The following is a 57,671-nucleotide window of genomic DNA, read 5'->3' as shown; positions in this document are numbered from 1 at the left end:
GACAAGGCACCAACATTGAATGGACCTGGGATTTCGGGGACGGGGGGAGTTCAAATGTGCAAAACCCTACTCACACTTTTACGCAGACGGGCTATTATAATGTCTCCCTTACAGTTAAAAATTCCGGGGGTTGTTCCAGGAACACCGTCCTCTATCGCTATATCCGCATCGTCCCGGGCGTCCAGCCGGATTTCACCTGGTCTCAAACCTCCACGTCCTGCTCGGCACCTTTCAATATTAGTTTTAACAACCAGACCTCCGGCCCCGGCAACCTCTCCTATAGCTGGGACCTTGGCAATAGCACGACCTCCAACGCAAAGAACCCTACTACCACCTACCCGTCCAATACCAATTATGATATCAAGCTGACAGCCACCAGCGACCTGGGATGCAGCGCCACCAAATCCAAAACGGCCAGTTTCCAGAACAATGCCCCGGTGATCACAGCTCCTGCCAATGCCTGCGTGAACAACCCCGTAAGTTTCCAGAACGGCTCATCCCCGGCCCCCCTCACCGCCTCCTGGGACTTTGGCGATGGCACCACTTCTACTTTTCCCAATCCCCAGAAAACCTATACAGCAGTGGGCACCTACACCGTGACCCTTACTAATACGTACGCCTCCTGCAGCTCGACTTCTACCAAATCGATCGATGTCGTAGCCACTCCTCCCGCCAACTTTACGGCGGATAAAACCACCGGTTGCAAGACACCTTTCACCGTCAATTTCACCGATCAGACAACAGGCGGCATCGGATGGCTATGGGACTTCGGGGACGGTCAGTCCTCCACCCTGCAGAACCCCAGCCACACTTACGTTAGCCTGGGCAACTTCGACGTCACGCTCACGGTGACCACTAATTCAGGATGCACCAACGCTCTCACCAAACCCCAATACATAAAGCTGGGAGCCTCTACTGCCGGCCCCTACGCCTCCACTACACAAGGCTGCGTCGGCATCCCCATTCACCCGATACCCAATGTATCCTCCCTGGATGGCGTGGCTTCCTTCCTGTGGACGGCCCCTGGCGCTACCCCTTCCTCCTCGACGGCCGCAGGCCCCTTCTTCACCTACAACGCCGAAGGAAATTATGATATCACCTTACAGATCACTACCAACGGAGGATGTACTTTCACGCAGACATTCCCCGGCATTGCAGTCATAGGCAACAAGGTCGCCCCGCAATTCGCCGCCAGCCCGACCACGTCCTGTGCCCGTCAACCCATTACTTTCACCAGCCCCTCCACGCCCGTGGATAAATGGCTCTGGGTCTTTGGCGACGGCGACACCAGCCAGTCAAAGCCACCCATTACGCATAAATATGTCGACACGGGCTACAATGACATCATCCTCTCCGTGACAAATCATGGTTGCACGCTCACCGATACGGCAAAGAATTTTGTTTATATCAATGCTCCCCTGGCAGGATTTAAATACCAGATCGACTGCGCCAACAGACAACGCGTTGCATTCACGGATACTTCGAAGACCGATCCATCCAAAGGTCCCGCTACTTATAAATGGGACTTCGGCGACGGAACCACCGACCTGACACCAAACCCTCCCATCCACAACTATCCTGACAAAAATCCAAGAACCATCACCCTCATCGTCAGCCAGGGCGGCTGCGCCGACACGGTCTCAACAAACATCCTTCTACAGAATGTCGTCCCTTCCTTCACCATTTCCCCCAATCCATCCTGTAAATACGCCCAGTTCACTTTGACATCCACCAGCGCACCTGCAACCGCCATCGACTCCTTCACCTGGACAGTCAACAATGTCACTCGTACTTTGGTAACACCCATATTTAAAACAGGTATTACCGATACAGGCAAATACACCATCACCCTGAAAGTAACGGACAAAGGTGGCTGCTCCTACTCTGTCAATAATAATATCCAGATCACAGCACCCACAGCGAAATTCGCTCCCAACATCGGTGGCTGTAAGAACAGTCCCATCACCTTCACCGACCAGTCCATCCCCTATGATGCCGGCACCCCCATTACCAACTGGTCGTGGAACTTTGGCGATGGCAATACGACCACCACCAACAACAACACTGTCACCCATAACTATGCCGACACAGGCACCTACGACGTCACCCTCGCCGTAACAGATGCCAAAGGCTGCGTCGATACCATCACCATTCCGTCGACAGCAAAGATCTCCTCGGCTAAAGCTGGCTTCTTCGCTGACACCCTGTACTGCCCCAACGCCCCTGTTCCTTTTACAGATAGCTCAAAAGGCAACAACCTTACCTATAGCTGGGATTTCGGCGATGGGTCAGCCGCCCCGGCTGCACCCGGTTCCACGGACCAGAACCCATTCCATTCCTACGGTAGCAATGGCCAGTACTATAGTGTTAAGCTAAAGGTGACGGATGGAACAGGATGCTCCGACTCCGTCACCCGTACCAACTATATCCATATCCAAAAACCCATCGCTTCCTTTATCCTTCAGGACAGCACGGGCATCTGCGTCCCTATGCAAGCCAGCTTTATACCAACGGGAAAATACTACGACAGCCTCTATTGGAACTTTGGCGATGGTCAGACCTCCACACTGGATACGACGACACATTTTTACAACAACTATGGAAATCCGGGGAAGAACTACGCTTTTACAGCCATGCTCATCCTCCAGGGCGCAGGTGGCTGCCGCGACACAGCCCAACGCAATGTCTTTGTCTTCCTGCCCTTTAATACGTCCTCGTTGCAATTCTCGCCTTTCCAGGCTTGCGATTCGGTCACCGCGCTATTTTCGGCGTCACCGACCCCTTACACGGATTTTGCCATCAACTTCGGTGATGGCACTGCCGACTCATCGGGCAATCAGTCCCCAACCCATACCTATCGTAACCTCGGTACCTTCTCCCCCCAGTTGGTCCTTACGGATGCTTCGGGTTGTATCGCGACTAGAAACAACGGTAATGTAGTGGTGCTGGGAGCCGTACCGATTTACTCCTCGGACAAAAAAGCTTCCTGCGACACAGGCACCATATACTTCCAGGGCATCGTCATCACCAACGACGGCCAAAGCAATTACACCTGGGACTTCGGAGATGGCACCACGCTCACGGGAGCGCCCACTACCCCCCCGAACGATCCCTTCCTGTCCCAATTTCATTACTACAGCCAGCCTGGCGTTCGCCTGGCTTCGCTCAAAGTGACGACCAACAATGGCTGCAACGAAACATATACCGATACCATCCATATCTGGCAAACACCCCATCCCCTCATCAGCGCTGAAGGAACGCTTTGCACCGGCTTTGTCCAATTTCATGGCGACGTCACCACTCCCAATGTCGACAGTGTCAGCTGGGCCTGGACCTTTAGCACCGGATCTTCTTCCAACGCAAAAGACCCCTATCTCAACTTTCCGCCAGGACCGCTCACGGCACACCTGAAAACCTCCGTCGCCTTTGGTTGCAACGATACCATCTCCCAATCCCTGACTATTCTCCCGCTGCCGGAGATAAAAGGCCCGAAGGTCATCACCACGCCCGTAGGCATCCCCGTCACCCTGCCATTCTCATACAGCTCCAACGTCAATACCTATGTCTGGTCGCCTTCCACCTATCTGGATTGCACCGACTGCCCCACACCCGTATCCACTCCTACTTTTAATACCACCTATACCATAAAAGTCACAGACGAAAATAATTGCGTTTCCATCGACACGGTACTGGTGAAAACTATCTGCAACGGGGAAAATTATTTTATACCCAATACATTTTCACCCAACGAGGATGGCGTCAACGACGTCTTCTATCCCCGGGGTAAAGGATTATACAACATACAGGGAATGCGGATCTTCAACCGCTGGGGTCAGCTGGTGTTCGAAAGAAAAGACTTCCCGGCAAATACGGAATCCATGGGATGGGATGGAACAGTCAATGGCCGGCCGGCGCCATCGGACGCATATGTCTATATCATAGACGTCATCTGCATCAACGCACAGGTGATCGCACTAAAAGGAGATGTCACTTTAATCAGATAAACCTTGAGGAACTATAAGTCATACATACAGCTGCTTATCCTGACCTTCGGCATCCTGCACATGCAATCAGCCAGGTGCCAGGATATTCATTTTTCCCAATTCTTTGAAGCGCCTCTTCTCCGGAATCCATCCCTGGCAGGCATCTTCACAGGAGACTATAGAGTGCAGGCCGTCTTTCGCGACCAGTGGAGCAGCTTTACCAACGCATATCGCACCGGCTCCCTCAACGGTGAATATAAAATGCCCGTAGGCAAAGGCAGTGACTTCCTCACGGCAGGCCTGCAGCTGCTTTATGACAAAGCAGGCTCCGCAGCCCTCTCCACCACAGAATTGCTGCCGGCACTCAACTATCATAAATCCCTAAGCGACGACCACCCCATGTACCTCTCCCTGGGCTTCATGGGAGGACTGGTGGAAAAAAGGATCGACATGTCCAAGGTCACCACCAATAGCCAATACAACGGTACGGCGTTTGATCCCGCACTTCCCGACGGCGAGCTGCTGGTCAATCCCACTGTTCGCTACCTCGACGGCAGCCTGGGCCTGAGCTTTAACACCGTCTTCGGACAAGATAAGGCCAACAGCCTATTCTTCGGCGCCGCCTTGCATCATGTTAACCGCCCTAAGAACTCCTTCTACAAAAGCACCATCGAGCTGGACCCCAAATATGTCTTCTCCGGAGGCCTGAAGCTCACCATCAACGAATTCGCCTTCTTCACCGTCCAGGCAGATCACACCCGCCAGGGCTCCGCAACAGAAACCATCGGCGGCGCACTCTATTCCTATAAACTGGGAGACGATCCGGAAAATTCCAGCTACATCCTCAGCCTCGGCAGCTTCCTCCGGTGGAAAGACGCCCTTATCCCTGTCATAAAACTCGACATGAACGCCCTGGCGGTCTCCTTTAGCTATGACGTCAACGTTTCACAATTGAAAACGGTGAGCCAGGGCAGAGGCGGAATAGAGCTATCTATCTCCTACATAGGATTTACCAGCCGCGAAAATGCCAAATACAGGATACTATGCCCGAAATTTTAGTGTAGAAATTTTGACGTAGATTTATGCCCTATAAAATTCATTTCTTTATGCCAGTAACCGTTGGTCAGCAAGCTCCCGCATTTTCCCTTTACGATTCAGAAAAGAAAAAGATCAGCCTTGAGGATTTCAAAGGAAAGAACGTACTCCTACTTTTCTTTCCCCAGGCTTTCACCGGCACCTGCACAAAAGAGCTCTGCAGCACCCGTGATAACATCGCCCTTTACGAACAGGTTAATGCCCAGGTACTGGCCATCAGCGTAGACTCCCTTTTCACCCTGGCAAGATATAAAGACGATCAGCAGCTGAACTTCCCCTTACTGAGCGATTTCAACAAAGAAGTTTCGAAAGCATACGACTGTCTGTATGAAACCTTCGTCTTTGACATGAAAGGCGTCTCCAAGAGATCCGCTTTTGTCCTGGATAAGAACGGTATCGTCCGGTACGCCGAGGTGCTGGAAACTGCCAGCGACCTTCCCGACTTCTCCACCATCCAAAAAACACTATCTGAACTTAACTAATTATTAGTCAAATAGTTATATCCCAGACCCCAATCGGGATATTGTGCCAAAATTTAGTAAAATTTTTGGACTGGAATTTGTATCTTTGAATGTAAACACCTATTTTGGATTCACGTGTAAAATACGCCAATGCATGAGGATTTTTTACATCATTTTATCCATTATTCTACTGACATCCACCCAGGCTAAAAGCCAGGCAAAAGGCCCCATGCCTGACCCGGAAAAAAAGGTAGTCAAATTCTATCCTAATCCGGCCATTTCCTATATCACTTTCGAAGTTGTAAAAGATTCCAACAAATCATACACCCTGCAGATCTACAATTTCCTCGGCAGAAAAGTAAAGGATGTAACCGAGATCACCCCCAAAACCGTGGTTAATGTCAGCGAGCTCGTTCGCGGCATCTACATCTTCCAGCTAAAAGACCCCAATGGCAGGATTACCGACTCCGGCACATTCCAGATCAATAAATAAGTTCCGCTGCTCCGCTTTGCCGGCGACCCTACCCCTTCCACCACTGTAATTTCTCCTTCTGTCAACATCTATCATATACTTGAGCCGACACACTATTTAGCAGAAGCAAATATTTCCACCATCGAAATTAAGGTGGTTCCAGGGCAGGGTCGACCTCATACCCTGCCTCCGCAAAATAGTAAAAGATACATCCTTTTGTCCAAAGAATCCTGCGACTCGCCACCACCGCGGCCAGCCGATCAGCTATGGCCTGGAGGAGCCTTACCATTGGGCCAGCGCATTCAGCTACATTGGTCCAATAGAATATCAGCCTGGCAAAGAACAAATGCCCAGTGGTACCCAATGTACAGCGACGGAAGGCACATAGCTGTCGGGAGTAATAAAAGAGGTAACCTACAGCACCTAACCAATCCCACAAACCATCAAAGCACCTGCACAATCAAAAACTTAAGATAATTCGTATTCTCCCACCCCTCTATGATCGGATGGTCACTGGCCTGCGCCTGAAAAGTCACCTGCCGCAACTTACGCCGTGCATCCTTGGCAGCCATTTGTATCGTCTCCAGAAAAAGCTCCGGCTGCACCAGGTTCGTACACGAAGAGGTCACCAGGAATCCCCCCTTCTTTACCAGCTTCATCCCCCGAAGATTGATCTCCTTATAGCCCGTGATCGCCTTTTGTATGGTCTCACGGCTCTTGGTAAAAGCAGGCGGGTCCAACATCACCACATCATATTGGCGACCTTCCTTGCTCCACTGTTTCAGCACATCGAATGCATTCACTGCCTCATACCTGCAGATCTTATCCAATCCGTTGAGCTCGGCATTCCGCCTGGCCTGCGCCACGGCATTCTCCGAAATATCCAGTCCAAGGACCGATCTGGCCCCATACCAACCGGCATGGGTCTCAAAACTGCCCGTATAACAAAAAGCCCCCAGCACATCCGCCCCCTTGACGATATGCCGGATAGCACGCCGGTTATCCTGCTGATCCAGGAAGTAACCAGTCTTCTGGCCATTCTCAATATCTACATGCATTTGCAGGCCATTCTCCCTGATGATGATCTGCGTATCAAATGGAGCTGACAAAAATCCCTTCTGCTGTGGCATGCCCTCCAGCTCCCGCACTGGCACGTCATTGCGCTCATAGATCCCCTTGGGACTAAACAGCTGCTCCAGCGCTTTCACAATGGCAGGTTTCCACCTGTCCATCCCCAAAGCCAGCGTCTGAAGGACAAAATAATCGTTGAATTTGTCGATGATCAGCGCAGGCATGAAGTCCGCCTCCCCGAAAATAAGCCGGCAGTTCTCCGTATAACCCAGCTTCTGCCGGTACGCCCAGGCCTCTTTTATACGACCATAAAAAAAACCTTCATCGATGATCTCGGACTTCTCCCGCGTCAGCAGCCTCACCAATATCTGGGACTGCGGGTTGATATACCCCTTTCCTACAAACTTTTTGTCGTGCGTATAAACCTCTACCGTCTCGCCCCCGGCTGCATCCCCTTCCACCGTATTCACCTCATTACCAAATATCCAGGGATGACCGCTCTCGATACGACGGCTGATCTTTTTCTTCAGATAAACTTTTGTCATGGGCCGCAAAGATACAATCTTCAGGAAAAGCACCGTTTAACAAACGTAATACTCTAATAAACAACAAATTAGCCTCCCTGTCAGCCAAAAGCCGGATAATACGACAATTTGTCTCTATTTAGCCCTTGGCAAAACTTTTGACTACCTTACCTTTGTGACCCAAAAAACGCGGAAAGCGTTTGTCCGAAAGTCAAAAATCAGCGCTTAATTTTTAAGGATATGAACATAGAAGACATGGACCAACATATGGAAGACATGAATACAGACGAAAATGTCGCAGGGACCACCCATCTGAATGACCGTTTGTCTGGCGAGGATGAGCTGGAAAAACTGAAAGAAGAAGTGCAGTCCCAGAAGGATAAATATCTGCGGCTTTTTGCTGAATTCGACAACTTCAGGAAACGTAGCGCAAGGGAAAACCTGGAGTTGAGACAGACGGCCGGCAAAGAGGTTATTATCTCCCTCCTGGACGTGCTTGACGACTGCGACCGGGCAGAAAAACAACTACAGGCTGCAGAAAACATCGACCAGGTGAAAGATGGCATCCAGTTGGTGTTCTCCAAGCTCCGTAGCACCCTCCAAAGCAGAGGGTTGAAACCTATGCAAAGCATTCACACCGATTTCGATGTGGAAAAGCACGAAGCTATCACGGAAGTGCCCGTTCAGGACGATAGGCTGAAAGGGAAAGTTATCGACGAAGTGACAAAAGGCTATTACCTCAATGACAAGATCATCCGTTTCGCCAAAGTGGTAGTGGGCAAATAAAATAAACAGATCTAGTTTCTACTTATGTCTACGAAGAGAGATTATTATGAAATACTCGGTGTTGCAAAAGGTTCCTCAGCCGATGATATCAAGAAAGCCTACCGCAAAGTAGCCATGCAATTCCACCCGGACCGCAATCCCGGTGATAAGGCGGCGGAAGAAAAATTTAAGGAGGCAGCCGAAGCATACGAGGTACTGAGCGATGCAGACAAACGGGCCCGGTATGACCGCTATGGCCATGCAGGTGTGTCCGGCAATGGTCGCGGCAACGGCCCCAACATGGAAGACATCTTCAGCCAGTTTGGAGATATCTTCGGGGACGACCTTTTCGGCAGCTTCTTCGGCGGCGGCAGAAGAGGGGGCGGCGGCTCCCGTTCCAGGGGCGTCAGAGGCAGCAATCTCCGGGTAAAGATCAAGCTCAATTACGAAGAAATAGCAAAAGGCGTACAGAAGAATATTAAGGTAAAAAAATATGTCACCTGCAACACCTGCACCGGCAGTGGCGCCAAAGACAAGAGCAGCGTACAGACTTGCTCTACCTGCGGCGGCAGCGGCCAGGTCCGCAAGGTCACCAGCACCTTCCTGGGTCAGATGCAGACAGTTACCACCTGCCCCACCTGTAATGGCGAAGGTTCCACTATCACGGCTAAATGTTCGGTATGTAAAGGTGAAGGCCGGGTCTACGGAGAAGAAACAGTCACCATCGATATTCCAGCCGGCGTACAGGAAGGCATGCAGCTAAGCGTAGGAGGCAGAGGCAATGCAGGAGAAAGAGGCGGCGCAGCCGGCGACCTCATCATCCTCATCGAAGAAGAACAACATCCCGAATTACACCGCGACGGACTCAATGTCGCGTTTGAGCTCCATATCTCTTTCGCAGACGCCGTCTTTGGAATGAATGCGGAAGTACCAACAATAGACGGAAAAGCAAAGATCAAGATTCCGCCAGGCACGCAGAGTGGTAAGATCTTCCGCCTTAAAGGGAAAGGCTTCCCGGGCGTCAACTCATACGAAAAAGGCGACCAGCTGATCCACGTCAACGTCTGGACGCCCCAGCACGTCACTCCGGAAGAGAAGGCGATCCTGGAAAAATTAGGCGACTCACCCAACTTCCAGCCGAAGCCGGATAAGAATGAACGTAGCTTCTTCGATAAAGTGAGGGAAATGTTTTCTTAGCGACGAGCTTTGAGCTACTAGCCACGAGCCATGTCTTAATAAATCTCCGCTCATAGCTCGCAGCTCATGGCTCACAGCTTGCAGCCTGTAGCTGGCAGCTTGAGGCTAGCTAGTGGCTTTTCCTCCCCCGCCGCCCATAGATCTTCCGGGCCTTCTCTATCAGCCCAATGAATTCCTGCTGCATCCCATCGTCGGGATCACGGGATTTCTCAGCTATCTCTATGGCGTCCTTCCAGCCCGCCTGGTAAGTGAATCGCGACCGCTTTAACAAACCGCCGAACAATGCAATAGAAGTGGCAAAACGATAACATGGCTGCAGGTCCCGGAAAGCCGTCAGCTGATTGGGGCATTCAAAATTGCTCACCCTCGCCATTGAATCATGTGGCAGCTTGTAATTCAATACCACACGCGCCAGCCGGTTCCTGTCCACCTGCTCTATACTATCCGGGTCCGTAGGCGCTATTTCGAATAAGGCCAGCAGGGAATGACCGGACCCCACCTCTCCGCCCTGCACCTCATTCATCGAATCCGATAACATTTTTACCTTATTGTCAAAACCAATCAGCCGGTAGCTTTTGACAAGCGATTGATTGAATGAAATATTCAGGTAGGCATCATCGGCAACGGCATACACCGTTTGCGTGAACTCCCTTACCAACACTTTCTCCGCCTCACGCTCGTCATCCAGGTAAGCGAAATTTCCATTGCCCTTCTTGGCAAGTACTTCCAGTTTGGAATCCTTGTAATTCCCCATCCCTACCCCAAGACACGTAAGATAAATACCCCACTGCTTATGCAGCGACACCAGCTTTTCCAGCTCGTCCTCCGATGTTTCCCCCACATTGAAATCCCCATCCGTCGCGAGGACCACCCGGTTATTCCCCCCTTTGATGAATTGGCTCTTTGCCACACGGTAAGCAGCCCGGATACCCGCTTCCCCCGGCGTCGGCCCCCCGGGAGACAGGTCCTCGATGGCCTTCTGGATCTTTTTCTTATCTCCTCCGGAAGTAGGCGTCAGCCATACACCTACGGCACTGCCATAGACGACGATAGATACGGTATCGACTGGCCTTAGATTATTCACCAGTAAAGTAAAAGCGGACTTCAACAAAGGCAGCTTGTTCGGCATGTCCATTGACCCCGACACATCCACCAGGAACACGAGGTTGGCAGGAGGTATCTGCGCCGGGTCCACTTTCCGCGCACACACTTTCAGGAACAACAACTGATCCTCCGGGTTCCAGGGACATTCCGACAAATCGGACTGAATGGAAAAACAACTGTCCCTGGGCGGATCGGTATAACCGAAATTGAAATAGTTCAGCAGCTCCTCTATACGCACCGCATCGGGTGGGATCGTGCTGCCCATGTTCAGGAATCTGCGCACGTTGCTGTACGAAGCTTTGTCGATATTGACGGCAAACCCCGTTTCAGGAAATCGTGAGGCGGGAACAAATTCATTTTCCACCAGTGAGCTATAGGTCTCGCCACCCACGGTCCAGCCTTTCCAATCCGCCCCTTTCAGATCTTTCGTCAACGAAAGCAACCGCTTCTTAGGGGCCGGCGGCGGATGAAAAAGTAATTTTAACGTGATGTGCTGGTATTGGGTCGCGTCTACATGTATCGTGGTTGTCTGGAATCCCTCTGCAGAAAGCGTAATAGAATCATCAGCCTGTGGCACAGGTATCCCAAACTCTCCGGAACTTCCGGAATGATAGGAATATCCGCTGGAATGAAGCAGTATCCTTACATTTGGCAAGAAGCTATTGGTTTCATCCTTTACTTCACCTCTTAGATAGAACTGGCCCGCGGAAGAATGAAATAAAAGACAGCCAATAACAAAAATGGCTACATCTTTCAATGGGATATTTTGATTCTTAAATTAATGCGTTCTTTCCTCTCTGTCAAGTCCCTCTTTGTTAAAGTTCTACTCTATCAGCTTATAGATAGATGGTATATTCCTTCCCAACCCGTCATAATCCAACCCATATCCCAACAGAAACTTATTCGGTACCGCAAAACCCAGGTAATCCACGGCTATCGGATAAACGGTCGCTTCAGGCTTATGCAGCAAGGCTGCGATCCGCAAGGATGCCGGCTGCTGATGTTCCAGCTGTGGCAGGAATTCACTCAATGTCTTCCCTGTGTCCACAATGTCTTCCAGGATCACTACATGCCTGCCAATCAGATCGATATCCAGCCCAATGGCCGTTATTACGTGTCCCGATGACTTCGTCCCCTTATAAGAAGCCAGCTTGATAAAACAGATCTCCGCCTCCACCGAAATAGCCTTGAACAGGTCCGATGCAAACATAAAGCTCCCGTTGAGTATCGCTATGAACAAAGGTCTCATGCCGGCATAGTCCTTGTTGATCCTGTCGGCCATTCCCTGGATCTTATTGCCTATCTCCCCCTCGCTTAAATAGGGCTCAAATACTTTATCATGTACATGGATAGTTGACATCCTGTTAGTTTTAGTTTAAACGCTTCAGTTTACAGTCCGCGTAACCACGGGCCTGGAAGGGGCAGAACCCCGCAGATAAAGCTTTTCCCCCACCGCTGGCTGCACACCAGGACTGAGTTGATTCATTTCTACCAGATCCTGATACCGCACCCCTTCTTCCTGACATATATCATACACCGACTCCCCCTCCTGGACAACATGGAACTCCGCAGCACCCGTCCTGCGTTTTCGCTGCAGGAACAACAGCTGGTCCTTCGTCAGCACATCCTCTTCCTTAAGGTCATTGAATTCAAGCAAACGCCCTAAGGCTATGTCATACTGATTGGCGATGGACAATAAAGAAACGCCGGCTTTCGCAAATACCACGCGGGTCCGGTTGATCTGGAACTCCCCCTCCGGATAGCTTTGCCGCGACTGCCCAACACCCGATTGAATGCCCACCGGCTGCACCACCGCTCCCTCGGCGCCGGGCGTAATGACCACCGCCGGCCCCTGGTTTAACCCCGTCAGCGGCCTGGCTGGCGCCCCCGGCACCGTCAATACCACCTCTTCCGATGGCTTCAGCTTGCCCAACGCAATCAGAGAGTATTGCTCCAAATTGTAATCCTGGATGTATTTTATCAGTATCTGGGGATATCGGGGATTAGTCGCATATCCCGCCTTCCTTAGACCATTGGCCCAACCTTCATAATCCGTAGGGTCCAGCGCGAAAAGGAATGCATAACGGCTCCCCCGCTTCAGAAAATCCGAATGATCCTTATAAGAATCCGCCGCCGCAGGATAGCTGCGGAAACATTCCCCCCGGGCATCGTCGTCATGGTACACCCGCTCCCCCGTCCACTCATCCTTACACTTGATGCCAAAATGATTGTTTGATTTTTTCACCAGCTCACTATTGCCCGCTTCCGATTCATGGATCCCTTGGGCAAGGGTGATGGCCGCAGGTATGCCAGTTCGCTGCATCTCACTGACAGCCAAATCTTTATAAGAATTGATATAATTGATAACATCCGGATTGTTCTGGGCGCGGAGCCCTCCCCACACGAGGATGATCCCCCACACCGTCAATAGAATTTGTTTTCCCTTCATGAAAACCCCGCATTTATTTTTTCCGGACGAACATCAGGCCATCCCGAATGGTGAGCATTAGTTTTTCAACAGATCCATCCTTTTCCACGTACTCGTTAAAAGCTTGTATCGCCCTGGCGTTCTTGCCGCTAACCTCCCCCTCAAAGACTTCTCCATGAAAAAATACATTATCGGCTATGATCAGCCCCCCAGGAGCCAATCGCGGTAACACTAATTTATAGTATTCTGTATAATTCACCTTGTCCGCGTCAATAAAAACCAAATCCCAGTCCTCATGGAGGGCCGGGATGATCTCTAACGCATTTCCCCGGTGCAGTATTATCCTGTCCTGCATATTTGCCCGGCGGAAATGCCCTGCCGCTGTATCTGCATCCTCTTCCCGCAGCTCGATGGTATGCAGCTGCCCCCCTTCCACCAGCCCGGCAGCCAGGCAGATGGCGCTATATCCCATAAATGTGCCGATCTCCAGGATCCTGCGGGGTCGCTGTATCCGGCTGATCATTTCAAGGAGCCTTCCCTGCAAATGACCGCTGAGCATATGTGGCTGGGAATGATGCTTATAAGTGTAGTCGGCGATCTCATGCAGAAGTGCGGGCTCGGGAGATGAATACCGCTCTGCGTATGCCTGCGCCAATGGGTTGATTATATCCACATTAAACGTTTAGGCAAAGATACCCCTAAAATGCCACTAAACAGCCGCTTAAAAGTTGGGTTGCAACGGATTCCGCTGGTAGAATGCGAGCACATGCCCCGCCACCTCGTCCGCTGTATCAGCCACCTTCAGGAGATCCAGGTTATGAGGGGAGATATTCCCATGCTGCTCCAGCATGACGGCCTTCATCCAGCTCAGCAGCCCTCCCCAATAGGATGATCCTACCAGGATCAATGGCACCGCCTCCATCTTCCCCGTTTGTATCAGCGTGGCCACCTCGAAGAACTCATCCATGGTGCCAAAGCCCCCCGGCATCATAATAAAGCCCTGGGAATATTTAGTGAACATTACCTTGCGTACGAAAAAATAGTCGAAGTTCAGGTTGGCGTCCCTGTCGATATGTGGATTACAATGCTGCTCGAAAGGAAGCTCGATATTCAATCCCACCGATTTCCCACCCCCCAGCTGCGCTCCTTTATTGGCCGCCTCCATGATCCCCGGCCCACCGCCCGAAATGATCCCAAACCCCTCTTCCGCCAGGCGCTGCGCGATCTCGGTGGAAAGCTCATAATACTCCTCCCCGGGTTTCGTTCGGGCCGAACCGAAGATGGAGATGCAAGGCCCTAACTTGGCCAGCGCCTCAAAACCATCTACGAACTCTGCCATTATTTTAAAGATCTGCCAACTGGAATGTGCCTTTGATTCTGCCCATCTGCGCTGCTTGGACATACGGATCGTGTCATTCATACTGCTCTCGTTTAGATATTGGATGCATCCCTATAACGTAGTGCCCGAAAAATTAGTTTGCAGCAACACCTCTTTTTGAAATGAGCAGCAGTCCCAGAAAGGTCAGGGTCCCGTTCAACAGCAGTAGCTCGATCCCTATCTGGAAACCGCCCAGCCATTGGGATGAATACCTGCTGATAAAAAAGCAGATCACCGGCGCCAGCAGACAGATCACCGTGATGGCCCCATTGTTCGGCAAATGCCGCCTTGAAAAAACACCAAAAGCAAACAACCCAAGCAAAGGTCCATAAGTATAGCCCGCCAGGTCCAGGATCACCCCGATAATGGATTTATTATCGATCCATTTAAATATGAGTATACATATCAGGAAGAGCACGGCAAATGCACCATGAACGGTCATCCTCATCCGCTTCTTCTGCTGCTCGCTAAGATCAGCCCGCTCCCGCAGTCCCAGAAGGTCAATGCAAAAGCTGGACGTCAGCGCAGTCAACGCCCCGTCGGCACTGGGGAACAGGGCCGATATCAGCCCTATGATAAATAAGATGGCCACCGCATCAGGCATGGCATGAAGGGCCAGCGTGGGAAAAAGATCATCCCCGATGATATTATGTCCTTCCAGCATCAGCTGATGTCCCTGGTAGGTCGCCCCATTATGCAGCACAAAAAGATACAACAGCCCCCCAAGCAGGAGAAAAAGGAAATTCACCAGCACCATGATCACGCTGAAAGTGACCATATTCTTCTGGGAATCCCTGAGATTCTTTACACTGATGTTCTTCTGCATCATCTCCTGATCCAATCCCGTCATGGCAATGGTAATGAACATCCCCCCGACCACCTGCTTCAGGAAGAACCCTTTGCTTTTGATATCAAAATTGAATATGGAAGTAAAGCTTTTTTCGTCCAGCGTCTGCATGGCACTGCCAAAAGAAAAGTCCATATGGCGCAGGATATAGACGATGCATACCACCAGCCCCAGCAGCATGAATGTGGTCTGCAGCGTATCCGTATACACGATCGTCTTCACTCCTCCCTCCAACGTATAGAGGAGGATCATCAGCAGGATGACAAACGTTGTCAATGCAAACGGCACCCCCATATCCTTCAGGATAAAGAAATGCAGCACGTTGATCACCAGATACAGACGGGCCGTAGCCCCCACCGTCCTCGAGATGATAAAGAATAAAGCCCCGGTACGGTAAGCCACTTTCCCAAATCTCGTCTGCAGATAATTATAAATGGAAGTAAGATGCAGCCGGTAATACAACGGCAGCAACACAAAGGCCACTACGAAGTAGCCGATAAAATAGCCGATCACCACCTGGAAATAGCTGAACCCTTTGTGCATATCCCCCGCGAAATCCCCCACCGTGCCGGGCACCGATACAAAAGTGACACCGGACAGGGAAGTGCCGATCATGCCGAAAGCCACCAGCATCCAGTTGGAATTCCGGTTGCCGATGAAAAAGGAATCGTTATTGGAATGACGCGAAGTGCGCCAGGCCACTGCCAATAACAATAAAAAATAGCCGATCACAAAGGAAAACAAGAGCAATGGGGACATGGGCAGTATTATTCTAACCCGGAAATTAGGAAATACAGGGGTAATATGGGAAATTTAATTTTGATTCAGATATGACCAATAACATTACATCCGTCGCAGTATTCTGCGGATCTCAAAATGGCAACAACCCCATCTTCGCCACACATACGGCCGAATTAGGCAGGCTCCTGGCCCTCGCAAAATTAAAGTTGATCTATGGCGGCGGCAATACGGGCCTCATGGGCGCCGTGGCAAACGCTGCCCTGGCAGATGGCGGCGAGGTCATCGGCATCATCCCGGAAAGACTAAAAGAATGGGAACGTCATCATGGTAGCCTGACGGAGCTCGTCGTTGTCCCCGATATGCATACCCGTAAAAAAATGATGTACGAACGCTCCGATGCCGCCATCATCCTGCCCGGAGGTTTCGGCACCATGGACGAGCTTTTCGAAATGCTGACCTGGAATCAACTGAAGATCCACGACAAAAAGATCTATTTTCTCAACTCCGCCGGGTTCTACGATCCACTGTTCCTTCACCTGCTCCATATGCAGAAAGAAGGCTTTCTCTACGACTCGTTGGAGGAAAGGATCCACCTCTGCCCCACGCCCGCCGAAGTGCTCGACAGGCTTATATGATCACCGTTTGTGCAGATAAATATTGAACCCCGCCCTGACCACTGGCAGCGCTTTACCATCAAGGTCATTATAGGGAGAATCCTTGTCCCTCAGTACATCAAACATCAGCGCTATATAAAAGCTCCCCTGCCCGACTACCCGCTGCCCATACCCGATCCCCACCAGTGTGCTGGTAGCATTGGCATTATATGACGTCGTCTCTCCGGTGGGCACATACTTCGCATTTACATTCACCAGGTTATATTCCGGCTGTACAGTGAGAAAAAGAAAAGGCAGCACATAGCCCCGTGCAAAAACACCGCCCCCATAATTGAAAGTATGATACCTGACATTCCCTGTGTAATAAGGGTCTGCCCGGATGGAATTGTAATTGAAGTTCAGCACCACGCCGGCATCCAGCCAGTTGTTCAGCGAATACCCGATCTCAGGACTGGCCCCTACATTGAAATTGTAGGACCCGAACCCCAGCGCAAGACTGCCCCCGAGAAAGAGATTGTTCTTCGAAAAGCCCCCATTCGCGCCTTCGTCGGAATACGTATAGACGCGTTGAGGGTTACGTTCCTGCGCAAAAACTCCAAGCCCCGCTATCCATAAAATTCCCGCGAACACGATCTTTTTTATCATTGCTCCTTAAATTTTGTGCAAAATACTTCTAAAGCTTGAAAGTGGGACACAACGACTGCCTCCGGTTCCCGTTATACTCGTTGTAGAACCCCTGACTGGTTAGCGCAAATTCATAAGCCCCAAACCCGCCGTCATAATGCTTGACGGAAGAAGTGGTGACATCGTATGTGAAGGTCAGCTTCAGGTTCTTGTAGATGAAGCCGATCATGGGTATAAATGCATCCCCCGCCCTGTAATATATACCTCCGATCACCTGCTGGTCTCCATCATCCTTGAGATTGTATTGGGCATTGATTCCGAGGACAGCTTCCGATGAATTGGCCATGCTGGTATAATACCCCATGGGATTGATGATCACCTGGTCGCTGGCCTTGATGCTCGCATTCACAAATCCAATATACCTGCGGGGAATTCGGCTGTCAAATCCGGAAGGATCCGTACTGAAGAATGATTCCCGCGCCCGGTTGATATGCTGTACGGAAAAGCCCGCATTCAAATACATCTTGTTCGTGGGAAAATAGGCATAATTCAGCCCCACCTGCATATCGAAATAAGTCACATTCGGCTGGTCAATGACCACGCTGGTCGGCAGTTGGGAGTTAAAGAACTTTCCATCGAACTGGTCGGGGAACTTCAGGGTGGATGTATTGATCCGCTTGTTGATAAACCCTACATTGAAGCCAGCGGTGATCAGGCTGGCAAACCCCACCATCTGGTGATAGGCTATAGACCCGTAGGCCTGCGTGGAAGTAAGAGTCCCGGATCCCGCCTCATCCCTCAGGATCACTCCGCCCAGCCCCATCCAGCCATTCTCGATCCTGTTGCGAAATACCTGGGCATCCCCCCAGATGCTCATGGTCCGGTAAGGTACAGCCATGATGGGAGACCACTGATCCCGGTAATTCGCACCTATCCGGTAATCAGCATCGGGAATAAACCCGGTATTGGCAGGATTGGTCGTCAGGGGAGAATTGAACCACTGTGAAAAATGAAGATCCTGTGCCCGCCCCTGCAGCGCAGCCAGAATGACAAAACACCCCAAAATTGATATTTTCTTCACACCCGCATTTTAGGGAGGCCCCGCCCCCGATACCTGTATTAAGTAACGTTATTGACTAGTATTTGGTTGTCTTTTCTACGCATTAAAGACCCATTAAATTTGCTCACCGCAGCAAGGTCAGATCCCCTTTCCGGGTCGCACGCTTGCCATTCGAAAATTCCGCTTCCACCGTATAGACATACACACCCATCGGTTGCGGGTTCCCCTGGTAGTTCCCATCCCACCCGATGTTCTGATCCGAAGATTGGAACACCAGCTGCCCCCATCGGTTATAGATCCGGAACATGAGCTTGGTAATACCAAAACCGGCCACCTTGAAGATGCCGTTCTGTCCAAACCGGCCCGGCGTAAAGGCATTCGGCATATCCAGTAAAGGGTTGATCAGGGTGGCTACCGTATGGCACACCGTATCACTGCAGTCAAATCGGTTAAAGGCTATAAGACACACATTGAAGCTGTCTGTAAATTTATACAAATGTTGGATAGTATCCATCGTTGTCGTCATTAAAGTATCCCCGTCCCCAAAATCCCATTTGTACCGCACCGCCCCCGCTGAACCATTGGTGTATACCATCGGCGTATTGGTCACAGGAGGCGAAGGACTGAAAGTAAAGGCAGCCGTCGGCCGGGGGCTAACAGTAAGGGTGAAAGTAGTGCTATCTATCTTATTACAGGTGGTGCTGTCATATTCTATTAGTTTGACGGTGTAATCCCCCGGGTTCTCATACAGATGGGTAGGCACCGGATCCGTGGACGTATTGGCGGCGCCGCTTCCGGGATCGCCAAAGTCCCAGGCAAATGTCAGTCCTCCCAGGGAGGTATTATCAAAGCTGGCCAGGTAGGGCACACAGCCTACCCGGGGCGTAACGAATTGCGCCTTGGCAAGGGGTGAGACCCTCAACGTCTTTGTCAGCGTATCCGGAGAGTTGCAATAACCCGTATCCTCCAGTATCAGCTTGACAAAATAAGTGCCCGGCGCACCAAAAGGATGCTGGATCGTACTATTGACAAGTCCCGCGGGTATCAGCGGAGAAGGCTTATCGCTGAAGTACCATACCAGGGAGTTAGCCGTCAACGGCTTGGCTCCCGGCACCTCCGTGGAAAGATTGGTGAACGCATAGTTCAGGCTCAGACAGTCCCCCATCTTTGCATAGCTAAAATCCAGATTGGCCTTGTCTGTTCGCCCGCTTACGGTCCGCCAGGCCGTATCCCGGACATTACAGCTGTTGCTGTCGATCGCCACCATCATTACCTTATAGACCCCGGGTGCATAATAGGTATGCCGGACGACATATCCGGCGGTAGCCGTATCCGGACCGCCATCCCCGAAATTCCATATATAGGATTTTGCATTACGTATCGTATCCTCGAACACGGCATCCATGGGCACACACCCGGTAGTGTCGTTATTCCGGCCATTGACCGAAGCCTTCAATCCCGCAGCCACGCCGGCAAAATTAAAGGCGATCTTGATGGCCGCTATATTGCAGCCATTCGTGCCCGCTCCATTCCTGGGACTCCAAACCCCGGGAGTAGTAGGAAAAGGCTTGGCCGTTTGGCCGTTGCAATTGGCGCAGACTGCCTGGTAGATGATGCCGAATTGGTCATACCGGCTAGTCCCCCCATCCACATGCTCGCTGATGCTGGCAGAATTGTCATCCTGGCCGTAATAGGTCCCATACAGCAACGCAGAGGCATTCTTCTTAATGACAATGAAATAAAAATCCCTGTTATCCGTCAGCTTCTTGATGGCATCCTGCGTCACAGGCATCCCGATCGTCCCTGACAACCCATACTCATCCGGTCCTCCTAATATCCATCCCCCCCATCCCGAAACATATAGGTTCTCACAGCGGTCCACTAAAAAAGCTACGGGGGAAATATTGGGCAGCTTTGCATTGGGACTGCCGAAAGTGGTGGAAAAAATATAGCCCGACAGATCATTTTTCAACTTGGATACAAATTGCTTGGCCCCCGGGTTGATAAACTGGACATTCGGCGTCGTCGGCCAGCTCCCATTGGTCGTCCCCATGATATAGGGGAATCCGCCTTTGTCGAACTGTATCCCATAAATGGCATCCGCGGATGCCGTCCCTAAATAGGTGGTCCGCTTCAGTTGCTGCCCGTCCGAAGAAATGATGGAGACAAATCCATCGCAAACCCCTCCGGCATAGGCGCTCTGTATCACGCCGCTCTTGTTGCCCGGAAGATCCTTGCTGGTAGTAGCCCCCGCAACATAGATATCCCCTGTCAGCGGATCTGGCTTCAATACAAAGGCGGCATCCTTGGCCGATCCCCCCAGAAAGCTGCTCCAGATGATATGGTTACAGGTGGGGTCTATTTTCAGCACCACCCCATCCTGACCGCCGCCGCCGAAATTAGGTTGGAATACGGCCCCCCTGATGGGGAAAAGACCATTCTTATCGGACGACTGTGTCGAGGCCGCCACCAGGATATTATTCGTCGCATCCAGCACAACCTCGCTGCGTGAATCGTCTCCATAATTACGTATCAGCGAATCCGCCCGCTCATCATGGACCCGCGCCTGATCGCTCATATTGACACAATCATTACCCGATCCCCCGATCCGGATACAGCCGGTCAACGTACTGCCGGAAGCATCCAGCAACGCCACGAACATATCGGCAGCGCCGCCACTTCCCTCCTTCGTCTTATAAGGAAAATCCGTGGAATAGCTTCTCCCCAGGACTACCAGGTTGCCGTATCCATCGGTGATCATACTATGCGGCGTTTCACTGTCTGAACCACCCAGGTAAGTAGCATATACTTTCGTAGAACCACTGCTGTTGAATTTCATAATGCCCACATCGAATTGCCCGCCGCCATAGCGCGGTTGCAGCGCCCCCGTGTTCCAGGGAAATGCTGCGCCGAAGACAATACCCCCTGCAAAAAAAGTTCCGCCAGGGCCCGGCGTCGCAGTAAATCCCCAGTTACTCACCTTGCTGCCGGTGAAAGTGCAGAAAACCAGGGTGGGATCGATGATCAGTGTAGCATTGGCATTAAACTCGGCCACCTTGAATTGAACGGTATTGCCATTCCTGATGACGAACTTCGATTTTACGGGAAGGCGCCCCCTTTCATCGAATTGATACGTTACAGGGGCCAGTTCCTTCACCTGCCCCACCGACGTATTCACCAGCAATTGGCCCTTCCTGATCTCCAGCCCGTCGACGCCTTCATATTGCATGGCGATCTGATCCACATTTCCGCCGGGATGCACAATGATCTCATATTTCAGCTGCCCCTCGTCGGTGTAATATCGGACATCGATATTGGGATAAATATTCTTATAGGTAACCCCCTGGTATACTTTACAATTACTGGCCCATTTGGATGGATCGTTGCCGATGAAAAAATTATCGACACCAGGTACAGGCTTATCCGGTATGATCGTCACCCCGTCATTGGCGCCGGCAAAAGTCATCCGGTAAGCATGCGAATGGATAAGCACATCCGCCGTATCGCCGGCCCCGGGATTTCCACCGCCCGGCTTGGTCTTGCTGACAGACGCTGAAGCCGCTTTACCGGCGCCCGCCGCTCCTCCCGCCCAGCCCCCGGTCATAGGGCCACGCCCATGATGGGACGTAGTCAGCTTCTGCAGATCGGAAACATTGTGCAACAGCACGGTAAACCCATTTTTTTGCAGGAAAAAAGCCCCGGAGCTCATCTCCCCTCTGAAATTCACCCGGCTGTCCCATTGCCCCTTATTCTCGACAAATTCAATATTGGCGGCGCCATCCTGCGCATGGCAGGGCGCGGCAGCGGCAATCAGCGCAATCGCAAATATGTAATAGCGTAGCTTCAAGTTGTCCTTTTTACAATATACGAAAAAATGCACTACCGGATAAGCGTAATATCCCCCTTCTTCGAAACCTTTTTACCATCGAAAAATTCCGCGTCCAGCGTATAGGCATATACATCCATTGGCTGGAAAGCCCCTTTATAGGTCCCATCCCACCCGATCTCCTGGTTATTGCTCTGGAACACCATCTGCCCCCACCGGTTATAGATCCTGAAATTCATACGGACGATGCCGAATCCCACCACCTTTACAATGCCGTTCTGCCCAAAACGGCCGGGCGTGAACGCATTCGGCACATCCAGCAGCGGGTTGATGAGGGCCGCCACATCGTGGCAGATCGTATCGGTACAATTCTCCCGGTTGAAAACGACCAGACAGGCATGGAAAGTATTCGTCTCGTTATACTGGTGCTGCACCGTATCCGGTGTCGTCTTCACGGTCGTCGCACCATCTCCGAATAACCACTCCCATTTCACCACGTCCGCCGAAGAATTGATCGGCGTAAATTCCGTACGGGTATTGGCCACAGGAGGATCAGGCACCCAGGTATAATCAGCCGAAGGCTTTGCCAGCAATGTAATGGTGATCGTCGTGTCATCCGTTACATTACAGGTGGCCGGGTCGGTGACAGTCAGTTTCACCGTCACTGGCCCCGGGTTCGGATAATAATGGTCGGGAGGCGTCCGGTCCGTCGAGGTCGTGCCGTCGCCAAAGTCCCATAGATACGTCTGGCCCCCCAGCGAATTATTGTCGAAGTGCGCATAATACGGCGCACAGCCGGTCATGGGTGTTCCGATCCGCGCATCTACATTGGTGGCGATAAACAGTTGCTTCGTCAATGTATCCGGAGCGTTGCAATAATTCGTATCGGTGAGGATCAGGCTCACAGCATAGGTCCCCGGCGAATTGAATCGGTGCGTCACGACATTGGTCACCGCACCGCCCGGGATCTCCGTACCCTCGATGATCCATTTAAAGGAATTGCTGCCAAAAGGCTGCGCGGGCGGCGGCGCCGTACTCGTGTTATGGAACGCATAGTTCAGGTCCGTACAAAGCCCTACCTTGTCATAGCCAAAATCCAGGTTAGCATGGTTGTTCTTCACTGTGATATTCTGATACACCGTATCCGCCACATTGCACGTGTTGCTGTCGATGCCGATCAACATCACTCTATAAATGCCCACCTGTGTATAAGTATGCATCACAGAGTTATTGGTAGTAGCCAGATCTGGCGTATTGTCGCCAAAATGCCATATGTATTGCTTGGCCCGGTGGATGGTATCCGTCAAGGTGACCGTAAGCGGCACACAGCCCAACGTATCCCCCCGCCCATCCAGCGCCAGCTTCAATCCCGCTAAAACACCGCTGAAATTAAAAGCGATCTTCACCGCCGCCTCATTACATCCTTCCGTCCCTGTCCCATTCCGGTTTGCCGCCACATTCGACGTCGTCGGGAAGATATTCGCAGGGCCATAACAGTTGGCGCAGATGGACTGATAGATCACTCCCTGCTTGTCAAACCGGCTGGTGCCACCATCTACATGATCCCCTAATGCACCGGCATTCTGGCCAAAAAAGCTGCCGTATAGCTGACTGGCCGCATTCTTCTGCAACACAAAAAAGTAAAAATCGTCTCCATCGGTTGTCGATTTGATAGCGCCTGTCGTCGGCGTAAGCCCCATCGTGCCGGAATTGTTGTACCGCTCGGAGGGCCCGATGCCTCCGCCCCATCCGGAAACATACACATTCTCACAGCGGTCCACTAAGAAGGCTGTAATGGAAATATTCGGATAAGGCGTATTCCCGGGACCGAAGTTGGCCGAATATACCGCGGCCGAAAGGTCTGGCTGCAGTTTGGTGATGAATTGCTTGCCGGAAGCCTGGTTCCCTCCCTGGTTGAAGGGTGAATTGACAGGCGCAATAACGCTCGTAGTCGTACCCGTTATATATGGAAATCCCTTGTTGTCTACCTGCACCCCATAGATGATATCCGTTCCTCCCGTGCCGATGTAACAGGTCCGCTGTAATGACAACGCAACACCATTGTCCCGGATCAGCGAAACAAAGCCATCCACACCTCCATGGCTACCCGTCCCCATCGCTCCGGCGGTGTTAAGGAGGTTATTGCTCATCGTGCCCCCGGATACATACAGGTCATTATTCGTGGGACTAAGCGCAGCCGAGAACAACGCATCACTGCCATTGCCGCCAAGATAACTGCTGGCCAGCAGGGTACTGACATCCGCGCTCAGCTTGATCACCACCCCCTCCTGCGCCCCGCGGTTAGTCGGCTGGAAAGCCCCCTTCATGGGGAAATCCGAGGATTTGGTGCAGGTCACTAAATAGATATTGCCGGAGGCATCCAGGATCACCTCCCCCCTGCCGTCATCCCCGTAGTTGAGCCGCAGCTCCTGCGTTCCGTCCAACGGCGCCACATACTTGGGCCGGTAGTTCACCCCGTCATCGCTGGTCCCTCCGATCCGCTGTGAACCGATCGCGCTGGAACCGTCCGCACGCAGCTTGGTCACGAAAAGATCAAACCCACTGGTGCTGTGTGGCAGCGTCGCCGAAGGTACCGTGGGGAAATTCTGGGAAGTGGTCCGCCCGGTTACCACCAGGTTGCCCTGGTTATCGCACACCATGCTATGCGGCTGCTCGTCGCCGCTCCCCCCCAGGTAGGTCGCATACAGGATAGTCTTGCCAACATTATCAAATTTCATGATAGCCACGTCAAAATCATATGGGTTCGTCGTCTGTGGTATAGTCCCTTCAGACCCATCCCCCCCGGCATAATGTTGCTGAAAGGCGCCGGAAGTTGCCCCGAAATTATCACCGCTGAAAGAACTGCCATAGTCCACCACGATCCCCCCCGCATAAAAATTCCCGCCGTTGTCATACGTCGATGTATATCCCCAGTTATCGCTCCGGCTACCCGTGAACGTGCAAAATATTTCCGTTGGGTCTATCACCAGCGTGGCATCCGGAGCATAATCCTTTATCTTAAAACTCACCCGGTTGCCATCACTGACCACATAACTGCAAGGCACTTCCACCCTTCCCTTGTCCCCCGACTGGTATGTCCTGGGCTCCAGCTCTGTCACAGTGCTCACCGAAGTCTTCACCAGCAGCCGCCCCTTCTTCATGCTCAGCTGGTCGGCCCCGGTATATTTCAGCCTGATCCGGGACGGATCAGCCCCGGGATGCACGATGATATCGTATTTCAACACCCCCTCATTCGTATAGTAATGCACATCGATCCCATCGTAAACATTCTTGTAAGTTACCCCCAGGTAAAGCCTGGCTTTCGACACCCATCGCTTACGGTCTCCGATCATATAATTGTTGTAGGAAGGAAGGGCTTTTTCAGCCACCATCTCAGGATGAGGGTTGGCATTTTCAAAATTGACATGATAGAGGTGCGAATGCAGCGTATAATCGGGCTTCGTCGTCCCTCCTCCTCCTTCCATTGGCGGACGGTCCTTGCCCACACTTGATACAGCGGCAACAGCCCCTTTACCACCACTACCCCCCGCTTTCTCGCCATGCAAGAGATGATGGATCCGCTGCATGTCACCCGTGTCATGCAACAGCACCGAATACCCGCCATTTCTAAGGAAAAAAGCCCCCACGCTTATCTGCGCGCGGAATTTGATAGTCGTATCCCACTGACCCTTGTTCTCAACAAACTCAAGGTTGGAATAGCCGGATTGTGCTGAGAGATAAAGGACGGAAAGATTGAATACCAGAAAAATAAGGCTGATTCTTCCCAATTTATTGAGTTTCAGTTTATACAAAAGAAATATCGCCCTTCGCCCACCTACGAGATCTTGCTCCACTGGGTCTTACCATGTTGTGTCTGTAGAAAATGCTTCAGCCCTACGTTCTCCGCTGCTTCCAGGTCGGGGTCATTATCCAGTATCCTTTCCGCCATTTCCCGGGCAAGCTCTAACAACTCCCTGTCCTGCACGATGTTAGCTAATTTAAAGTTTAGCATCCCACTTTGACGGGTGCCGCCGATATCTCCGGGACCACGGATCTCAAGGTCCTTTTCAGCAATTTTAAAGCCATTGTTGGTCGCACATAATGTGTTTAACCGCTCTCTGGCTTCTTTGTTTAAACGCGGACTTGTTAATAATATGCAAAAGCTCTTCTCCTGCCCCCTCCCGACCCTGCCCCTCAGCTGATGCAGCTGCGATAAGCCGAACTTTTCGGCGCTTTCGATCACCATCACCGTAGCATTCGGGACATTGACCCCTACTTCGATCACCGTGGTGGCGACCATGATCTGAGTATCATTTACGAGAAAACGTTGCATGTTCGTTTCCCTTTCTGCTGGCTTCTGTCTGCCGTCAACCCGGCTGATCCAATACTTTGGTTCCGGGAACCATGCCTTAATGTTCTCATATCCTCTGATCAGGTTCTCATAATCCACTTTTTCCGACTCTTCTATCAGGGGAAAAATGATATAGGCCTGCCTCCCCTTACCGATCTCGTGCCGGATAAAATCCATCACCTGGGACCTTCTATCATCAAGACGATGAACAGTGGAAATAGGTTGCCTTCCAGGCGGTAATTCGTCCATTATGCTGTAGTCCAGATCCCCGTATGCGGTCATCGCCAGCGTCCGGGGAATTGGCGTCGCTGTCATCACCAGCACATGTGGCGGTATGGCCGCTTTCTTCCAGAGTCGGGCCCGCTGCTCTACGCCAAAACGATGCTGCTCATCCACAATGGCCAGCCCCAAACGACTGAACTGAACGGATTCTTCCAGGATGGCATGCGTCCCGATCAGGATCTGCAGCTTCCCCTCCCGGGCCATGTCCAGCACCTCCTTCCTGGACCTGGATTTGGAAGATCCCGTCAACAACCGCACTTCCACCGGCATCTCCTTCAGCAGCGCCGTAATGCCTTCATAATGCTGCCGGGCCAATATTTCCGTAGGCGCCATCAGACAGGCCTGGTAACCATTGTCGATAGCCAGCAGCATGGCCAGCAATGCCACCATCGTCTTACCGCTGCCCACATCTCCCTGCAACAGCCTGTTCATCTGCCGGCCGGAGCCGGTGTCCCGGCGTATCTCCTTCAGCACCCGCTTCTGCGCCCCGGTAAGCTCAAAAGGCAGATACTCGCTATAGAACCTGTTGAACATCTCCCCCACCTGCGTAAATACCACTCCCTGTGAATAACGATGCCGCTTGGACCTGATCATCCCCAGCCGTACCTGCGCCAAAAAGAATTCCTCGAATTTGAGACGGGTCAGCGCCCGTTGATATAGGTCAGGCCGGGTGGGAAAATGGATCTGTTGATACGACTCCCATCGGGAAAGATGACGTAAAGTGCCCCCTCCGGCCGGATCGGGATAGGCCATCACGGATTCCGGCAGGTTCTCCGGCATATCCTTTTCCTTCAACATGCCCAGCAGCGTCTGGGTCAGCTTGCCTAATTGCCTGCCCCCCAACCCCTTTACCTTCAGTTTTTCAGTGGTGGGGTACACTGGCTCCAAAGTAGCCTGCCCGCTGGCCTCCCTGACCAGCGATTCTATCTCCGGGTGCGTTATCTGAGGCGAACCCTGGAAAAAGCTCACCCTGCCATATACCAGGAATTCACTGCCCACCTGTACCAGCTTTTGCAGCCCATTGATCCCCTGGAACCACACCAGTTCCAACACCCCGGACGCATCTTTCAGCTCGGCCACCAGCCTACGGCTCCGCTTATCCCCCATTACCCCTACGCTCACGATACGACCCGCCACCTGGATATACTCCGTGTCGTGCTGTATATCCCTGATCAGGTTGATCCGGGTCCTGTCGACATGACGATAGGGAAAGAGGTTCAGCAGGTCATTAAAATGGAAGATCTGCAGCTCTTTGTTCAAAAGCTCCGCCCTGTACGGGCCTACCCCTTTCAGGTATTCAATGGGATTGCTGAGTATGGAGGCGACAGTGCTGATAGACAAAATTTCGCCAAAATTAACACATCTTACCTCACGGACGCCTTAAGTCTCCGGCTACGGCGACTCCATCCGCCGGACGGACATAGACCAGGATCTTTCCCTGCGTCTCGGGACCACGCCGCGGAGCCACGAAAGAATCCACCAGCCTGTAGTGCTGGCGCAGGGAATCCCCTACCCGGAAGGCATAGAAATTATTTAAAGTGGGGATATCCTCAAAAAGGACCAGGTCATAATAATGCTCCCCGATCCGCTTCTCCAGGATCTCCGCCTGCCGGTTGAACATACCCACTCCCAGATGATACCACAAGGGCAGCTCGGAATTCCTCTCCAGCGAAAAAGGTATCTCCGCCGCCAACGGCGTCAACTCGCACATATTCAAAACCTTCAAACCCTTGCTCGCAGCTCGCAGCTCACCGCTCGTAGCTCGTAGCTCACGGCTCAAAGCCATGACTCTATGGATCCCCGCCACAGTAGGCGCCGGCATATAGATCCGGTTAAAGGCAGGCAGCCCGCATTCGATCCACTGCTCCACCGGTATGTCCCGAACGGTATCCCTGCTGATCGTATAGGTATATTTATTAACGACATTCTCACCCGACGGTGACACATGTTGCTGACTGCGCGCAGGAATGATGCGCGCCACCAGCCGGTTCGTATACTTCCACCAGACCCCGCTCCACCATAAAAGGATCCCGGCCGCCAGCACCACCGCCATCCTCGTGGTGGCAAAATTGATCCCTGTCAGCCGCGCCGCCAATGTGAACAAACAGGCGAAAGCAAAACTGTGATAGAAAATGTTATTGTCCGGCGGCGTATAGCTGGTCACCTGAAAGATGGCCGCCTCGCCAAGGATACCGAGCGTCAGCACCACCAGTAACACCAACCGCTTCTCCCGCCGCAACCCGGCCATATCCCGGAAACAGGCAAGACACAGCACGACCAGCAGGAACAGATAGAACTTGATCCATTGGCTTCCGCCAAAAAAGTCTTCCGCGATATCATAGGCCGAAACCCTCGCCGTATGCGGCGCCTGACCATGATTGAACCAGTATCCGAATCCATGCGAAAGAAAAGGCAGGATCACCAGCAGCAGAACCCCAAAAAAACTGACGATATAGACCAATAAACCCTTCCACCCCCCACCGGTCAACCCATAGACCAGCAGCAGGGCACAGCAGATGAAAAAGGTCAGCCCTCCGCCATCCTGCTTCGTAAGAAAGGAAGCAACGGTAAATGCCCCGGCAGCCACCAGCCACCCGATATGCCAACGACTCCGCCCGCCTGCCGAAACCTCCAGGTCGGGCCTCACCCACCGGAACAGGCAAGCCAGGGCCACCAGCTCATACACGATCACCGAATGATTATACCAGGGCCAGAAATTAAAAAAGGAATAGGACAGACAGAACAAAAGCACGGAAGCCAGCCGGATACCCGCATTGTCGGCAAGTGTCCTTAAAATGCTGCGAAAGGACAATCCGGCCAGAATATTGATAAATACCTGCGCTTTCACCAAAGTAAACATTCCTGGACCCAGCAGCTTGAAGAATATAGCCGGTACCACCCAATACATGCCCCCCAACGGCGTCCCAAAATCCCGGAAAGGCAGCTGCCCCTGGCTGATCCTATAGGCGCCTTCCCAGGATAGGAAAATATTCACCCGGTAGGGCAACCGCAGAAAAAGAGGCACAAAAGCCAGTACAACGATGATGAAAATCTCTAGTCTGGCCGTGAGCTTAGGGGACATATATATACTTTTCGGGTTAGAATACAATACTGCAGGGATAAATGGGTAAAAGATTAATTTATTGCATTATTTAAAAGCAATATTATAAATTTTGTCATTTTGTTTGTACTTTGTCGCGATAATTAAATGCAGTGGCATACCTGAAACTCTTAAGACCAAAGGATTGGGCAAAAAATTTATTCTTATTCGTACCGCTCTTTTTTGCTGGTAAATTATTGTATTTTGACAAGCTGTTGATGATCTCCTATGGCTTCCTGGCTTTCTCCTGCATCGCCAGCAGCATCTATATCATCAACGATTACAGGGACATCGAGGACGATAGAAAACACCCTACCAAACGTTTCCGCCCCCTCGCCTCAGGCGCCGTCAGCAAGCCAGCCGCTCTTGTCATCTGTGCCCTGCTCATCATCCTCGGATTTGCGATTTCCTGGTTCATCAGCCTGAAATTCCTCTTCGTCATCAGTATCTATTTCACCATCAACATAGGTTATTGCCTGGGCCTGAAATCCATTCCCATCCTGGATATCATGATCCTGGCGGCCGGCTTCGTCCTCCGCATCAAGGCAGGGTCCGTGGCAGGTGATGTCAACCTCACGGAATGGGTCGTCATCATGGTCTTCCTGCTGGCTGTGTTCATGGCCCTGGGCAAACGAAGGGACGACGTATTGCTGAAGATCAGCACAGGCACCGATATGCGCAAGGCGGTCAAAGGTTACAACCTGGAATTTGTCAATGTCATGCTGTCCCTGGTTTCCGCCGTGATCATCGTCGCCTACTTCATGTACACCATGAACCCGCTGGTGCAAGCCAGGCTGGGCACGTTCCGCCTGTACTACACCGGTCTGTTCGTCATGGCGGGCCTCATGCGCTACCTCCAGATCATTTACGTCCATTCCGACTCCGGCTCGCCTACTAAGATCCTCTATAAAGACCGCTTCATCCAGATCTCCATAGTCCTGTGGATCGCCAGCTTTATTTTGCTGCTATATCTAAAAGATATTACCTTTTTTGAGAAATCCGTACACATGAATTCAGGGCGATAGCTCATTCCATGTGATATTTTTATTGACAAAATCAGATCAACATGAAAAAGGAAATCGCCAACTGGGGCAACTACCCGGTTATGCAAAGTGATGAACGCAATTTCACCCAGCTGGAGGATATCCGGCAATTCCTCCCCCAGGCGGGTCCCTTCATCCCCAGGGGCAACGGCCGCTGCTACGGAGACGCTTCCCTGGCCGGCACCACGATCAACACCACTCGCTTCGATAAGATCCTTTCCTTCGATACATCCAATGGCATCCTGGAATGCCAAAGCGGCATCACTCTGGACCAGGTGCTGGAAGTCATCGTCCCAAAAGGATGGTTCCTGCCTGTGACCCCGGGAACAAAGTTCATCACGATAGGCGGCGCTGTTGCCAGTGACGTCCACGGCAAAAATCACCATGTCGATGGATGTTTTTCCCACCACGTGGAAGAAATGGACCTGCTGCTGGCCGACGGCGCGCTCATCACCTGCGGCCCGTCCCTGCACACCGACCTCTTCGAGGCCACCTGCGGCGGCATGGGCCTCACGGGCCTCATCACCCGCGTACGCTTCCGCCTGAAGAAGGTGGAAACATCCTACATCCGCCAAAAACAAGTCAAGGCGGCCAACCTGGAAGAGATCATCAGCCTTTTCGAAAAATATAAGGACTATACGTATTCCGTCGCCTGGATCGACTGCCTCAAAAAGGGTAAAGGCTTCGGACGCAGCATCCTCATCCTGGGTGAGCACGCCACCATCAGCGACCTCTCGCCCAAACAAAAGGACCAACCGTTGCAATTGCCAAAGAAAAAGCAGATCACCTTTCCGTTCAATCTGCCCTCCTGGATATTGAATAGCTTTACTGTAAAAGCCTTCAACTTCCTGTACTACGGAAAGAACTTTAAAAAAGAGATCAACAATACCGTGAGTTACGAACCTTTCTTCTATCCCCTGGATGCCATCCTGCACTGGAACAGAGGATACGGTAAAAAAGGTTTCATACAGTATCAGTTCGTCGTCCCCATGGAAGCCAAACAGGGACTGATAGAGATCCTGCAGCGCATCAGCGATAAAGGCCTGGGCTCATTCCTGGCCGTACTGAAGGTCTTTGGCAAACAGGAAAGCCTCATAGGATTTCCCATGGAAGGCTATACCCTCGCGCTCGATATCCCCGTTCGGAAAGGTCTCTTCGAAACCCTCGACGAACTGGACAGGATCGTACTGCAATACGGCGGCCGGCTCTATATGTCCAAGGACGCCAGGATGAAGCCGGAAGTCCTCCGGGCCGGTTATCAACACCTGCCGCAGTTCCTTTCCATTGTACGCAAATACAACCCGGACGGAAAGATCAGGTCCGTCCAGTCCGACAGGTTGACCCTGACAAACATTAAATTAGAAAAACTACAAAATACCTAAGCCCTCATGCCTACTGTTCTCATCCTCGGCGCCTCAAGTGACATGGCCATCGCCATCGCCCGCAAATATGCAGGGGCCGGCTACACGATCCAGCTCGCCGCCCGCAATGCGGAAAGGCTCCAGCCACTTAGGTCAGATCTGTCCATCCGTCATAACGCTCCCGCCACCCTTCATGAGTTTGACGCCGAAAAACCCACCACTCATGAAGCATTCTGGACCTCCCTGAACCCAAGACCCGACATCACCATCTGTGTGTTCGGTTATCTGGGTGAACAGAAAAAGGCCGAGACGGATTGGCAGGAATGCGCCCGTACGATTCAGGTGAATTACACCGGCGCCGTCTCCATCTTAAATATCGTGGCCAACGCCTATGCCTCCACCGGCACAGGCACCATCGCAGCCATCAGCTCCGTCGCCGGCGAAAGAGGTCGGCAGAGCAACTATATCTATGGCAGCGCCAAGGCAGGCTTCACGGCCTACCTGTCAGGCCTGCGTAACCGCCTGTTCCACCAAAAAGTCCATGTTGTATCCATCCAACCGGGCTTCGTCTATACAAAAATGACGGAGAATATGCCGCTGCCGGGTTTACTGACAGCCCACCCCGCTGACGTGGCAAACACAGTCTATAAAGCCATCGACAAAAAGAAGAACGTGGTGTACGTGAAATGGTTCTGGCGCTGGATCATGCTCATCATCAAAAGCATTCCTGAACCCATCTTTAAAAAGCTAAAAATGTAACCGCTTCCAATGCCCCAACGCATCGCTTTTTTTGACTTCGACGGTACGATCACGACAAAAGATACCCTGCTGGAATTTGCCAGATACAGCAAAGGCAAATTCCGGTTTTACCTGGGATTTCTCCTCACCAGCCCCTGGATGGTAGCCTATAAATTAAAGATTATCTCCAACCAAATGGCAAAGGAACAGTTCCTTCGTTACTTCTTTCGCAATTACCCCCTTCCCGAATTCATGCGGCTTTGTGAAGGCTTCGCCAGGGATGTTATCCCCGGCCTCATCCGATCCAAAGCCCCCGGAGAGATCAGCCGTCTGAAAGACGCAGGTGCACAGGTGGTCATCGTTTCCGCCTCACCCGAAAATTGGATCCGCCCCTGGGCCGAGAGCATGGACGTCCAATTGCTCGCCACACGCCTTGTCACAAAAAATGGCAGGATCACCGGAGCCATAGAAGGTCGCAATTGTCATGGCCAGGAAAAAGTAAGACGCATTGAAGCCGCATTCACCCTCACCAACTTCGATGAGATCTACGCCTACGGAGATACCAGCGGCGACAAACCCATGCTCAGCCTGGCCCATAGATCCTTCTATAAGCCTTTCCGTTAAAAACTTCTACATTTCACTGCGGCATTCTCCGGCGCAATAGCCCGATGACGATGTAAAGTACCGGTGAGATAAGGAACTCATGCAGGTTACCCGCCACCTCCCGCACAGCCGGCGACATACGTCCCAGCCACCCATCGAGCACCCCCAGTAAGATCAGGAACAGGAAAGTACAGCCATACAACAGGTGCCAGATCTTCATGATCCACCTGGCCGTGTCTTTACGTAAAGCCCAGACGCCCGTACCATAGGTAAGAAGGATAAAACCGAGCTTGATCAGCTGCCGCAGCCGCATCGGCACGACGAGGAAGACATGATAGACGAATACTACGTAATAAAGGATATAAAATAAAACGATCACCCCTAGCCCTATGAGGAAAAATCTCCTTCCTTCACGCTGTCCGGCCATGAAATGTTAGCTTTTTGGTGAATATATACCAGAGCAGGAAAATAAATGCATAGATGAGGAACGTAAAAAGAAAATGATGGGAAAAGTCGAGATAGGCCCGGTAATGCACGAAGATCCATACTAACGCCATGCAACGCAGCACATTGAATAAGGTGATAAGCACACACCCTGCAAGTATAAATATGACTTTACGCCGGCCCGGCGCAGGAAAACAAAGGATAAATCCGATATACAGCACCATTAGCTCCAGCGCATTGCACGCATCCGCCACCCGTAGGGTCTGCTCGCCGTCGCGACGAATATCCAAACTCTCCCTTGCCTCCAGTGCACTATATGCCGCGTGCCCCTCCACTACATTCATCACACCTACCGTCGCATTTCCGACAAACCTTGTGAGCGGCCTGTCCAATACCCTTCCCGGCAGAAGAAGAAAAATGTATAAAGCCTTCCATACTACAAAGAGCAGAAAGGCTTTTACAAAGAATTTGACTACAGGACGGGGGATTTGAAGCCCGCCGCCGGAATACAATGTATCCACTGGGTTAACTATATCGAAGTTGGTTCAGTTTGGCTTTTCTTGTTATAGTCATAGAGCATCTTGGCGCCCAGTCCCAACCCGGCAACCACCAGGAAAACTACGCCGCCATTAACGGGAACGCTGTTACCATTGCCGTCTTTGTCCTTCTTGTCTTTCTTGTCATCTTTGTCACCTGTGATCCAATGGATAATATCAGAAATGATATTGGCCTTGCTGGTGTGCGGCACAAACATCAAGGGAGCCAGGATTAACGCACCCATCAAGAGTTTCTTAAAGATCTTCTTCATACGAATTAAGTTAAATTTGGATAATGATATAAATAAAACAAAGTCTTGCTCAAATGACAAACAGGTAAAATCAAGTTAGACTGAAAGAAAAATCGGGCTATCCTACAGGATTGGATAATGTGTGGAGGCGATTAAAATAGGCTGTTGAACTAGCAGAAATCACCGTAAATGTAACGGTAAATTTGATCTAAATCAAAACTTTCCTACAATTTATTTGTATTTGTCGATTAGTTCGAAAGTTTTACTCCGGAACTGCATACCGTGCGAAATAATAATTTCCCTTTTTTATGAGTTCTTTGCCCCCGTCCTGCTGCAGTAAATTGGGAAACGCAGGACTTTTATCTTCCTGATTTATAAATAAATATTCCCGGATATGCTGCTGCCGCAACAACGCATGCAGCCCGCTAAAGCTGGAATCCTTTTCCGAAAGGAAAAAATACTTCTCATCAAAAAGGCTGCCCAGCTCCATTGGAATGAACTCGGACCCGACCACGATCACGTCCCCCTGCTGCTGCCGGAGAAATTCCATCGCCGGCTTGATCCGGGTGAAATTAGCCTGGCGCAGCTTGTACACGCCGCCGCCAATGCTGTTCAGCAGGAACGCATACACCAACGCCACAACCAGGACCCCATAAACCCAACCTGGCAATCTCATCCCCAACTCCTTTATAACCAACGCTATCGCCACAAGGAACAGTGGTATCACCACCAGGAAATAACGGGCGCCCCATTGCATGCCGCCATCATTGGGCAACATAAACGGGCTGAGACAACAAAAAGAGGCTATCACGGCCAAAAACAAAACAGTGCGCTGCTCCAGCCGTATCCTGCCCTTCCACCATTGGTACAAAACGATGGGCGTCGCCAGGATCAAAGGAAAATATCGGATTGAAATCCAGTTTATGAGAAAAAAATTCTTGGCTCCCTTGCCTATCTTGTAAAATAAGGGATGATCCTGTAGTACCTGGAAACTATGCACCCCCAGCAGCGATCCAAACCACCGGTGATTCATCGCCAGAAAACCTGCCATCGTTATGGCCATCCCCGCTAAAAACCAGGGAATGCCCCGGTGCCGTTCCCGCCGGTACATCACCAGCGCAGCCACGCCGAATAAAATATTCATGGCGATGGCTTCCGGCCGCAGCCAAACGGAAAGCCCCGATAACAACCCGAGAAGAAAGAGGTATCCAACTGCCATACCCGGCCTCAGCAAAACTGCGATCCCCGCACACAACAGCAGCACAGCCGGCATATGCTCCCAATACACCGCGCCATACAAGGTCAAAGGCGAACAGAATACCAGGATCGCCAGCAGCAGTGCAACCAGTTGGTCCGGGATACCCGTCAGCCGCAGCAGCACGATCATCACCCCCCACAAAAGAATAGCGCTGACCACCGGCAGCACATATAAGCCGGCATCGCCGAACCATCCGTAAAATTTAGCACTGATCAGCTGAAAATAAGGAGGAAATGAAAATAGATCCCCTTGCGGCGTAGGATAGATAAAAGGATCCCTGAAAGGAAAAAATCCCTTACTCCAGATCTCATGCACCCATGCCGGCTGGGGCAAATACAGGTATTTAAACCCATGCCCGCCCTGCAATTGCTTCACCACCATGAACTTCATCCCCCCATCACCCGAAAAGAAGATCCCCGGCTGATTGGAGAACACCAGAAAAGCCAGGTAACAAAGTGAAACAAAATATAGGGAAAAGATCAGAAGACGCGGACGTTGGCTAAAAAAAGAGAAGGGCTGCACAATTTATTTTTTATATTTGTTAACGTTATAAATATACCGGGAAATTACCCGAAAACGCAAGTTTTTTGCGTAAAATCCGTTATATTATACATTCGTTATATTTACATATGACTATTTTGAATAGTTCTCCACGTTCCTCTCCAAATAGCCAACAGCGCATACCCGAAAAGGTGCAACATCCAACCCCTGTTTTAAGGAACAAGGATATTGTGGTAGTGGGTCTGCAACCCTGGTATTTCCCCATGGGCTGCAATGCAAAGGACATCGCGCTCCTGCTGGCGGAACACAATCGGGTAATATATGTCAACATCCCTGTCAAACGCAAGATCTTCCTCACCAATTCTGACCCTAAGTTCACCCCCCATATCGATGCCCTTAAAAAAAAACAGGAGCTCATCCGCCCCATAGGGCCCAACATTTGGGAATTCTATCCCGACTGTGTCATCGATTCGGCTAACTGGCTGCCTTTTACAGGCCTTTTCCAGGTGGTGAATTATTTCAACTCCCTCCGCTATGCCCGGGAAATAAAAAAAGCCTGCAAACAGCTGGGGTTCCGGGATATCATTATTTTTAATGACAACGATCCATATAATGGTTTCTATCTGAAAGAATTACTGAAGCCTTCCCTCTATATATACTACCTCCGTGATTTCCTGCAAGGCTTCGACTACTGGAAGCGGCATACTTCAGTCATCGAACCGCAGCTGATCCGCAAGTCAGACTTGGTGGTGGCCAATTCCACCTATTTCGCAGAATACAGCAGCACCATGAACCCAAGGTCCTGGTACATCGGTCAGGGCTGCAACCTGGAAGCTTTCGACCCCTCCAAAGCGCATCCGCTTCCGCAGGACATGCAGTCCATCAGCCGCCCCATCATCGGCTATATAGGCGCCCTGGACTCCTCCCGGCTGGACCATGACATCCTCCGCAGCATCGCTACGGAAAACCCGGATTGGAATATAGTTCTGGTCGGGCCAGAGGATGAAAAATTCCTGCAAAGCGACCTGCATAACCTACCAAATATCCATTTCAAAGGCCGCAAACCTTTCGATCAACTGGCCTCCTATGTAAAGGCCTTCGACGTCTGCATCAACCCCCAATTCAACAATACCATCACCCGTGGCAACTACCCCTTGAAAATTGACGAATACCTGGCCATGGGGAAACCCGTGGTCGCTACGCGCACCGTTGCTATGAAGATCTTCGAAGATCATACCTACCTGGCTGATCAGCCGGGGGAATATACCGGGCTCATTAAAAAAGCCCTGGCAGCCAACAGCCAGGAAAAAGCAAATGCAAGGATCAGCTTTGCCCAAAGCCATAGCTGGGAAAACTCCGTCGACGAATTGTACAGGGCCATCGAATCAACCGGAAAATTTACTACTGAAAGTTAAATATTGTAATACTCAACCTGGCACATGGAATGGATATCTATTGTTAAATGCCCTTTCACGGGCGCCGATCTCCGGGCACTGACGCCCGCCGAGATCGAGGAACTCAACCGTAAAATAGCAGCCGGCTCCGTCTGGCAGGCAGATGGCACCCCCGTCTCCACCAACATTTCCAAAGGACTCATCTCGGTGCGGGGGGACTATATCTTCCCCATCATCAAAGAGATCATCCTGCTCCTGAAGGACCTTGCCTGGGTAGATTCAAAGCAACACCTGCTGAAGGAAGCGCTCAGCGCTGACAAACAGATGGTGAAGAACTTCTATGACGAAAAAGGCTGGTTCGCCGACGAAAAAGGCGACTATGAGGACGCCGTCATTTTCGAAGACCTCCGGGACGTTTCAAAAGAGTATATCAAAAAATGCCACGACCGTGTCAGCCGGTACCTCAACCCGTCCGGCACCTACATGCTGGACGCCGCTTCCGGCGCGCTGCAATTCCCGGACTATCTCCAGTACTCGGCTAATTACAAATACCGCATCTGCGTGGACTTCTCCTTCCAGGCGCTGTCCGAAGCCAAACGCAAGCTGGGCGACAAAGGCATCTGCGTCCTCTGCGATATGACCAATATGCCCTTCAAGGACAATGCCATCGACGGCTTCGTTTCCCTGAATACCATTTACCATATCCCCAAAGACGAGCAGGTCACCGCCATGAAAGAGCTCTACCGCATTCTGGCGCATAAAGGCAAGGGAGTTATCGTATACGAATGGTTCAAACATTCACCCTGGATGAACTTCTGGCTGCTGCCCGTACGTGGTTTCTCCTTCATCAAAGGCCGGCTGAAAAGACTGGTAGGCAAAGCCCAGGCAGGCAAGATCCTCTATTTCCATGCCCATCCCTATGAGTATTTCAAAAAGAACCTGCCCTTCCCCTTTAAATTGGCTGTGTGGCGCACGCTCGACGTACGCTTCATGAAACTCTACATTCACAAACCCCTCTTCGGCCGCCAGATCCTCGATTGGTTATATAAAAAAGAAGACCAGCAGCCCGAGAAATATGGGCTCAAAGGCGAATACCCGATCCTGATATTCGAAAAATAAGAAATAAAAAAATGGGGGCCGTCATCAGACGGCCCCCTTGAGTATACAACCAACTCCAATTAGTCTACTACAAATTGCAGCACCACAGGCTTCTTCACCCCTTCAAACATCACCGTCATCATATATACGCCCTTGCCTATGCTTCCCAATGAAATGGCCTGCTGCAGGTACGGCGATTGTTTATCCGCCTCCAGGGCCTTCACCAGCCTGCCACCCATATCATAGATGGTATACCTGATCTTTCCGACATAGTCGTTCTGTCCTTCCACAATGATCTGGTTGCCCGCATATACTGGGTTGGGATACAGCTTGACAAACCCCACCGTACGGAAATTGCTCTGCACAAATACGGTCACGGTGTCCGAAGCGCTCAACCCCTTGTCATCCGTCACAGTCAGCTCGAACTTATATACCCCGGCCTGGAAGCCTTGTGCCATCGTCTTGCTGTTGGCAGCATCGGCTATCGTCACCTTCACAGGGCCCGAGATCTGCCTCCATTGGTAGCTTACCAGCGTTGCGCCCCGGTCATAGGACAACGACCCATCCAGCAGCGTTGACTGCACATCGGGCAACACCAGCGTAGTGTCGTTGCCGGCAATGGCTATCGGGTTCGGCGTAGTGTTAGCCGTCGTCACTGTGACTTGCACCGTTGCAGTGCCCGTAGCGCCCTTATCATCCGTCACGGTCAGTTGGAACACATATACTCCGGGGGTCAGACCATACACACCCGGCGTTGCAGTATTAGAGCCCGATAAGGTCACACCTCCGGCGCCGGATATCTGTACCCACTGGTATTTCACAATCGTTCCATCAGGGTCGTAGGAGCCGGATCCATCCAGGTCCACCGTCGTCCCGTCAGGCACGATCTTATCCACGCCGGCATCAGCCACAGGAGCCTGGTTCGACGCTCCAACAGCAGGGTTCACCGTCACCTTGACGACATCTACAGCTTCTACACCGGAATTATCCGTCACAGTCAATTGGAAAGTATAGATACCCTGGACCAATGAACCCACCGTCGTCGTTGCCTTGTCGGCAGATCCGAACACTGCTGTGGCAGGCCCGTTCACCTGTGTCCAGGCATAAACCGTGATTGTACCATTCACTTCTGAACCACTGCCCGTTAAGGTTGCACTATTCACAGGCAGCGTTATCACCTGGTCAGCGCCCGCATTCGCCACGGGTGCCCCCGGTACGACCGCCGGGTTCACCGTCACTTTCACCACATCCACAGCTTCCACACCGGAATTATCCGTCACGGTGATCTGGAAGGTATATACGCCCGCAACCAGTCCGGTCACGGTCGTCGTAGCTTTATCGGCAGATCCGAACACTGCTGCGGCAGGTCCATTCACCTGGGTCCATGCATAGCTGGTGACCGTACCATTCACTTCAGAACCACTGCCCGTCAGCGTGACGCTATTCGTAGGCAGGGTAATGACCTGGTCAGCACCCGCATTTGCTACTGGCGTCCCGGGCACCACCGCCGGGTTCACCGTCACCTTCACCACGTCCACAGCCTGCACACCGGCATTGTCCGTCACGGTGATCTGGAAGGTATATACGCCCGCAACCAGTCCGGTCACCGTTGTTGTAGCCTTGTCGGCCGAACCAAAGACTGCGCCGGCAGGACCATTCACCTGCACCCATGCATAGCCCGTGATCGTTCCATTCACCTCAGAACCGTTGCCCGTCAGCGTAACACTATTCGTAGGCAGCGTGATCACCTGGTCGGTACCCGCATCAGCTACAGGCGTGCCGGGAACAACTGCCGCATTGACGATCACCGTCACTACATCCGTAGCCGTTACGCCGCTGTTATCTGTTACTTTTAATTGGAAAGTATAGACGCCCTGCACCAGCCCGGTCACGGTTGTCGTCGCCTTATCGGCTGAACCAAAGACGGCCCCGGCAGGTCCCGTCACCTGCGTCCACGCATAGCCGGTGATCGTTCCATTCACTTCAGAACCACTGCCTGCAAGCGTTACACTATTCGTAGGCAGCGTGATCGTCTGGTCAGCGCCCGCATTCGCTACAGGAGGACCCGGGACGATCGCCGCATTCACGATCACCGTCACAAGATCCGTTGCCGTCACGCCACTGTTATCAGTTACTCTCAATTGGAAGGTATAAACGCCCTTCACCAGCCCGGTCACGGTCGTCGTCGCCTGATCGGCCGAACCAAAGACTGCCCCGGCAGGGCCCGTCACCTGTGTCCAGGCATAGCCGGTGATCGTTCCATTCACTTCAGAACCGCTGCCCGTCAGCGTTACGCTGCTCGTCGGCAATGTAATGGTCTGATCGGCCCCCGCATTCGCTACGGGAGGTCCCGGGACGATCGCCGCATTCACGATCACCGTCACAAGATCGGTTGCCGTCACACCGCTGTTATCAGTTACTTTTAATTGGAAAGTATAAACGCCCTTCACCAGTCCGGTCACGGTCGTTGTCGCCTTGTCGGCTGAACCAAAGACTGCTCCGGCAGGGCCCGTCACCTGCGTCCATGCATAGCCGGTGATCGTTCCATTCACCTCGGAACCACTGCCTGTCAGCGTTACACTGCTCGTCGGCAATGTAATGGTCTGGTCGGCCCCCGCATTGGCTACAGGAGGTCCCGGGACCACGGGTGCAGGCTTCACGGTGATCTGTACGGTATCCAGTCCGGTCGCACCCTGGTTGTCAAATACGGTCAGCTGGAAAGTATACACGCCAGCCACCAGGTTATTCACCTGCGTATTGGCCTGCGATGCAGTTACGATGGCTGGATTCGAAGGACCGGTTATTTTCTGCCAGGTGTAGGATGCAATAGTGCCATCCGAATCCGTCCCGCTACCTGTCAGATTAACGCTATTAGTAGGCAGCGTGATGGTCTGGTCAGGCCCCGCATTGGCTGTCGGGGCTTTGTTGCCAGGCGCTGTGGAAGACACGGTAATAGTGACATTCGCACTCTGCGTTCCGGTGTTATTGTCCGTAGTCAGCAGGTTGAACACATACGTGCCAGGCGTCATGCCCGTCACCGTAGTGGTGGCGCTGTTCGGATTGGTGATCGTGGCGGCAGGGCCGCTCACCTGCGTCCATTTGTAGGATATGATATTGTAGCCTACCCGGTTGATGCCATTGGCCGCCGTAGTGGTATTCTTGATCAGTTGCGGCGCAGTGGCGGTGCCGGTAAGAGTAGCCGTCGTGCTGGTAATGGTCTGGTTGACCCCGGCACTGATGGCAGGCGGTGTCCAGTCATAGGACTGGCTGGTCGTGGACATAGGCGTCACCAGCGTGGGTACCAGTACGTCCAGCGCATTCGGGTGAGCGGCCTCCTGCACACAGGAAAAGCCGTTACCCAACACGAGCGCCTTGCCACGACCCCATGAATAAAGGTCGCCATTCTCTGCCTGCGCATATTTATAGAATCCAAACCAGTTGTTGGAATACAGCTTGGACCACTTCACCCCCTTGCCGATCTGCACCGCAGGTGCCGTTACGGGATTCTCACTGTCCGTAAACGTCCATCCATATCCGGGGAAAGTCGAATAAGTATACTTATTGACAAACTCTTCTCCATTGCCTACCTCCCCCTGTGAGTTGAACCCAAAGCCGTACATGTCACCCTGGGTGTCGATATAGTGCGTGGTATTCCAGTCGACAGAGATCTCCTTGATGGGATATTTCAATCCCCAAAGCGTAGATAAATTAGTAGGCGTGCTATACGTCGGTCCGCCCTTGGCGCCCCAGCTGCCCCAGGAAGTACCCCATACATAAGGATACCCGTTGGTCGCCCCGGCGCTCGACTCAACGATACAGCCCGCATAGTCGAAATGGCTGGCGAAAACGTCGATGGCTGGCGCAGGAATGGTCTTCTTCACAGGGGTTTTACCCTTGCCGATAACCCACTCATATACGTCCCCGGCTACAGTCAATGCGACGATACGGGTGCTGCCCAATGCCACTTTTTTGATCTGCATGCCGGCAGGTGAAAGCTGCACAGGTCGCATGCCCGTGACACCCGCCGTAGAGAACAGGTTATAATCGTCATTCCCATAATACCACAGGCTGCCGTCCGTACGGACAGTAAGCGTGGTATTCTTATAGGCGAAAACTTTTACATTCTTGTCGAAAGGAGCGCCGGTCGTATCAGTCTCTACCCGGTCTGTTACCAACGTCCAGTCCACACGCGACGACCAGATATAACCTTTGTCATCCAACACACGGAACTGGTTGAACGCTCCGTCCCCATCCACTACCTGATTGCCTCCGATGGGGAACACCTTCAGAGCGCCGCCCCCATTCCATCCATATACATTGTTGTCACTGCCAATATAGAATACCCGATACTCACATACAATTACTTTCTTGATAGGCAAAGGACCCGAAGCAGGAACAGACGTTGCGGGGTTCACCGTGATGGTCACGTCCGCGGATGCCGTCGTTCCCTCACTGGTCGTCACGGTCAGGGTGAACACGCTGGTCCCGGCCGACAATCCCATCACAGTCGTGGTAGCCGCTGCAGCCGAATTGATCACCGCGGCAGTACCGCTCTTCTGCGTCCAGGCATACGTCACGATCGTCCCACCATTGGGGTCCGAGGCAGATCCACCCAGCGTCACGGTGCTCGTAGGCAGCGTGATCGTCTGATTAGTCCCCGCACTAACGACAGGATCCTGCAGAACAGAAGCTTTCACCGTGAGGGTTACCGTGGAAACGGACGTCACACCCGCGTCGCTGGTTACCGTTAGCTTAAACACATATACGCCGGCAGCAAGGCCCGTCACTGTCGTACTGACCGAACCCGGATTGGTAATAGTGGCAGTCGCACCGCTCTCCTGCGTCCAGGCTATGCTGGCAATCGTAGTTCCGGTGGCCGGCGTGGCAGTCCCCGTCAACGTCGCGGAAGTCTGTGGCAGCGTAATATTTTGATCGGCCCCGGCACTCACGGTCGGAGGCGTCATCACTGGCCCGGCAGGCACCGTCGGAGTGCCCGATCCCACCAGCGTAGTATCCCCCTGTCGCAGCATCCACTGAAAAATAGACTCCCCTTTGTAATAGGTTCCCCTGGAATTCGTATCCGTGCTCGTCGTAATATAAGGGCCCATCGGCGCAAAAGATTGCCAGTTCAGCGCCTTCGGATCATATTCTGTATTCCAGCAGCAATGGGTGCCGCCACCGACATTATTATAAGTGAAATAGGCCGACCCGGGCACCGAATCGTTCATGGCCTTGGCCACCAGTGGAGGATTGATCACCTGAGCATCTCCATAGCCCACCGTGGCAAACAGCTTGCCGCCATACTTCTTCGCCCAATGCCCGAAATAAGGATATCCCGGACCCGGCTGCACCGTCGCCGCACCCGATAGGATCGTAAGGCTGGTGACAGGCTTCATCCCATCCTCCGCCCCGGGACTCGACTCATACGTGATCATGGCCGACCACGTAAATGCACCCTGCGAAAGACCGCCCAGGTGCACCGAATTCCTTTTGATATGATAAGTATTCAATAAATAGTTGAGGACCGCTAGGTTCCATTCCGGCTGAACATACGTATAACTGCAGATCATCGTGATCAGGATCGGGTAATGTGTCCCGTTACCAAGGACTACACTGCCATCCCATCCGTTGTTAAGCCAGTAATGTGGTCCGAAAGATTGCAATTTCGCGAGATTCGTCCCCATTTCACCCTGACCAGGCATGGTGATGATCGCAGGACGCGAGGCCGTGTCCGGATCTCCAGCCTTGAACATATTGGCCGGGCGACTGATACGAATGGAGTAAGTGAGACTACCTAGCTTATAAGTAGTGTCATACGTGATGAAGTTGTGACTTTCCGCCTGCGCCAAGGCGTGATGGGGACCGAGCGCCGACAGCAATAGACATGCCAGCCCCATCAAATAGAATTTGGATTTCATAGTTTAACTGGATTTAGGATTTCAGCTAAAAATCATCGAACAAAACACACCTGATTCAAAACCAAATAATAAGGGTTAAAGTACGGTATCTTAAACTTGGTTTTCTAAATCCGGTACAGATTAAAAATTACTTGAATCGAGCTAAAATTATGCCAAATAAGAGGAAAATTGTACCAGATTTGTCCCAAAAATTCCCCAGATTTTTAATACCCTGATAACCAGATAAGATTTTTTTAGGGTAAATACGTACACCGTACCACGAAAAAATATTGCCCTCTACACATATTTTATTTTCCCTATTTTCGTTGTTGGTAAAGTAATTAAATATCACCCTTACATGCAGCAGGAAAAGCCCTCCTTTCATGAATTTGTGATGGTGAGCATCGTTGCAGCCTTCCTGATATTTGTAATTTTAAAACTCGTTTTTTTATAACCGCTCATGGCCAGACACTTGCTCGGGGATATGCGGGAGAAGTTCAACAGAAAAGTCTCGGCCCTTACCACTAAGACCCTGTTCCGGGACAAGCTCAACAATTGGCTGGGCTATCTTTCCATTGCGGCATTGGCCTGCATCTTCGGCTTGCTCATTTCACGGGATCTGATGAGCGGTCTCGCCTTCTTCGTGGCCATCGTCAGCTTTGTCGCCCTGGTGATCTTTCTGAAGGACCCGGAAGTATGTTTCTACTTTTTCCTCTTTTTTGCCTTTCTCATCTATTGGTTCAATTCGGCCCTCTTCCATGGAGATTTTCCCGTTGGCCTCGTATACGACATACTGGCCATCGTCCTGCTCCTGGGCCTCAGCGTTTCCCGGCCGGACTTTCGCATCACCCTGAAGTACTTCAATAAGATCCCCCTCGTCACCTATTTCTTCGTCATCCTCTTCTTCAACGTCGTGGAAATGTTCAATCCCAACTCCGGCGGCGCCTCCGCCACCAATATCACGGGATTCCGTAAGTTCCTCGACTTTATCATCATACTTTTCGCCGCTTACAATCTCTTCGACAGCATGGAGAAGATCCGGAAATTCTCCAATATGCTCCTGGTCGCAGCTGGCATCAGCGCTATCTACGGCTGCATTCAACAGTGGTTCGGCCTCATGCCATGGGAACTGGAGTCCATTCTGTCCAATCCGATCGCCTTCGGCCTCCTGTTCGTCAATGGAGAATTCCGCAAGTTCGGCACCATGTCCGACCCCTCGATCTATGGCCTGCTCATGACTGGCTGTACCCTCTATTACTTTATCCTGGGGATCTATGAGAAAGACAAGAGATGGCGCGCTGCCTATATTATAGGAGCTATCTTCATGCTCCTGGCCGTGGGCTACTCCGGCACCCGCACCGCCTACGCCACCATGCTGGCAGGCCTGGGATTCTTCATCCTGCTCAATATCGACAAACCCGCCATCCAGAAATTAGGCATCGCCTCCGTGATAGGATTCATTATTCTCATGACAGGCCCTTTCGAAGGCATCGGCACTATCCGCCGCTTTCGTACCACCTTCATTGGTACCCAGGACCAATCCTACAAGGTGCGACTGGAGGCCCGGGCATTCATCCAACCCTATATTCGTAGCCATCCCATCGGCGGCGGCCTGGGAACCACGGGCTTCAACGGCGCCAAAGAACACCCTGGCCACCCCCTCGCGAATTTCCAGCCGGATGGCAGCTACGTGGTCAAAGCCACCGAAACGGGATGGATCGGCCTGATCCTGGTCTGTATCCTATACTTTATGGTCATGCGCACTGGCATACGCGGCTTCTTTAGAGCCCGGTCGCCCGAGATCAAAGTGTACTATAGTGCCTGTCTCAGCGCCATCTTTTCTTTTTATGTGGGCGAATATACTCAGCTGGCTGTGGGGGGCGTCACCGACTCCCTCGTATACTTCCCGCTCATTGCGATTATGCTCAACTTAAAATATTTTGACACGAATGCCGAACCCAGGCACCCGGAAATAAGTATATAACCCATCCTCATGAACCGCCCCCTTATTCAAATACTGCTCCTGATCCTCAACGTTACCTGGATCACCAGCGCATCCCGCATACTGGCGCAAACTCCCTTATCCCCCTCCCTCCGCGTGGAAAAGGTCATCATTTGCGAATACCGCGTCTGGTACATCGCCAGCGACAGCAACATCTATGGATGGAACAACGGCTCCCGTACTGTCGTTAAATTCCCCATCGGGGGAAGAAAGGCCGTTGATGGTGACGGCGCCTTCAACGAATTCAGGGTCCTCGACGACCAGGGCTATATCTGGTCCTCCCGCATCGACTACACCGCCAACACGGACAGATACGACACGGACACCACCGGTGCACCCTTTGATAAGAACATCCGGGTCTTCGCCTACCAGAACACTACCCTCACCATCCGCTCCGACGGCAGCGTCTGGTACTTCGGTAATGACGACTACCACCTCCTTACACCCGCTGGCGCCAACAACCTGCGCCCCATCCAGCTGTCTCCCAAAGGAATGGCCGTAAAAAAACTGGCGTTGGGTGGCTACAGGATCGTCGCCCTCACAAAGTCAGGCCAGGTGTATGAATGGACCTACGGCGGCGGAAAGAACCCCGTCAAAAAGACAATTCCTGCTCCCGCCATCGACATCTTCGCAAGCCACTTCGACTATGCAGGCTGCATCATACCCGCAACCCCTGGCGCAGCGGCCGGATACCCCTACATTTGGGGCACAGCGTGGGGTAGCTGGGGCTCAAGGACACCCGCAGCTTATGCCCAGCCCACACCCGTAAAAGACCTCTGGAAAGTAAAAGCGCCCATTAAAGAGATCTCCGTGGACTGGAACACCACCCACTACATCGATACCCGCGGCGATATGTACGGCCTGGGCTTCAATGCCCAGGGAGAAGTAGGCAACGGGGAAGAAACGGTCAACAAACACCACTACCCTACCTTTCCGGGATACGGCTGGTCTTTTAAAGACAGCGAAAACCCTGTTCCCGCACCCGCCGTACAAATAGGGAAAGGGATCAAATGGTCCAGTCTATTCTCCAACAATTGGTTTGGATTCTATAAATACGCCCTGGCCGAGAACGGCGACCTGTATTCCTGGGGGCGTAACAAGGCAATGGTGCTGGGCAACGGCCTGTTCAATCTGCAACAAATGGAACATCCCAACGCACTGGATGTGCTGGTGCCCACCAAGGTCACGCCGCTCACCACTATTTTCCAAACCTATAATTTCCAGCCCCCTTCCATCCACGCCACAGTCGAAGAGGATGGTGGCACAATAATTTTGAAAGGCACCGCCACACCACCCCTTTTGGTTAAGTCCACACCCAGGTCCGCCAATGGCATCGATACCATCGATTATAAGATCACATCCTGGCGCTGGAAAAGGGTCAGCGGGAAACTCTGCACCATCTCCCGCCCCGACTCGCCTTCCACCACAGTAGCCGGCCTCACACCCGGCACTTACATATTCCAGTTGACGGTGACAGATAGCAATACAGGTACCCAAAATACAGCCATCACGGTCTCCATCAGCCCTTCCGGTCATATTAAAAAAGATTAACTTTATCCAATGATAGTAGTATATATCCTCACTTCCTTGCTGTTTGTCTACCTGGCCTCGACCATCCTGTACCTTTTTTTCCTCGCAGCAGCAGGTCGCTTCGGAAAGCTCCGGAAATATACCTCCCACCCCGATAAGGCCCGCATCGCCGTCATCATTCCTTCCTATAAAGAGGATTCGGTCATCGTCGACACAGCGCGCCAGGCCCTTAACCAGGACTATCCCAAAGATAAATACACGGTCACCGTCGTGGCAGATCAGCTGCAGCCGGAAACCATCCGCCTCATGCAGGAGATCCCCGTCAACGTCATACCCGTCCGGTTGGAAAAAAGCATGAAAGCCCGTTCTCTCAACGCGGCCTTTCAGCAGCTGGCCTCCGGCAGTTACGACCTGGCCATGATCCTGGATGCCGACAACATCATGTCTTCCGACACCCTTGAAAAGGTCAATCACGCCTATCGTTCCGGCTGGCAGGTGGTCCAATGCCACCGTACGGCCAAGAATAAGAATAATTCCGTAGCCATCCTCGACGCCATGAGCGAAGAGATCAATAATACCATGCTCCGGCGCGGCCAGCGCGTCCTGGGCCTCTCCTGCGCCCTCATCGGATCGGGTATGGCTTTCCGTTATGACCTCATCAGCGGCATCTTTGCCCTCCCCGCCATCCAGGACAATCCGGGCGAGGACAGGGAAATAGACATCCAGCTGGTGAAAAAGGACATCATGGTCGAATTCATCGAAGATGCTTACATCTATGACGAAAAAGTACAACGTAAAGAAGTGTTTGAAAAACAAAGGACCCGCTGGCTCGGCACACAGGTGGATCACCTGAAAAGCTTCCTTTCTCCCGACATGAAACACCTGCGCACCCATAAGATCTTCCTGCATAAGCTCTTTCAATGCATCTTCCTGCCACGCCTCCTGCTGATGCTGGTGTTTCTACTGGTGATCGCAATTTGCACCGTCACGATCTTCACCGGAGTTCCCATCCTGGCCCCCGGCTGGCCATGGTGGCTGGCCCTGGTCGGTATTTATGGACTCACAATGATCGTCGCCATCCCATCGGCTTTTTACAACAGGCAGACCCTCACCGCCCTCTCCAGGATCCCGGTTCTGATGTTCGCCATGGTAAAAGCTTTGCTGAATATTAAAAAACACAAGACTGGCTTCCTCCACACCCCTAAGGAATTCAGCGCAAAAGCCTGATCACTTCGCTGCTGGGGCCAGCGGCTTGGTCGCCTTTTCACCCAGGTCGGGCCGGGGGAAAAAGCGGTCCTTTAATTTTATGAAATGTATCTCGTAAATGCGATAGCTTACTTCGGACAGCAGGTACACCGTCGCCAGATAGGGAAGGAATAACAGGATCTTGATCACCGAATGCTCGGGATTGAAATAAGGCTTGAATAAAAAGGCCCACACCAGCCAATGAAAAATATACATACTGTAGCTCACCCGCCCGATATTCACCAGCCACCTGTTCTGTAAAAAATGGCGGAGCCGGGTAAATCGCTCCCGCATATGCTCGCTCACCAGCACCAGGATCAGACTTGAAAAGAACAGGTTCAGCAGCGTATAGTGCCAAACATATTCATAATGCTCCGACTGTCCGATCCGATAGCCCAGATCCGTTATATAGCTCCCCTGCGCCCTCCTGAATCCATAATCCCAGATCCCTGCACCCACCACGGCAACCAGGCTCGCCAGCAGCAGGAATTGCGGCCTTCTCACCCTCTTGTCCAAAGACAGGACATGTATGATGCCTCCCATAAAAAAGGCATCCAGGTGGCTCAGCGTATGCCAGTATACAATGTCCGACAACGGCTCGCCGCTGAATCCCTTCGCAATGAAATGCGCTCCCAGCAGATAACGCACCAGCGGCGCCGCAATGATCACCCCGATCATGAACACCTTTATCAGCCGTTGGGGACTTATCAGTATGATCAGGGGGAAAAAGAGATAGAATTGCTCTTCGATACACAGGGACCAGAAATGCGTAAAGGCAGGATACCAGTGCCATCCCGAAAACGACCTTGTAAAATTAAAAGTATAGGTCACCAGGTATGGGATATACCGCCCATATCCCTCCGGCGCATGCGTGAAGATATAAACGACGCCTGTCACCAGCAGAAAGCCGAAATACAATGGAAATATCCGCAGCGTACGGCGTACCCAGAACTTCTTCAGCTTGAAGGAGAGGGGATCGGAGGCCTTTTTATCCTTCCAGAGTATGCCCGTGATAAGGAACCCCGACAGCACAAAGAACAGCTGCACCCCGATCCACCCAAACGTGGTGATCTCCCCATGCAGGCTCATCACCAGCAGGATCGCAAAGGCCCTTACACCATCGAGACTTTTAATATATCCATTCGTTGCCATAGGGATTGCCGGCAACTATTTATTGGTAGGATTAGCTCCCGGTACAGGACGCAGCACATGGTCCAGCGGCCACCCGATCATCCGTTCGATATCGATACGGATAAGGTCCTGGCGGAACTGCAGGTTCAGCACTTTGGTCAACTCGTCGTTCTTTGCCCTTTGCACGAGCATATAGGACTCCACTGTAATGGTGCCTTTGCGAAAATTGTCCTCGGCCTGGGAAAAATTGGCCTGTACATCGTTGATGGTCTCGCTCTCCATTTCGATCAGGGCGCTCAGCAACTTGTACTCTTTATATTTGGATAGCACATTCGCTTTTATCTGCCGGGCCAGGATCTCCTGCTGGTCCTTACCCTGCGCAATGGATTCACGAGCCATTTTCACCGTATTGCCCTGGGAGAAAATGATCCCCAGCGGAATGGTAATGCCGAAGTAATATTTGGGATATACGTAATTGTTCGTTCCCGTAGTGGATTTCTTCGCAAAGCTCTGGTCATTGTAGTTGGTGGAAATGCTCAGCAGGTTCAGCCAGGTAGCCTTGGCCCTGCGCAGCTCCAGTTCATCCACCTTGCTCTTGTGGACGGAAGCATCGTATTCAGGTCCCTGAAGAGCCAGCGCCACCAGCTTGTTCTCATTGGCCGTATCCGAAAGGTCCGTCGAGATTCGGGTAATGGGTGCCGTTGGTCCCGGATTAGCCGGCGGTGCAGTTGTTTTGGGCTTGCCGGCAGGATTCTGTGCTTCCACGGTTACGGCTCCAGCTAAAAAAAAGGATACGAGTAAATACGTAAAAGATCGATTCATTTTATACGGCATTTATATTTTCCAGGTCGATCATATTCAATACAGATCCGGTGAATTTACCATTGAGGTCCTTCAGGAACCTGATGGATTCCTTGTCGATCTGTTTGATAACATGCACGGCAGAAAAAACTGCCACTATCCCATCCACATATTGGATCAATTCCTTACTATCACTAAAGTCGTTTAACGGAGGCCCCTCCAGGAAAATATAATCAAATTCATTCACCAGGTGATGCAGGTACGACAGCAGGTTCTCACGGGGCAGCACCTCCGAAGGTGTGTAATCCCCGCCCTCGGACCCTATTACATAGACCTCTCCCATCTCGGAACCGATGTTCTTCGAGAAGAACCGGATCTTTTCTATCAGCGACTTGCTGTTCGTATCATTGGAGATCTTCTCCAGCACAGGGTCCGCCTGCAGCTGTACCGTCAGGTCATTATTGGAAAAGTTCGTATCGATGATCAGGATCTTCTTACGGCTCATGCTGAGACTATAGGACAATGCCTGTATCAGCGTTGTCTTCCCTTGCCCCTTCTTCGTGCTCGTGAACAGGAAGATCTGCTTGCCGCTGGTCTCTATTTCGTACCGCAGCTTCCGGATGGACTCCCGGAAGACATTGTTGCGCTTCTTCTCCAGCTTATCCTCTTCCTTGATATGCCCTGCGACGATGTCCTTCATCGTCTTGTTCTTCAGGTTCATGAAGTTCACCATGCTGATGAGCTTCAGACCCACCGCCTTCGAAAATATGATAGGCGTACGGATGGAAGAATCCATATACACGAGCAAAATAATGATCACGATGACAGTCATGAAAGTGACAGCCCCCGCCATTCCCACGATCAGCATCCGCTTCGAAGGCTCGGGATCTATCGCCGGCTGCGCGATCTGCAGCTGGCGGAAATTGTTCACGGACGATGATCCAATGTCGGTAGCGGCGTTTAATCGCGCTTTGGCGGCAAGATATTCCTTCTCGGCCAGGTCCGCGTCCTTGATCAGGGTCTCCACTGTTTGCGTCTTGTTCGATGCGGTACTGATCCCCGCTTTCAGGTTGCCGATCTTCTCTTCCAGCAGCTTGATCTTCTCCTTGCTGGCCTCAATGCTCACCTCTATATCGTTCTTCTTGTCCAGCAGGTCCGTCCGGTTGTCCGGCAGCTTCTCCGTCCCGGATCCGGCATTGGGATTGGCAGCCGCATATTTTTGGTTGAACTCGGCCTTCAATTGATTGTACCGGTCCAGCTTCGACTTATCATTCGTATTAAGATACTCTTTGTAAGCATCGTTCATGGCCTTCCGTGCCTGCAACAGCTCTTCGTTATTATTCGGGTCGGTGGTAGGAGCAGGAGGCTTCGTGGCCTGATCCTTCGCACTGGCATTGGCAACACCCAGCTTCTGGTTCACCTTCCGTAACTCGAAATAAAGATCCGTCTGCTTGTTCTTCTCATCGCTGAGCGACTTCTCAAACTCACTGATCAACTCGTATTTGCTGGTACTTTCCGTCGCAGCGTCCGTCCCGCCCTCTCCCCTGAGTATCCTGTTCTTTTCATCCAGCTCCTGCTTCTTCTTGTCCACGATGCTCTGCAGCGTGTCTATCGATTCCTGTGACTTCGTGCTCCGGATATTCCGGTAGTACCGGATGAACTGCTCGAACATCGTGTTCACCATAAACGCCGATAGCTCGGGGTTCTCCGTTATGCCATCCGTCTGTATATAGTCCGTGCTGGGCACGCGGTAGATCTGGATATGCCTTAAAAGCTGACCATAGCCGTAGCCATACAGGTCCAGGAATTCCAGCAGTTTCTTTTCATCGGGCTTATAGCTGGTGAGCACGGTCATGGTCTCCAGCTTATCCTTGAAAACACGCTTGGCTTCCGTCAGGTTCACCTCTTTATAAGTATATGATTGCAGCTGTTTGACATTCAGCCTGCGGAAAGGATTCGGGCTCGTAAGATCATGCAGGATCAGCTCATAGGACAAGAGGCTTATCACAGGCGCCGACATCCAGGTATTGATAGCATTGTTAAATCGTACTTCAGCATCGAACATGTTCGTGCTGCTCTCATTTATCTTGATCTCGTCAGGTATCGCAAATCCTGTGGAGATACGAGTCGAGCTCCTGTAGCCCTTGGGCTCATGCCGGGTCAGCGACCAGGCGACTACTGCCGCCAGGATGGCAGAGCCGATGATGATCCACTTCCGCTTCATTAAAACCCGTATCAGATAGGTAAAATCCATTAAGGGAAATTTTCGCCAAATTTAACCTTTAAAATCGATGGATGCCAACAAATAAGGCAAAATCTGGAGCTGGACAACAAACGAAAATATATCATTCTTTATTTTGATCCTACCCATTTTTTACAGGCCCGGTAAACCACCCGGATCATTGATTTCTTGCCCCATAATTCAAAGAAAATAAGTATGTTTGATCATGAACAGGCGTAAGGCAATCTTTCGTATCACCCTTGCCGGGATCGGCTTGGCAGGCGCCGGGGCTGCTTACGAATGGTGGACTCTGGTCCGGTCTCCGGACATGTCCTGGCTACGCAACAACAAGGAGCTCATCGCCGCCCTTTCCGAGACGATCATCCCCGCCACCGATTCACCGGGAGCCCGCGAAGCCGGCGTTGCTGATTTCATCATTAAAATGATCGCCAGCTGCACCCCTGTAAAAGAACAAAACAATTTTATCTCCGGCCTGAAGGCAATGCAGGATAGATGCAGGAGCAAATATGGCAAACCTTATCAGCATTGCGCCCCCGCCGACCAGGAGGCCGCCCTGCTCTATTTCCAACAAAAAGGCCAGCCTTTCAAAGGCACTGCCGGCAAACTGGAGGCCCGTCTCACCGGACGTTCCTTTTTTCGCATCCTGAAAGACTATACGGTGGAAGGGTACTGCACTTCCTCCGCAGGCGCAACAAAAGGACTGGCATATCTTTATATCCCGGGCAGCTTCCACGGATGCATCCCACTGCAGCCAGGGCAGAAAAGCTGGGCAACCAACTAATCCACTATGGGCGATCCGAAACAATCTACCCCCCCCAACCAGGTCAATCTCCCCGGCAAAGGCGCCGATCAACATACTTTTGACGCCATCGTCGTCGGCTCCGGCATCACTGGGGGCTGGGCAGCCAAAGAGCTCTGCGAAAAGGGACTGAAAACCCTCGTGCTGGAAAGAGGTAAGAATGTCGTCCATATCAGGGATTACCCCACCGCCATCCTCAACCCCTGGGACTTTGAGTTCAGAGGCAACCATACGGAAAAAGAAAAAGCCGCCGACCCCATCCGGACAGCCTATGGCGATGCCGGCGGCAGCATCTTCTTCGTCAAGGACAGCGAACATCCCTATATCCAGGAAAAACCCTTCACCTGGGTACGCGGTTATCAGGTCGGCGGTCGGTCCCTCACATGGGGCCGCCAATGCTACCGATACAGCGACCTGGACTTCGAGGCCAATCTGAAGGATGGCATCGGCGTGGACTGGCCCATCCGCTACAACGACCTGGCCCCCTGGTATGATTACGTGGAAAGATATGTGGGTATCAGTGGCTCCAAAGAGGACTGGCCCTCCCTGCCCGACGGCGATTTTCTCCCTCCCATAGAGATGAATTGCGTGGAACAACATTTCTCCGACCAGGTCCGCGCCCACTATAAGGACAGGATCTCCACCATTGGCCGTGTATCCAACCTCAGCCGGGGCTGGAACGGCAGAGGCCCCTGCCAGTTCCGCAACCTCTGCTCCCGGGGATGCCCCTTCGGCGGCTACTTCAGCAGCAACGCGGCCACCCTACCCTCGGCCCAGGCCACAGGCAACCTTACCCTTGTCCCGGACGCCATCGTAACGGAAGTGATCTACGACCCAAAACGCAACAAAGCCACGGGCGTACGGGTCACCAATGCGCTGACAAAGTCCGTGACAGAATACTACGCTCGCGTCATCTTTCTCAACGCCTCCACCATCGCTACCGCCGCCCTCCTGCTCAACTCGACTTCAGCCCATTTCCCCGATGGACTGGGTAACTCCAGCGGACAGATAGGGCATAACCTGATGGACCATTTCACAGGCACTGGCGCCGGAGCCGTCCTGGAAGGAATGGAAGACAAATACTACTCCGGAAGAAAGCCCGTCGGCATCTATATCCCCCGGTTCCGCAACCTCCCCGGCGGACAATCCCGTAAAGACTATATCCGTGGATTCGGCATCCAGGGTAAAGGAGCCAGGGCCGAATGGAGGGATATCGGTGCCTCCGCACCCGGCTTTGGGAAAAAATTCAAGGACCAGCTCCTCTCCCCCGGCCCCTGGGGCATGTGGATGGGCGGCTGGGGAGAGACCCTGCCGTACTTCGACAACAAGATCACCCTCGATAAGAACAACCATGACCCCTGGGGCCTTCCCATGGTAAAGATCGATTTTGAATACAGGGATAATGAAAAGGCAATGAGTAAGGATATCCTGGAATCTGTGAAGGAGATGTTCGCAATAGCAGGATTCAAAGACATCAACGCTTACAGCTACCTGCAACCTGGCGGCACCGCCGTTCATGAAATGGGCACAGTACGCATGGGAAAGGATCCGAAGACCTCTGCCCTCAACGCCTGGAACCAGCTCCATGATGTCCCCAACGTACTGGTCACGGACGGCAGCTGTATGACCTCCTCCGGCTCTGCCAACCCATCCCTTACCTACATGGCGCTCACCGCCCGTGCCTGCAGCCATGTCGTGGAAGAACTAAAGAAAGGGAACCTATGAATGAGCATTGGCTTTCGCCTTTTTCAAAGCGCCCTTCACCATACGGTATGCAGTCTTGTAAACATCCAACGTATACTGGCCAACATTCTTCAGCTCCATGTCGATATGCCGCCGCATGATAAAATACCAAAAGACAAAACCGACCATTGCCGTCACCATCGTACCAATGGCAGCTCCGTAAAACCCAAATTCCACCAGACAGGCATAGTTGATAACAAGAAACCCAACCAACGTACCCGTATTGGCCCAGAACACCAGTTTGGGCTTGCCAATGGAATTTAACAGGTTGGCCGCCTGGTTCTGCGCCGGACGGAAGATCCCCGTCACCATGTACATCTGGAGGATGGGAGCCGACAAGGCATATTTAGGGCCCGCGATGACCACAGTGATCAGGTGGGGAAGCAGGATGATCACCAGCGCCGTCGGCAGCGTAAATGCCAATAGCACCGCCACCATCTTTTCATACAAATACTTCACCTTCGTCGTTCCCTCGGCAGCAGCCTGCGAAGCCTTGGGGAAAAGGACCTCCGCCGCGGCAAAAGAAGGAATATCCACTAAAAGATTGATACGCGAAGCCACATTGTAATAGGCTACGCTGCCCGGCGCAATAAACCTGCCTGTCATCAGCTGATCCAGGTTAAGATTGATATTGGCCACCATCCCGGACCCGAATATATATCCACCATACCCAAAGATTTTTTTGATCCATTGCCGGCTGGGCTTGAATTGGAATAGCAGGTATTTTTTGCTGTAAAAATAGAGGACCACTGTTCCAATGCCGATCGTAATGGACTGGTACATGGACAAATAAGCTAAAGATATGGGCGTTTTCGTCAGCCGGTACCAGACGATCACCCCAAAGAACAGCATCTGCCGCACAAAGGATCCGGCAAACCCGCCTTTGAAATCCAGGTTGCTCTGCTGTACGGCTTCCAGGTGCGCAAAAAAGATCATGAAGAACATGCCGGGTATAAACCAGCGCAGCATTTCCGCCAGCTCCGCCCCCGTGTGGAACCACCGTCCCAGCCACCCGGAAAATACAACGATCAGCAGGACAAAGAACAAGGTAATAGCAGTATTGATAAGAAAAGAGGAGGACGCCACCGCCGTCCGCTCCGCTTCGTCATCGCTGGAGCTGACATACTTGAT

The 57,671-nt window shown here is 52.0% G+C and carries 40 protein-coding genes (2 of these 40 running past the window's edge); 18 read left to right on the top strand and 22 right to left on the bottom strand.

Annotation, left to right across the window (positions count from 1 at the left end; all coding sequences use genetic code 11):
- The 4 genes from Q4E93_RS31040 to Q4E93_RS31025 all read left to right on the top strand — a co-directional run.
- Positions 1-4,004 carry the 3' portion of a PKD domain-containing protein gene (locus tag Q4E93_RS31040; protein ID WP_303591836.1) on the top strand. Its footprint begins 388 nt before the window's first position, so 4,004 of the gene's 4,392 nt are visible here — the last part of the coding sequence; its start codon lies off the left edge, out of view; the stop codon is at positions 4,002-4,004.
- A gap of 3 nt (positions 4,005-4,007) precedes the next feature.
- Entirely contained in the window at positions 4,008-5,042 is a 1,035-nt protein-coding gene (locus tag Q4E93_RS31035; protein WP_303591835.1) for a PorP/SprF family type IX secretion system membrane protein, read from the top strand.
- A gap of 47 nt (positions 5,043-5,089) precedes the next feature.
- Complete coding sequence (locus Q4E93_RS31030) at positions 5,090-5,560, top strand: redoxin domain-containing protein (protein ID WP_303591834.1); 471 nt, start codon at positions 5,090-5,092, stop codon at positions 5,558-5,560.
- Between the two features lie 133 nt (positions 5,561-5,693).
- Complete coding sequence (locus Q4E93_RS31025; RefSeq protein ID WP_303591833.1) at positions 5,694-6,032, top strand: T9SS type A sorting domain-containing protein; 339 nt, start codon at positions 5,694-5,696, stop codon at positions 6,030-6,032.
- A gap of 422 nt (positions 6,033-6,454) precedes the next feature.
- Here Q4E93_RS31025 and Q4E93_RS31020 read toward each other — a convergent pair whose 3' ends face one another.
- Positions 6,455-7,627 (bottom strand): class I SAM-dependent rRNA methyltransferase, encoded by a 1,173-nt coding sequence (locus Q4E93_RS31020; RefSeq protein ID WP_303591832.1) that lies wholly within the window; start codon positions 7,625-7,627, stop codon positions 6,455-6,457.
- A gap of 219 nt (positions 7,628-7,846) precedes the next feature.
- Between Q4E93_RS31020 and Q4E93_RS31015 the strand changes: the two genes are divergently transcribed.
- Complete coding sequence (locus Q4E93_RS31015; RefSeq protein ID WP_303591831.1) at positions 7,847-8,392, top strand: nucleotide exchange factor GrpE; 546 nt, start codon at positions 7,847-7,849, stop codon at positions 8,390-8,392.
- A 24-nt stretch (positions 8,393-8,416) separates the two neighbouring features.
- Positions 8,417-9,568, top strand: coding sequence for a molecular chaperone DnaJ (gene dnaJ / locus Q4E93_RS31010; RefSeq protein ID WP_303591830.1), 1,152 nt, complete (start codon positions 8,417-8,419; stop codon positions 9,566-9,568).
- A 109-nt stretch (positions 9,569-9,677) separates the two neighbouring features.
- Here the strand turns inward: dnaJ and Q4E93_RS31005 are convergent, their stop codons facing one another.
- The 6 genes from Q4E93_RS31005 to Q4E93_RS30980 all read right to left on the bottom strand — a co-directional run bounded on the left by Q4E93_RS31005 (position 9,678) and on the right by Q4E93_RS30980 (position 16,084).
- Positions 9,678-11,429, bottom strand: a complete 1,752-nt coding sequence (locus tag Q4E93_RS31005) for a vWA domain-containing protein (protein WP_303591829.1) — start codon at positions 11,427-11,429, stop codon at positions 9,678-9,680.
- 66 nt (positions 11,430-11,495) lie between these two features.
- Complete coding sequence (gene hpt / locus Q4E93_RS31000) at positions 11,496-12,032, bottom strand: hypoxanthine phosphoribosyltransferase (RefSeq protein WP_303591828.1); 537 nt, start codon at positions 12,030-12,032, stop codon at positions 11,496-11,498.
- A gap of 24 nt (positions 12,033-12,056) precedes the next feature.
- Positions 12,057-13,121 (bottom strand): glucosaminidase domain-containing protein, encoded by a 1,065-nt coding sequence (locus Q4E93_RS30995; protein WP_303591827.1) that lies wholly within the window; start codon positions 13,119-13,121, stop codon positions 12,057-12,059.
- A gap of 13 nt (positions 13,122-13,134) precedes the next feature.
- Complete coding sequence (locus Q4E93_RS30990) at positions 13,135-13,773, bottom strand: O-methyltransferase (protein WP_303591826.1); 639 nt, start codon at positions 13,771-13,773, stop codon at positions 13,135-13,137.
- Between the two features lie 48 nt (positions 13,774-13,821).
- A complete protein-coding gene (locus tag Q4E93_RS30985; protein WP_303591825.1) occupies positions 13,822-14,520 on the bottom strand; it encodes an LOG family protein in 699 nt (232 codons plus the stop codon).
- Positions 14,521-14,572: 52 nt separating this feature from the next.
- The gene (locus tag Q4E93_RS30980; RefSeq protein ID WP_303591824.1) at positions 14,573-16,084 is read right to left on the bottom strand and encodes a sodium:solute symporter; all 1,512 of its coding nucleotides are present in this window, start codon (positions 16,082-16,084) and stop codon (positions 14,573-14,575) included.
- Positions 16,085-16,155: 71 nt separating this feature from the next.
- On the opposite strand from Q4E93_RS30980, the gene Q4E93_RS30975 reads away from it, so the two are divergent.
- Positions 16,156-16,701, top strand: coding sequence for an LOG family protein (locus Q4E93_RS30975; protein WP_303591823.1), 546 nt, complete (start codon positions 16,156-16,158; stop codon positions 16,699-16,701).
- On the opposite strand, the gene Q4E93_RS30970 is transcribed toward Q4E93_RS30975, so the two are convergent.
- From Q4E93_RS30970 to Q4E93_RS30945, 6 genes are all read right to left on the bottom strand, one after another.
- Complete coding sequence (locus Q4E93_RS30970) at positions 16,702-17,325, bottom strand: hypothetical protein (protein ID WP_303591822.1); 624 nt, start codon at positions 17,323-17,325, stop codon at positions 16,702-16,704.
- A gap of 28 nt (positions 17,326-17,353) precedes the next feature.
- Positions 17,354-18,385, bottom strand: coding sequence for a PorP/SprF family type IX secretion system membrane protein (locus Q4E93_RS30965; protein WP_303591821.1), 1,032 nt, complete (start codon positions 18,383-18,385; stop codon positions 17,354-17,356).
- Positions 18,386-18,488: 103 nt separating this feature from the next.
- A complete protein-coding gene (locus Q4E93_RS30960) occupies positions 18,489-22,211 on the bottom strand; it encodes a DUF7948 domain-containing protein (protein ID WP_303591820.1) in 3,723 nt (1,240 codons plus the stop codon).
- 32 nt (positions 22,212-22,243) lie between these two features.
- Complete coding sequence (locus Q4E93_RS30955; RefSeq protein ID WP_303591819.1) at positions 22,244-25,978, bottom strand: DUF7948 domain-containing protein; 3,735 nt, start codon at positions 25,976-25,978, stop codon at positions 22,244-22,246.
- Positions 25,979-26,025: 47 nt separating this feature from the next.
- On the bottom strand, positions 26,026-28,164 hold the full coding sequence (gene recG, locus Q4E93_RS30950; protein WP_303591818.1) for an ATP-dependent DNA helicase RecG: 2,139 nt from the start codon (positions 28,162-28,164) through the stop codon (positions 26,026-26,028).
- 28 nt (positions 28,165-28,192) lie between these two features.
- The gene (locus Q4E93_RS30945; RefSeq protein ID WP_303591817.1) at positions 28,193-29,905 is read right to left on the bottom strand and encodes a hypothetical protein; all 1,713 of its coding nucleotides are present in this window, start codon (positions 29,903-29,905) and stop codon (positions 28,193-28,195) included.
- A gap of 131 nt (positions 29,906-30,036) precedes the next feature.
- On the opposite strand from Q4E93_RS30945, the gene Q4E93_RS30940 reads away from it, so the two are divergent.
- The 4 genes from Q4E93_RS30940 to Q4E93_RS30925 are packed head-to-tail and all read left to right on the top strand — an operon-like array spanning position 30,037 to position 33,689.
- Positions 30,037-30,948 (top strand): decaprenyl-phosphate phosphoribosyltransferase, encoded by a 912-nt coding sequence (locus Q4E93_RS30940; protein WP_303591816.1) that lies wholly within the window; start codon positions 30,037-30,039, stop codon positions 30,946-30,948.
- 41 nt (positions 30,949-30,989) lie between these two features.
- Entirely contained in the window at positions 30,990-32,348 is a 1,359-nt protein-coding gene (locus Q4E93_RS30935; protein WP_303591815.1) for an FAD-binding oxidoreductase, read from the top strand.
- Between the two features lie 6 nt (positions 32,349-32,354).
- The gene (locus tag Q4E93_RS30930) at positions 32,355-33,086 is read left to right on the top strand and encodes an SDR family oxidoreductase (RefSeq protein WP_303591814.1); all 732 of its coding nucleotides are present in this window, start codon (positions 32,355-32,357) and stop codon (positions 33,084-33,086) included.
- 9 nt (positions 33,087-33,095) lie between these two features.
- Positions 33,096-33,689, top strand: a complete 594-nt coding sequence (locus tag Q4E93_RS30925) for an HAD-IB family hydrolase (RefSeq protein WP_303591813.1) — start codon at positions 33,096-33,098, stop codon at positions 33,687-33,689.
- Positions 33,690-33,702: 13 nt separating this feature from the next.
- On the opposite strand, the gene Q4E93_RS30920 is transcribed toward Q4E93_RS30925, so the two are convergent.
- From Q4E93_RS30920 to Q4E93_RS30905, 4 genes are all read right to left on the bottom strand, one after another.
- Positions 33,703-34,095 (bottom strand): hypothetical protein, encoded by a 393-nt coding sequence (locus Q4E93_RS30920; RefSeq protein ID WP_303591812.1) that lies wholly within the window; start codon positions 34,093-34,095, stop codon positions 33,703-33,705.
- Positions 34,079-34,633 carry an exosortase family protein XrtF gene (xrtF, locus tag Q4E93_RS30915; protein ID WP_303591811.1) on the bottom strand — a complete coding sequence of 185 codons (555 nt, stop codon included), beginning with the start codon at positions 34,631-34,633 and terminating at the stop codon, positions 34,079-34,081. The genes Q4E93_RS30920 and xrtF overlap by 17 nt, the downstream gene beginning before the upstream one ends.
- A gap of 8 nt (positions 34,634-34,641) precedes the next feature.
- Complete coding sequence (locus Q4E93_RS30910) at positions 34,642-34,920, bottom strand: PID-CTERM protein-sorting domain-containing protein (protein ID WP_303591810.1); 279 nt, start codon at positions 34,918-34,920, stop codon at positions 34,642-34,644.
- A 241-nt stretch (positions 34,921-35,161) separates the two neighbouring features.
- Positions 35,162-36,679 (bottom strand): LA_3751/LA_3752 family putative glycosyltransferase, encoded by a 1,518-nt coding sequence (locus Q4E93_RS30905; protein WP_303591809.1) that lies wholly within the window; start codon positions 36,677-36,679, stop codon positions 35,162-35,164.
- Between the two features lie 170 nt (positions 36,680-36,849).
- Between Q4E93_RS30905 and Q4E93_RS30900 the strand changes: the two genes are divergently transcribed.
- Together Q4E93_RS30900 and Q4E93_RS30895 are read left to right on the top strand one after the other, a co-directional pair.
- On the top strand, positions 36,850-38,073 hold the full coding sequence (locus Q4E93_RS30900; protein WP_303591808.1) for a glycosyltransferase: 1,224 nt from the start codon (positions 36,850-36,852) through the stop codon (positions 38,071-38,073).
- Positions 38,074-38,097: 24 nt separating this feature from the next.
- Complete coding sequence (locus tag Q4E93_RS30895) at positions 38,098-39,171, top strand: class I SAM-dependent methyltransferase (protein WP_303591807.1); 1,074 nt, start codon at positions 38,098-38,100, stop codon at positions 39,169-39,171.
- Between the two features lie 59 nt (positions 39,172-39,230).
- Here Q4E93_RS30895 and Q4E93_RS30890 read toward each other — a convergent pair whose 3' ends face one another.
- Complete coding sequence (locus Q4E93_RS30890) at positions 39,231-45,068, bottom strand: PKD domain-containing protein (protein WP_303591806.1); 5,838 nt, start codon at positions 45,066-45,068, stop codon at positions 39,231-39,233.
- Positions 45,069-45,507: 439 nt separating this feature from the next.
- Between Q4E93_RS30890 and Q4E93_RS30885 the strand changes: the two genes are divergently transcribed.
- The 3 genes from Q4E93_RS30885 to Q4E93_RS30875 are packed head-to-tail and all read left to right on the top strand — an operon-like array spanning position 45,508 to position 49,806.
- A complete protein-coding gene (locus Q4E93_RS30885; RefSeq protein ID WP_303591805.1) occupies positions 45,508-47,031 on the top strand; it encodes an O-antigen ligase family protein in 1,524 nt (507 codons plus the stop codon).
- 9 nt (positions 47,032-47,040) lie between these two features.
- Complete coding sequence (locus tag Q4E93_RS30880; RefSeq protein WP_303591804.1) at positions 47,041-48,600, top strand: PKD domain-containing protein; 1,560 nt, start codon at positions 47,041-47,043, stop codon at positions 48,598-48,600.
- A 9-nt stretch (positions 48,601-48,609) separates the two neighbouring features.
- Positions 48,610-49,806, top strand: a complete 1,197-nt coding sequence (locus tag Q4E93_RS30875; RefSeq protein ID WP_303591803.1) for a glycosyltransferase family 2 protein — start codon at positions 48,610-48,612, stop codon at positions 49,804-49,806.
- On the opposite strand, the gene Q4E93_RS30870 is transcribed toward Q4E93_RS30875, so the two are convergent.
- Genes Q4E93_RS30870 through Q4E93_RS30860 form a run of 3 tightly spaced genes read right to left on the bottom strand, consistent with a single transcriptional unit; the run spans position 49,807 to position 54,010 of the window.
- Positions 49,807-50,976 carry an acyltransferase family protein gene (locus Q4E93_RS30870; RefSeq protein ID WP_303591802.1) on the bottom strand — a complete coding sequence of 390 codons (1,170 nt, stop codon included), beginning with the start codon at positions 50,974-50,976 and terminating at the stop codon, positions 49,807-49,809.
- Between the two features lie 15 nt (positions 50,977-50,991).
- Entirely contained in the window at positions 50,992-51,777 is a 786-nt protein-coding gene (locus Q4E93_RS30865) for a TolC family protein (RefSeq protein ID WP_303591801.1), read from the bottom strand.
- A 1-nt stretch (position 51,778) separates the two neighbouring features.
- Complete coding sequence (locus Q4E93_RS30860; RefSeq protein WP_303591800.1) at positions 51,779-54,010, bottom strand: GumC family protein; 2,232 nt, start codon at positions 54,008-54,010, stop codon at positions 51,779-51,781.
- Positions 54,011-54,203: 193 nt separating this feature from the next.
- Here Q4E93_RS30860 and Q4E93_RS30855 point away from each other — a divergent pair, with 193 nt between their 5' ends.
- Both Q4E93_RS30855 and Q4E93_RS30850 read left to right on the top strand, forming a co-directional pair.
- Positions 54,204-54,779, top strand: coding sequence for a gluconate 2-dehydrogenase subunit 3 family protein (locus Q4E93_RS30855; RefSeq protein WP_303591799.1), 576 nt, complete (start codon positions 54,204-54,206; stop codon positions 54,777-54,779).
- Between the two features lie 6 nt (positions 54,780-54,785).
- Positions 54,786-56,522: a GMC oxidoreductase gene (locus Q4E93_RS30850; protein ID WP_303591798.1), complete on the top strand. Its 1,737-nt coding sequence runs from the start codon at positions 54,786-54,788 to the stop codon at positions 56,520-56,522.
- On the opposite strand, the gene Q4E93_RS30845 is transcribed toward Q4E93_RS30850, so the two are convergent.
- A protein-coding gene (locus Q4E93_RS30845) for a flippase (RefSeq protein ID WP_303591797.1) crosses the window boundary here: on the bottom strand, positions 56,517-57,671 show its 3' portion. It continues 204 nt past the right edge of the window; 1,155 of the gene's 1,359 nt are visible here — the last part of the coding sequence; its start codon lies off the right edge, out of view; the stop codon is at positions 56,517-56,519. The genes Q4E93_RS30850 and Q4E93_RS30845 overlap by 6 nt on opposite strands.

The sequence above is a fragment of the Flavitalea plasmicola genome (assembly GCF_030546645.1).
Lineage (GTDB): Bacteria > Bacteroidota > Bacteroidia > Chitinophagales > Chitinophagaceae > Puia.
Note: the sequence above shows the minus strand (reverse complement) of the source record. Positions and strands in the feature narration are given on the sequence as shown.

Bases quoted from the DNA above. Each gene is read 5' to 3' on its own strand.
- Q4E93_RS31030 (WP_303591834.1), top strand. From the start codon at position 5,090: ATGCCAGTAACCGTTGGTCAGCAAGCTCCCGCATTTTCCCTTTACGAT.
- Q4E93_RS31025 (WP_303591833.1), top strand. From the start codon at position 5,694: ATGAGGATTTTTTACATCATTTTATCCATTATTCTACTGACATCCACC.
- Q4E93_RS31020 (WP_303591832.1), bottom strand. From the start codon at position 7,627: ATGACAAAAGTTTATCTGAAGAAAAAGATCAGCCGTCGTATCGAGAGC.
- Q4E93_RS31015 (WP_303591831.1), top strand. From the start codon at position 7,847: ATGAACATAGAAGACATGGACCAACATATGGAAGACATGAATACAGAC.
- dnaJ (WP_303591830.1), top strand. From the start codon at position 8,417: ATGTCTACGAAGAGAGATTATTATGAAATACTCGGTGTTGCAAAAGGT.
- hpt (WP_303591828.1), bottom strand. From the start codon at position 12,032: ATGTCAACTATCCATGTACATGATAAAGTATTTGAGCCCTATTTAAGC.
- Q4E93_RS30995 (WP_303591827.1), bottom strand. From the start codon at position 13,121: ATGAAGGGAAAACAAATTCTATTGACGGTGTGGGGGATCATCCTCGTG.
- Q4E93_RS30985 (WP_303591825.1), bottom strand. From the start codon at position 14,520: ATGAATGACACGATCCGTATGTCCAAGCAGCGCAGATGGGCAGAATCA.
- Q4E93_RS30980 (WP_303591824.1), bottom strand. From the start codon at position 16,084: ATGTCCCCATTGCTCTTGTTTTCCTTTGTGATCGGCTATTTTTTATTG.
- Q4E93_RS30975 (WP_303591823.1), top strand. From the start codon at position 16,156: ATGACCAATAACATTACATCCGTCGCAGTATTCTGCGGATCTCAAAAT.
- Q4E93_RS30970 (WP_303591822.1), bottom strand. From the start codon at position 17,325: ATGATAAAAAAGATCGTGTTCGCGGGAATTTTATGGATAGCGGGGCTT.
- Q4E93_RS30945 (WP_303591817.1), bottom strand. From the start codon at position 29,905: ATGTCCCCTAAGCTCACGGCCAGACTAGAGATTTTCATCATCGTTGTA.
- Q4E93_RS30935 (WP_303591815.1), top strand. From the start codon at position 30,990: ATGAAAAAGGAAATCGCCAACTGGGGCAACTACCCGGTTATGCAAAGT.
- Q4E93_RS30930 (WP_303591814.1), top strand. From the start codon at position 32,355: ATGCCTACTGTTCTCATCCTCGGCGCCTCAAGTGACATGGCCATCGCC.
- Q4E93_RS30925 (WP_303591813.1), top strand. From the start codon at position 33,096: ATGCCCCAACGCATCGCTTTTTTTGACTTCGACGGTACGATCACGACA.
- Q4E93_RS30920 (WP_303591812.1), bottom strand. From the start codon at position 34,095: ATGGCCGGACAGCGTGAAGGAAGGAGATTTTTCCTCATAGGGCTAGGG.
- Q4E93_RS30910 (WP_303591810.1), bottom strand. From the start codon at position 34,920: ATGAAGAAGATCTTTAAGAAACTCTTGATGGGTGCGTTAATCCTGGCT.
- Q4E93_RS30895 (WP_303591807.1), top strand. From the start codon at position 38,098: ATGGAATGGATATCTATTGTTAAATGCCCTTTCACGGGCGCCGATCTC.
- Q4E93_RS30890 (WP_303591806.1), bottom strand. From the start codon at position 45,068: ATGAAATCCAAATTCTATTTGATGGGGCTGGCATGTCTATTGCTGTCG.
- Q4E93_RS30885 (WP_303591805.1), top strand. From the start codon at position 45,508: ATGGCCAGACACTTGCTCGGGGATATGCGGGAGAAGTTCAACAGAAAA.
- Q4E93_RS30880 (WP_303591804.1), top strand. From the start codon at position 47,041: ATGAACCGCCCCCTTATTCAAATACTGCTCCTGATCCTCAACGTTACC.
- Q4E93_RS30875 (WP_303591803.1), top strand. From the start codon at position 48,610: ATGATAGTAGTATATATCCTCACTTCCTTGCTGTTTGTCTACCTGGCC.
- Q4E93_RS30870 (WP_303591802.1), bottom strand. From the start codon at position 50,976: ATGGCAACGAATGGATATATTAAAAGTCTCGATGGTGTAAGGGCCTTT.
- Q4E93_RS30865 (WP_303591801.1), bottom strand. From the start codon at position 51,777: ATGAATCGATCTTTTACGTATTTACTCGTATCCTTTTTTTTAGCTGGA.
- Q4E93_RS30860 (WP_303591800.1), bottom strand. From the start codon at position 54,010: ATGGATTTTACCTATCTGATACGGGTTTTAATGAAGCGGAAGTGGATC.
- Q4E93_RS30855 (WP_303591799.1), top strand. From the start codon at position 54,204: ATGAACAGGCGTAAGGCAATCTTTCGTATCACCCTTGCCGGGATCGGC.
- Q4E93_RS30850 (WP_303591798.1), top strand. From the start codon at position 54,786: ATGGGCGATCCGAAACAATCTACCCCCCCCAACCAGGTCAATCTCCCC.